We start from the raw sequence: 45221 nt of genomic DNA, 5'->3' as shown, positions 1-45221 counted from the left end.
CTTGCCTGCGATAGCGGTGTCAATCACCACCGCTATCGCAGGCAAGCCAGCTCCTACATTGAATTTGCGGTGAATTCAAAGGCGCCGTCAGGCCGCTTCAATCTGCGGCGGGCGGTTGTTCTGGAAATACTCATGCAAGGCCCGCAACGCCGGCAACTCCAGGGCCTGGGCGGCAAAGCACAACCCCACCCGGCGCGTCGGTGCCGGCAGGTGCCAGGGGCGAATCACCACCCCGGCCCGCTCCGTCGCCAGCGACTGCGGCAACATCGCCACGCCGACACCGGCCGCCACCATGTGCAATGCCTGGGTCAACGAACCGGCATGCCCGGCCACCGCCTGGGGCGAGCGGCCGTACAAGGCCATCAGCCGTTGGTGGGAATCATGCTGCGGGCAGGTGATCCAGTCTTCGATCGGCGCCCAGGCCTGCTCCTTGCCGCCCGCCGCCATCGGGTGCGCAATCGGCAGTGCCATCACGTAGGACTCTTCCCAAAGCGGCAGGAATAATTCGTCCTCGCAGCACATTTCCTCTACCGCCAGGCGCCCTTCTCCTTCGCAGCCTTCCTGCAAGGTCAGCAGCAAACCCGGCAGGCCCTGGTGCGCCATGCGCAGGAAGGTTTCGATCTGGCTGTCGGCAATATCGCCTTCCACACCCAGTTCCAGGGCGATGCGGTTTTCGCGCCCGCGAAACAAGCGGCTCAACGCATCGGCCTCGGCCACCATGCGCCGGGCTTGCGGGTACAGCACCCGCGCCTCGTCACTGACCTCGACCCCACGAGGCTGGCGCAGAAACAGCGCCACGCCCAGTTCTTCTTCCAGTTGCTTGATGGTCACCGACAACGTCGGCTGGCTGATGAACAGGCGCTGGGCGGCGGCGGTGATATTGCGTTCCTCGAATACCGCGAGAAACGCCTTGAGATGACGCACATCCATAGTTAATACCGATGACAGACAGAGGAATAAGGCATTTTTCAGCCAGCCGAGGGCTAAATATACTGCGCTCCACGTTCAGTTATTTGTTTTTCTTATTTCAGGAGTTCCACCATGAGCAAGCCATTGATCATCATCACCGGTGCCAGTTCGGGCATTGGCGAAGCGACTGCGCGCTTGCTGTCGGCCGCCGGCCACCCGCTGTTGCTGCTGGCCCGCCGCATCGACCGGCTGAATGCGCTGGAGTTGCCGAACACCTTGAGTCGCGGTGTCGACATCACCGATCGCGCTGCGCTGGTGGCAGCGGTGAAAGAAGCCGAAGCGCAATTCGGCCCGGCCGATGCACTCATCAACAATGCCGGCGTGATGCTGCTGGGCGCGGTCAGCGAACAGGACCCGGCACAGTGGGAGCAGATGCTCGACGTCAACGTAAAGGGCCTGCTGAACGGCATCCATGCAGTGGCCGGCAGCATGGTCGAGCGCAAGGGTGGCACCATCATCAACGTCAGCTCGGTGGCCGGGCGCAAGACCTTCCCCAACCACGTCGCCTATGTAGGCACCAAGTTCGCCGTGCATGGAATTTCGGAAAACCTGCGGGAAGAAATGTCGCCGCACAATGTGCGTGTGATCACCATTGCGCCGGGCGCGGTGGAAACCGAACTGCTGAGCCACACCACCGACGAAGCCATCAAGACCGGCTACCAGGCGTGGAAACAGGACATGGGCGGCACCGTGTTGAGCGCCGATGATGTGGCTTCGGCGATTGCCTATGCCTACCAGCAGCCGCAGCATGTGTGCATTCGCGAGATCGTGTTGGCGGCGACGCGTCAGCAGCCGTAACTCATTCATCAAGACAACATCGAACAAATGTGGGAGCGGGCTTGCTCGCGAATGCGGTGGATCAGTCACTGAAATGTTGACTGACACACCGCATTCGCGAGCAAGCACGCTCCCACATTTGGATCTCCGGCGCCTGCACTATTTGAGTTCGGCCAATCGCCGCTCGATAAAGCGCTTTTCGGGCACTTGCTGGGTCAATGCCAGCGCCCGTTCAAACGCTCGCCGCGCGTCCTCCACTCGCCCCAATCGCCGACAAAACTCGCCACGCGCCGAGTACGCCAGGTGATAGTCCACCAACTCCCCCCGCGCCAGAATGCCGTCCACCAATTGCAAACCGGCCTGCGCCCCATCGCGCATCGCAACGGCCACCGCGCGATTCAGCTCGATCACCGGCGATGGCATCGCTCCAAGCAACACGTCATACAGCCCGACGATCTGCGGCCAATCAGTCTCATCGGCGCTCACGGCTTCAGCGTGTACCGCCGCAATCGCTGCCTGCAGGCTGTAGGGCCCGAAGCGGCGTGTGGTCAGGGATTTCTCCACCAGGGCGCATCCTTCAGCAATCAACGACGCATCCCACAGCGAACGCTCCTGCTCATCCAGCAGCACCAATTCGCCGCCCGCCGAGGTGCGTGCCGGGCGCCGGGACTCGTGGAGCAACATCAGCGCCAGCAAGCCCATCACTTCCGGTTCCGGCAACAACTCCATCAGCAAACGGCCCAGGCGAATCGCTTCGCGGGTCAGGTCTTCACGGGTCAGGTCGGCGCCCATGGACGCCGAATAGCCTTCGTTGAACACCAGGTAAATCACCCGCAGCACACTGTCCAGGCGCTCGGGCAACTCCGCCAGGGATGGCACCTGATAGGGGATCTTCGCTTCGCGGATCTTGCCCTTGGCCCGCACGATGCGCTGGGCGATGCTAGTGGGCGTGGCGAGAAACGCCCGGGCGATTTCCTCGGTGGTGAGGTCGCAGATCTCACGCAAGGTCAGCGCCGCTTGGGCATCCGCCGCCAGCGCCGGGTGGCAGCAGGTGAAGATCAGGCGCAGGCGGTCGTCTTCCACGTCTTCAACGCTCCAGTCTGCCGCTTCCAGCGCATCGGCTTGCGCCTGCAACAACGGGGTAAAACGCGCCTGGCGACGTAAACGATCGATGGCCTTGAAGCGCCCGGTCGAGACCAGCCAGGCCCGGGGGTTATCCGGCACACCGTCCTGCCCCCAGCGCTCGACTGCGACGAAGAACGCCTCGTGCAAGGCTTCTTCAGCCAGGTCGAAATCGCCAAGCAAGCGAATCAGGGTCGCCAGGATGCGCCGCGATTCGCTGCGATAAACCGCTTCAACCCGGGCCTGCACCGTCAATCGCGCAGGCCTTCGGTCACCAGCGTCACCAGCCGGTCTAGGCTCTGCCCCCAGCCTTCGTGAAAGCCCATGGCTTCGTGGGCCTGCTTGGTTTCGGCGCTCCAGTGCATGGCGCGGGCGGTGTACAGGGTCTTGCCGTCGACTTCTTCAAAGGTGACTTCGGCGGTCATGAATGGCTGGCCCGAAGGGATCCAGCCGGGGGTGAAGGCGTCGGTAAACACCAGCCGACTGGGGGCGGTAATCTCCAGGAATACGCCCTGGGTCGGGTATTCGCTGCCGTCCGGCGCGCGCATCAGCGTGCGAAATTGCCCACCCACCCAAAGGTCCATTTCGCACTCGGGAGTGGTCATGCCGTGTGGGCCCCACCACTGCTGCAACAAGGCCGGCTCGGTCCAGGCGCGAAACACGCGGCTGCGAGGGGCATCAATCAAGCGACTGATGGACAGTTCAAATTCGGCGGGTTTGGGTTGAATGCTCATGGGAAACCTCCTGGGTTTTATTGTTGTGATCAGAGATTCAATTCACGCACGGGGCGTACTTCCACACTGCCGACCCGAGCCGCCGGTATGCCGCCGGCCACCTGGATCGCTTCATTCAGGTCCTTGGCTTCGATCAGGTAAAACCCGGCGAGCTGCTCCTTGGTTTCGGCAAACGGTCCGTCGGTGATCGACAACTTGCCGTTGCGCATGCGCACGGTGGTGGCGGTGCTCACCGACTCCAGCGGCTCGGCGGCGAGCATGCGCCCGCTGGCCTGCACGGACTGGCCATAGGCGAAACATTCCGGGTCCTTGGGGCTGTCGGGCGAATCGTGCAGCACCTGTTCGTTGCTATAGATCAGGCAGAGGTATTTCATGGGATTCTCCGTTTTCGAACAACTGACTATAGTTCGCGGCGCTCAAGGTTTCAGGTTGAACAGACCGGCGCCGGTTTCCATGTCGAAGGGTGCCGACCAATGTTCATGCACCACTTTCCACTCGCCGCCAACGCGCTGGTAGCCGGCGCTGACGCGCATCCAGCAGGTCTTGAGTACGCCGTCGGGCCCGGTGCCGCCACAGTGCGCGAGCCAGTGGGCAAAGGCGCTGTTATCGCCGGTGACGATACGCATCTCATGGAAGTCAAAGACCCCAGGGCCCGGGCAGAACTCCATGCACGCCTTCCAGTGCGCCTGATAGGCGGCCTTGCCCTTGAACTGCAGGGCGCTAACGGCGTCGAACGCGACGATATCGTCGGCGTAAAAGCTGACAATCTTCTCGACATCCTTGGCGGTGACCGCCTGTTTCCATTGTTCGATCAAGCTGCTGATTGCGGTGCTCATGGCAATACTCCTTGCGGGAAAAATCACGGAAGACACCCTTAGTCGACTGAGCCCCGGGCCAATCGACAGTCCCGCAAAAAATAATTGCGACTACCGCAAACCCGCTAGAATCCGCGCTTCTATGTAGGATTTCGGATGCTACGCCGATGGAAACCCGCCTCGTCGCCTATCAGACGTTGACTGCCCTGCAACAACAGCAACTCAACGCCCTGGAAGTGCATCCCGAACAACTGGTTTTTTCCGGCGATATCTACTGTGCGCTGAACACCCTGCTGGTCAATCCGAATCCCGGCGTGGCAGGCTTTGCGTTACTCGCCGACGACATTCCCGTGGCCTTCCTGCTGCTCAAACGCCCACCCTGCCTGCCCCATTGGGCGGATGAACACAGCGCCACGCTGCATGCGTTGCAAGTCGATCGCCATCAGCAAGGCCTGGGGTTTGGCAAAGCCTGCCTGCAAGCCCTCCCCGCTGCCGCGCGCCTGGTCTGGCCGCAGATCAAGGCACTGGAGCTGTCGGTGGACACGGACAATGTGGCGGCGATGGGGCTGTATTTGCAGCAGGGTTGGGTGGACAGCGGGGAGGCGTATAAGGGGCGGATTGGGTATGAGCGCCGGTTGGCGTGGGTGTTTTAAACAATAAGGAGCTGGTGAAGATGCTAACAACCCTGGAACAACTCGAATCCCTCTACGGCCTGCCCCACGAACGGGCCGTGCGCAAGGAAATCCCGTTTCTCAACGAGGATTACCAGGCCATGGTCCGCGCGTCACCCTTGGTGGTGGTGAGTTCATCCGGCCCGGACGGCATCGACGGTTCGCCCCGTGGCGACGTGCCAGGTTTTGTACGAATCATCGACGAGCGCACGTTGGCGATTCCGGATCGGCCGGGGAATAACCGCCTCGACACCCTGCGCAATCTGGTGGTGGACCCACGTATAGCGTTGCTGTTCATCATCCCGGGCATTGGCGAGACGTTGCGGGTCAATGGCCGGGCGCAGATTTCCATCGAGCCTGAGTTGCTGGCGAGCTTTGCGGTAAATGGCAAAGCAGCCCGTTCGGTGATTCTGGTGCAGGTGGAGGCGGCATATTTCCATTGCTCCAAAGCCTTTGTGCGCTCCGATTGCTGGAACCCGGAAAAGCACTTGGATCGCTCGGCACTGCCCTCCGCCGGGGCGTTTCACAAGCGCTTGAATGATGGGGCGTTCGACGCCGAAGCCTATGACCGCGAGATGCCGGAGCGGGTCAAGGCCACGCTGTATTGAGAGGCCATTGCAGGAGCGAACGTGCTCGCTCCTGCCGGTGGCGCGGTCAGGCGGATTCGGCGTTGATCGGGATCCAGATTTCCACGGAGCCCGTGCCTTTACCCACATCGAAATCGGCGCTGTAGCGCTCAAAATCAGCCCCGACCACCTTGTACCCGGAGGCCGGCAGCCATTCGAACATGATGCGTTCATAGGTCTGCGCCAGCGCCTGCACCGGGCCAAAATGCGGGAACACGGCATAGCGATGGGCCGGGATTTCAATCGACTGGAAGTTGCTCGGTACATCGCCCTTGGCCGGCACCTCGATGCCCGCCAGGTAGTCGAATTCACCGTGTTTGGCGTTGTGGCACACGCCGTAGGTCACGCCGCCAACGCGCTTTTTAATGTCTTTGAAACAGGTGTTGAACAACGCCCACAACTTGGGAATATCGCCAATCGTGGCCTTTGAATAACGCCCTTGCACACCCGCGATCACCAGGGCCTTGCCCTCTTCCATGCGCGGCTGTAACGGCAGTTTTGTCTGTTGATCCATCTGAACAGTCTCCTTCTTATGAGGGAACAAACCCGCGTCGAGTATAGGGGCATATCCCCGTCGCACTCCAAACAGAAATTTTTCCCACAGCATCTGGACAATTGGCCATCACCGACCGTATTGTCTGCCCCGCAGGCCACCGCAGTGGCCGACGTCGCTCGGACGGTTCCGGGCGCTTACGTATTTCGAGGCAACAATGGCCGAACCCCGTTCGCCGCGCCGCTTTGCGCGCATAGATCGACTCCCCCCTTACGTGTTCAATATCACTGCCGAGCTGAAGATGGCTGCGCGTCGGCGCGGCGAAGACATCATCGACTTGAGCATGGGTAACCCGGACGGCGCCACTCCACCGCACATCGTGGAAAAAATGGTCACCGTCGCCCAACGCGAAGACACCCACGGTTACTCCACTTCCAAAGGCATTCCGCGGCTGCGCCGGGCGATTTCGCGCTGGTACAAAGACCGCTACGAAGTGGACATCGACCCGGAAACAGAAGCCATCGTGACCATCGGTTCCAAGGAAGGCCTGGCGCACTTGATGCTGGCCACCCTGGACCAGGGCGACACGGTGCTGGTGCCCAACCCCAGCTACCCGATTCACATCTACGGTGCCGTGATTGCCGGCGCCCAGGTGCGTTCGGTGCCGCTGATTCCGGGAGTGGACTTCTTCGCTGAGCTGGAACGTGCGATTCGTGGCTCGATCCCCAAGCCGAAGATGATGATCCTCGGCTTCCCGTCCAACCCCACCGCACAGTGCGTGGAGCTGGACTTCTTCGAACGGGTGATCGCCCTGGCCAAGCAGTACGACGTGCTGGTGGTGCATGACCTGGCCTACGCCGACATCGTCTACGACGGCTGGAAAGCTCCGTCGATCATGCAAGTGCCGGGGGCCAAGGACATCGCGGTGGAGTTTTTCACCCTGTCCAAGAGCTACAACATGGCCGGCTGGCGCATCGGTTTCATGGTGGGCAACCCGGAACTGGTCAACGCCCTGGCGCGGATCAAGAGTTACCACGACTACGGCACCTTCACCCCGCTGCAAGTCGCGGCGATTGCGGCGCTGGAAGGCGATCAGCAGTGCGTGAAAGACATTGCCGAGCAGTACCGCCAGCGCCGTAACGTGCTGGTGAAAGGCCTGCATGAGCTGGGCTGGATGGTGGAGAACCCGAAGGCGTCGATGTACGTCTGGGCGAAGATTCCCGAGGCGTATGCCGCGATGGGCTCGCTGGAGTTTGCCAAGAAGCTGCTGCTTGAGGCGAAGGTGTGTGTGTCACCGGGGATTGGCTTTGGTGAGTATGGTGACGACCACGTGCGCTTTGCACTGATCGAAAACCAGGACCGGATTCGCCAGGCGGTGCGGGGCATCCGGGCGATGTTCCGGGCGGATGGGCTGGTCAAGAAAGCTGACGCCTGACCCGATCCAACTGCAGGACCCAATCAATGTGGGAGCGGGCTTGCTCGCGAAGGCGGTGGTTCAGTCAACTCATATGTCGACTGATTCACCGCCTTCGCGAGCAAGCCCGCTCCCACATTTTGTTTTGCGGTGTGCCTGTTAGACCACCAGCGACAGCAACATGATAAAGCCCAACGCCACCACCGACAGGATGGTCTCCATCGCCGTCCAGGTCTTGAACGTCTCGGCCACGGTCATATTGAAGTACTGCTTCACCAGCCAGAACCCCGCATCGTTGACGTGAGATAGCACCAGCGAGCCCGCCCCCGTCGCCAATACCAGCAACTCGCGGTTCACCCCCGGAATCATCCCTACCACCGGCACTACAATGCCGGCACCGGTAATGGTCGCCACCGTCGCAGAACCGGTAGCCACACGAATCACTGCCGCCACCAGCCAGGCCAGCAGGATCGGGTTGATCTGCGCGGTCACCGCCATATGGCCGATCACATCACCTACGCCGCTGGTCACCAGCATCTGCTTGAAACCACCACCGGCACCGATGATCAGGATGATCGCAGCCGTCGGCGCCAGGCTGGCGTCGAGCAGCTTGAGGATTTGCTTGGAGCCAATGCCCTGGCGATGGCCAAAGGTGTACAGCGACAGCAGCAAAGCCAGCAGCAACGCGGTGATCGGGTGACCGATCATGTCCATCCAGTTGCGGATCACGTGGCCGTCCGGCAGGGCGACGTCGGCGAAGGTTTTCAGCAGCATCAGGAACACCGGCAACAGCACGGTGATCAGGGTGATGCTGAAGCTCGGCAGGGTCTTGGATTCCGGTTGCTCACTGGCCAGTTGGTCTACCAGTTCCTGGGACGGGTTGCCCGGGATGTACTTGGCGATAAACGAACCGTAGAGCGGGCCGGCGATGATCGCCGTAGGCAGCGCGACGATCAGGCCGTAGAGAATGGTCTTGCCGATGTCGGCACCGAACACGCCGATCGCCAGCAGAGGGCCCGGGTGCGGTGGCACCAGGCCGTGTACCGCCGACAGGCCGGCCAGCAGCGGAATGCCGATCTTGATCAGCGACACACCGGTACGACGCGCAACGATAAACACCAGCGGGATCAGCAACACAAAACCGATCTCGAAGAACAGCGGAATGCCCACCAGGAACGCGGCGAACATCATTGCCCACTGCACCTTCTCCTTGCCGAAGGCCCGCACCAGGGTTTGCGCGATCTGATCGGCACCGCCGGAATCGGCCATCATCTTGCCGAGCATCGTACCCAGCGCGAGGATAATCCCGACAAAGCCGAGCACCCCGCCGAAGCCGTCCTGGAAGGCCTTGATGATCTTGTCCACGGGCATGCCCGAGGTCAGGCCGAGAAAGCCTGCTGCGATGATCAGCGCAATGAACGGGTGGACTTTGAACCGGGTGATCAACACGATCAGGCCGATGATGGTCACCACTGCATCGAGCAGCAGATAGGTATCGTGGGACAAGCCAAACATGGGGGTCTCTCCTGTTTGTTGTTGTTATTAAAGCCGGTAAAAAATTCAGTGCAGGCGGACAGCGCTATCTTGTCCGGCAAAAAATTATTTGTTTGGTTCAAAGCCGTGTTCGAGCCACCAGGCATTGGTTTGCTCGGCCAGTTCCTCGACGCTGTCTACGCTGGCGTTGAGGGCCAGGGTCAACGGCTCGCCCACCGGGGATTCAAGGGTGGCGAACTGGCTGTCTATAAGGCTGGCCGGCATGAAATGGCCGGGGCGATGGGATACACGGTCGGCGGCGACTTCGCGGGTCAGCTCCAGAAACACAAACCCCAGGCCCGGCGCGGCTTCGCGCAGGTGGTCGCGGTATTTCTTCTTCAGGGCCGAACAGGTGAGCACCGGATGCTCGCCGGCCTTGAGGGAGCGGCGCAGCTCATCGCACAGGATGTCGAGCCAGCCGGCGCGGTCTTCGTCGTTAAGGGGATGGCCGGCGCTCATCTTCTCGATGTTCGCGGCGGGGTGAAAGCTGTCGCCTTCGATGGCGGTGGCGCCGTTCAGCAGGCACAGGGCCTCGCTGACGCTGGACTTGCCACAGCCGGAAACACCCATGATCACGAGGGCAGTAACAGGTTGACTCATGAAACACCTCAAGACGCAGATAGCGCTACCTTTGCACGCTGTAAGGCTAGTGCAAAAACAGGCTTTTCCCGCGCCGTCTTGTCATTTTTATGGAGTGACGCGTGCATCTGCTCCAAAGGTTTGAACGGGAACAGGCATCCCGACGTTCAAGAATTTGCAGGGTCTTGGAGACAGCGCTACCTTAGTGCCTCGATTTTTGTTTGGCAAGCCGCCTGATGACTCCCAAGAACGATAAAAATACCCGCACCACGGGCCGCCCTACCCTCAATGAAGTGGCCCGCCTGGCTGGCGTCAGCCCGATTACCGCCTCCCGGGCCTTGCGCGGCATCAGCACCGTGGCCACCGAACTGGTGGAAAAAGTGCAAAAAGCCGCCGCCGAACTGAGCTACGTGGTCAACCCGGCCGCCCGTGCCCTGGCATCTGCCCAGAGCCAGTCGGTGGTGGTGTTGGTGCCGTCGCTGTCCAACCTGCTGTTTATCGAAACCCTGGAAGCCATCCACCAGGTGCTGCGGCCCAAGGGCTTTGAAGTGCTGATCGGCAACACCCACTATTCCCGCGACGAAGAAGAAGACCTGCTGCGCAACTACATGGCCTACCAGCCACGGGGTTTGCTGCTGACCGGGTTTGACCGTACGGAAAGTGCCCGGCGCATGGTGGAATCGAGCAATGTGCCGTGTGTGTACATGATGGACCTGGACCCGGGCGCCGGACTGAACTGCGTAGGATTTTCGCAATTGAACGCCGGGGAAACAGCGGCGGCGCATTTGATCTCACGGGGTCGCAAGCGCCTGGCCTACATTGGCGCGCAACTGGACCAGCGCACGTTGTTGCGCGGTGAAGGCTTTCGCCGGGCGTTGCAGCAGGCGGGGTTGTACGACCCGGCACTCGAAGTGCTGACGCCACGGCCATCGTCGCTTGGCCTGGGTGGTGAATTGTTCCTGCAACTGCTGGCCAGCCATCCGGACGTGGACGCGATCTTCTTTGGCAACGACGACCTGGCTCAGGGTGCGTTGCTGGAAGCGCTGCGCCATGGCATCAAGGTGCCGGACCAGATCTCGGTGCTGGGCTTCAACGACCTGCCCTCCTCCTCGTTCATGGTGCCGCGACTGAGCAGCATCAGTACGCCGCGTGAAGCCATTGGCCGGCGCGCGGCAGAGCATTTGCTGACGGTGATGGCCGGCAACAAGATCGCCCGGCCGGTGGTGGACATGGGGTTTGAGTTGAAGGTGCGCGAGAGTACCTAGGCGGTAGCTGTAGGAAGTGGCTGGTGTTGATGGCAGCGCCTTGCTCCGTTACCTACAGGTACGTCAGAATCCGCCGGCTTGTGCGCCTGGGTAGGGCTCTCTAAGGTTGCCCGGTCGCTGAATTTCTCAGTGATCGGGTTTAGTAGCCCGAACTGGTTCACTCTTAGTGCATGAGCTTCATCTGTCAGACGATTTTGTCTGTGCTTGATGGCGGCTGTGCGTAGGGCACCTTCGGGTGCGCCGGCTATGAGTGTCCACCGGTCTACTAACCTGCGCGCAGCTGCCTCCTTTATTGTTTAGTAGCGATATGGGGGTGGCCTAATACAGGGCACTTACTATGTTCAAAGCAACTCCAAATCCTCCCGCCTTATTCACCGTCAGCCCCGACGCCAGCAGCGAAAGCCTGATCGCCAACAGCTACGAGACGTTTTCCTCGGTCAGCACGTTATTGCTCGACCTGTCTGATGAACTCACCGGCAAAGACCGCGACACCGCATTGGCGATTCACCAGTTGAGTGAGTTGGGCGTATTGCTGATGGGCAAGCTGATGGACCAGGAATCACCACTGATCTAACAGACCGCACGCGGTCAAACTGTGGGAGCGGGCTTGCTCGCGAATGCGGTGTGTCAGCCGAGCTTTCCATCACTGATACACCGCATTCGCGAGCAAGCCCGCTCCCACATTTTTGATCCTGCCCACTTAACACCCTCGCCGTGCCTTCTGGCCCCTGCTAAATTGCCCCCTGCCTTCTCACCCTCGTCAGGAAAGCACCATGGGCCATTCGCTGAAAATCCTCGGTCGCACTTCTTCCATCAACGTGCGAAAAGTCCTGTGGACCTGCCAGGAACTGGATATCCCCTACGACCGCGAAGACTGGGGCATCGGCTTCGCCTCCACCCAGTCCCCCGAATTCCTGGCCCTGAACCCCAACGCCCAAGTCCCGGTGATCATCGACGACAACGGCGTGCTGTGGGAATCCAACACCATCTGCCGCTACCTCGTGGGCCTGCACCAACGCCACGACCTGTTGCCCACCGAGCCGGTCGCCCGTGCGAGGGTCGAGCAATGGATGGACTGGCAAGCCACCGAACTCAACCCGTCGTGGGGCTACGCCTTCCACGCTCTGGTACGCAAGAACCCGGACTATCAGGACCCGCAACGCATCAAAGCCGGGGTAAAAAGCTGGAACGACAAGATGGGCCTGCTTGAAGAGCAACTGATCAAAACCGGCGCCTACGTCGCCGGTAACGACTTCACACTCGCCGACATCCTCATCGGCCTGTCGGTGCACCGCTGGTGGATGACGCCCATGGAGCATCCGTCCTACCCGGCGGTCAGCGCCTACTACGAAACCCTCAGCCAACGCCCCGGCTTCAAAACCTTCGCCCTCGACGGCCACAACTAAAAACAAGGACTACACAATGAACGGACTCAACGTACTACTCACCGGCGCCTGTGGCCGCATCGGCAAGACGTTTTTCGAAGCGTCGAAAGACCGCTACCGCTTCACCCTCACCGACCGCATCGAGCCGGATTTCGCCCTCGGCGAGCACCGTTTCATCCACGCCGACCTGAGCGACAAAACCGCCCTCGCCGCCCTGCTCGACGGGATTGACGTGATCGTGCACCTGTCGGGCATCCCCCACGCCAGCGCGACCTTCGACGAGTTGTTGCCCAACAATATCCTGGCCACCACCTACCTGTTCGAAGCCGCCGTGGCCGCAGGTGTGAAGCGCCTGGTGTTCGCCAGCAGTGCCCAGACCATCGAAAGCTACCCGGTAGACCGGCAGATCACGCCGGGCATGCCGGTACTGCCCGCCAACCTGTACGGCGTGAGCAAATGCTACGGCGAAGCTCTGTGCGGTTTTTACGCGGCCAAAACCCCGCTCTCCACCATCGCCCTGCGCATCGGTGCGTTTGAATTCCCCGAAACCCACGACCTGAACAACGCCCGCGATCTCAGCGCCTGGCTCAGCCCCCGCGACGCCGTGCAACTGCTGCAACGCTCGGTGGAAACCATCGGGGTGAAACACCTGATCGCCCATGGCATTTCCAATAACCGTTTCAAACGCCTGGACCTCAGCGAAACAACCCGTGTGCTGGGTTACCAACCGGTGGATGATGCGTTCCAGGAATTCGAGATCCCGATCACTTATTGAGTCTTCTGCCCATGTCTTCACCCTCTCTTGCAGACGGTATCGACCCGATCCGCGCCGCGCACATCAGCGCGCGCATTGATCGGTTGCCCGCCGTCGCCACTGTCTGGCGCCTGGTGGCGCTGCTGTCGATTGGCGGCTTTTTCGAGCTGTATGACTTGTTCCAGACTGCCTATATCAGCCCCGGCCTGATCAGTGACGGAATTTTCCACACCGGCAGCCAGGGCGTATTCGGCTTCTCCGACCAGGCGGCCTTTGCCTCGGCGACCTTTCTCGGCCTGTTCCTCGGCGCCAGCCTGCTCAGCCCGATTGCCGACCGCTACGGGCGCCGGGCGATCTTCACCTTTGCGTTGATCTGGTACACCGTCGCCACCGTGTTGATGGGTATCCAGACCTCCGCCCTGGGCATCATCTGCATGCGCTTCCTGGTGGGCATTGGTTTGGGCATCGAGCTGGTGACCATCGACGCCTACCTCTCGGAACTGGTGCCCAAGCGCATGCGCAGCTCGGCGTTTGCCTTTGCGTTTTTCATCCAGTTCCTGTCGGTGCCGGCGGTGGCGTTGATGTCGTGGTGGCTGGTACCCCAGGCACCATTCGGGATTTCCGGCTGGCGCTGGGTAGTGGTGAGCAGTGCGGTATTTGCGCTGTTTATCTGGCAACTGCGCAAGCGCCTGCCGGAATCGCCGCGCTGGCTCGCACAAAAAGGCCGTTTCGACGAAGCCGGGCAGATCATGGACAGCCTCGAAGCGCGCTGCCGGAAAGACCACGGCAAGCCACTCGATGAGCCGGAACCGCAAGCCGTCAGCGTGCAGGGCCAAGGGCGCTTCGCCGATATCTGGCAACCGCCGTACCGGCGCCGGGCGTTGATGCTGATTGTGTTTCATGTGTTCCAGGCCATCGGCTTTTTTGGCTTCGGCAACTGGCTGCCGGCGCTGCTCTCGGGCCAGGGCGTGAGCGTCACTCACAGCCTGGGCTATGCCTTCATCATCACCCTCGCCTACCCGTTGGGGCCGCTGCTGTTTGTGAAGGTGGCGAACCGGTTTGAGAACAAATGGCAGATTGTCGGCTCGGCGCTCGGCGCGGTGATCTTCGGCAGTTTGTTCGCGCTGCAAACCACCGCCGTGGGCCTGGTGATCTGCGGGGTGATGATCACCTTCTGCAACGCCTGGCTGAGTTTCAGTTATCACTCCTACCAGAGCGAACTGTTCCCCACCAACATCCGCGCCCGGGCGGTGGGTTTCTGCTATTCGTTCAGCCGGTTGTCGACGGTGTTCAGCAGCCTGTTGATCGGCGTGATCCTCGAACACCTCGGCACGCCCGGCGTGTTGGCGTTTATCGCCAGCAGCATGTTGATCGTGATGATCACCATCAGTTGGTTCGGCCCGCGCACCCGCAACCTGGCGCTGGAGAACATTGCCCACTAGCGGCAAACAATGGCCGGCGGCACGCCAACGCTTGCCGACGGTAGCGGCCAAAAGCCCCGTAAACACGGGGCCATACCACTGGGCACGCTAATTGCTCCACCTGTGGCACCGCCCACATCCACAGGTGTCCTGATCATGCTGATCAACAACAACCCCCAGGCTCAGTCTACGATCCAACGCATCAAGCGCGCAGACATGGACCCGGCCAACGCCGCGGCCAGCGCGCTGTACAGCGGTGCCGCGCAAAACGTGCAACAGGGCACTACCACTGTATCGACCACACAGGCAGCGGCCGACGCCACTGCCGACAACATCAATGCCGCCTTCGCCAAGACCCGTGTGCAGTTGCAAGCCACCACCGCAACCGCCTCGACCACCGATACGGCCAAGACTGACTCCACCACGTCGGCCCGCAGTGACTTCACCGACTACATGAAAAAAAGCCCGGCCGAGCGCATCCGCGAGCAACTGCTCAAGGAACAGGGTTTGACCGAGGACGATGTGAAGAACATGCCTCAGGACAAGCAGGATGCTATTTCCAAGGAAGTTGCAGAACGCCTGAAGGAGCAGCAGGCGCAGCAGGTAGCGGCGAAGACGGCTGACCCGCAGGCGCAGAACGTGAAAGAAACCCTGGCTGCGATCTAAGCCACACCACAAACCAAATGTGGGAGCGGGCTTGCTCGCGAATGCGGTGTGTCAGTCAATCCATGTGCTGACTGACACACCGCATTCGCGAGCAAGCCCGCTCCCACACAAGCTCATTCCACATTTGATCTGCGGTGTTACTGCAATTGCAGTGTCGAGTTGAACTGACTGATCGCATCCACCACATGCCGTGACCCTTCCTGAATCTCCAGGATCACCTGCCCCGCCTCATTCGCCAGCTCCACCCCAAGCCCCGTGCGGCTCAGGCTCGATTGCATGCTCGACACCGCGCTGATCGACAGGTCGTGGTTCTTGCGCACCACATCCACAATCTCGATCGTCGCCTGGCTGGTTCGCGCCGCAAGGCTGCGCACCTCATCCGCCACCACCGCAAACCCGCGCCCATGCTCGCCCGCTCGGGCCGCTTCGATTGCGGCGTTCAGCGCCAGCAGGTTGGTCTGGTCGGCGATGCCGCGGATGGTCTGGACGATGGTGCCGATGATGTCCGACTGCTTGCTCACTGCGTCGATGCTCACGGCCGCTTCGTTAAGGTCACGGGAAATTTCTTCGATGATCTGCACGGTCTGCTGCACCACTTCCGAACCCTTGCGGGCGCAGGCGTCGTTTTGCACCGAGGTGGCGTGAGCCGAGTCGGCAGCCGTGCGCAAGGTGGTGACCTGGTCGGTGATGTCGCTGGCGAACTTCACCACTTTGTACAGGCGCCCGTTGGCATCGAAGATCGGGTTGTAGGAGGCTTCCAGGAACAGCGTTTGGCCGAATTTATCTTTGCGCTCAAAGCGGTGGGAGTGATATTCGCCGCGGTTGAGCGAGGCCCAGAATGCCTTGTAGGCCGGCGAATCGGTCTCACCGCGATGACAAAACAGACTGTGGTGCTGGCCGACGATTTCACTGAGGGAATACTTCACCGTCTTCAGGAAGTTGTCGTTGGCATTCAGAATCTGGCCTTGCGGGGTGAATTCAATGACCGCCATGGAGCGGCCGATGGCGTCGATCAGGCTCTGGTTTTCATGCTCGCGGTGAATCCGCGCCGAGATGTCCGAGGCCACCTTGATCACGCTTTGCACCTGGTTGTCGGCACCGATTACCGGCATGTAACTGGCCTCCAGCCACACTTCCTGACCATGCTTGTTCAACCGCATGAAGGTGCCACTGAGGGGCTCGCCCCGCGCCAGGTCGCGCCAGAGCTTGGCGTAGGCGTCGGTGTGGGTGTAGGCCTCTTCGCAGAAAATCCGGTGATGCTTGCCGCGAATTTCTTCGGCGCGGTAGCCCATGGTTTTGCAGAAATTTTCATTGGCATCCAGCACGATGCCGTCGCGATCAAACTCGATCATTGCCATGGAACGGCTGATGGCGGCCAATTTGGCTTTGGCTTCGGTAAGGGCGCAGGAGAAACGTTCGATTTCCAGCAGGTCGGATTTGTGTTGGCGGTTGAACATGTCAGATCACCCTTTATTTTCCCGACGCCCACGCGGGCGCATTCCATTCACGGTTTGAATCTTGATCGAAGACCTTTATGGGGAAACCTATCCGAAACGCTTTATATGCCGAGCGTCATCAACGGTTCTGGGTGAGCATAGACAGGCGTTGGCGCTATGCAAGGCCACTAGTCAGCCAGCATTTGCAACAAAGCATTAACCACTGCGGAGGGCGGTTGGTGGCGTGATGTCACCAACGCAAACTCGCGATGCACCGGCTCCGCCAGGGGCATGATGCGCAAGCCTTGGCGCTGGGCCGGCAGGGTCATCTCGGGCACCAGCGTCACTCCCACGCCTTCACGCACCAGGCTGAAAGCGCTGTTCCATTCGCGCACTTCCACCCGCACCTCGCGCAGCACCAGGCCGGCTTCCTGCGCCAGGCTGCGGGCGTTGACGGTGCAGCCGCCGGTGGCAAGCACGAACGGTTGCTCCACCAACTCTTCCAGCGTGACCGTTGCCTGCGCCGGGCGCCGGGAAAACCCGTGGGCCATCGGCAGCACCGCCACCCAGTTATCGCGCCCCAGCACGGCGGCATTGCGCTCGGACGGCGGGTTGAGCACCACGCCCAGGTCGATCAGATTCGCGTCGAGCAAGGTGTTCACTTCATCGTCGGTCACTTCCAGGGCCGTGACCTCGATGCCGGGGTAAAGCTGGTTGAACCGACGCAGCAGCGGCGGCAGGAACACTGCCAGCACCATGGGGAAACTCGCGATGCGAATCGTCCCACGCAGCATCGGCCGCGCTTCGTCCACGGTGGTGCGAATCGCCTGCAACGCTCCCAACATCACCCGCGCCTGCTCGATCACTTGCAGGCCCAGGGCGGTAGGCACGGTCTGACGCGCCTCACGCACAAACAACTGCGCACCGAGGTTGGCCTCCATGGCCGCCATCGCCTGGCTGGCGGCGGACTGAGTCATGCCCACTCGTTCGGAGGCGGCAGTGATGCTGCCGTTGTCCGCCACGGCTACCAGCAGGCGCCAGTGCATCAGGTTCATCATGGCAGTAGCTGTCCTTATGGCAGGATTCTGAAAGATTAATTTTACCCAAGGTGCCATGCCCACGAGACTGAAGGCAACTGTCCTGCGGAGTTGCCCCGATGAAGCTGTATTTTTCCCCGAATGCCTGTTCCCTCGCCTCCCATATCGCGCTGCGGGAATTGGCCCTGCCGTTTGAATTGATTCGCGTCGACAACCAGAAAAAGCTCACGGCTGACGGTGATGATTTCCTGCAGATCAATCCCAAGGGCTATGTAGCCGCACTGCAACTGGACAACGGCGAGGTACTGACCGAAGGCGCGGCCATCCTGCAATACCTGGCCGACCGGGTACCCGCAGCGGGCCTGGCGCCGGCCAATGGCAGCTGGGAGCGGGTGCGTTTGCAGGAGTGGCTGAACTTTGTCTCCAGCGAGATTCATGGCGGGCTGGGAGTGTTGTTCAAGGACGCGATTCCCGATGAGGTGAAGGCGCTGTTCAAGGCCACGCTGTTCAAGCGCTTTGCGATTCTGGTGCAGACCCTGGAGCGCCAGGATTACCTGCTGGGCGCGCAGTACTCGGTGGCGGATGCGTACCTGTTTGTGGTGCTGCGCTGGGCGGGGTTGTTTGATATCGACTTGCAGCAGTGGCCGGCGTTGGCGAAGTTTCAGCAGCGGGTCGGTGAGCGGCCGGCGGTGATTGCCGCCCTGGCCGCTGAAAATCCATGACCTGAAATGCGATCAACCTGTAGGAGCTGGCTTGCCTGCGATAGCGATGGTGAATCCAACACCGCTATCGCAGGCAAGCCAGCTCCCACATTGGGTCTTCATAGTTTTAGAGAATGGGTTTCAAGCCATCGTTTTCGATGAATGCGCTTAACGCCAACACATCCACCGACCCCGAACGATCCTGATCCAGGTGCGCCACCTGGCGGCGCACCGCCTGATGAATACGCCGGGTGCCCTGCCCCAGTTGAACCGTGCCGCGCAGGTCTACCGCCTGCGCCGCAACGATCAACTCAATGCTGCCCAGCCACACCACGCGCTGCACCAGTTGCCGGGTTTTCTCGACCACCGCCAGCGCCTGCCCTGCATAATCTTCCACGCGATCCGCCACCGGCACGCTCACCGCCGGGATCGGATTGGCCAAGTGCCCGATCTCCGCCACCAACGCCGAACCGGTGCGCTGCAAGGCGGCCATGCCCACGTGCCCGGGCTGGTTGATCAGAAAGCGCGGCAGTTCACTGGAAGCCGGCGACAGCAACTTGGCAATCCGCTCGGCGCTGCACACCGCCACACGGCTCAACGCCAGGCCCAAGCCTTCGGCCGCCAGCGCGAGATGGGTGCTGTCGAAATTGGCCGTGGCCAGCACCAACGCGTCTTCGCTGATCAACGCCGGATTGTCCGCACCGCTGGCAAGCTCCAGCTCAACCAGTTCACGCAGTTGCAGCATCGCTTGATGCGCCGCGCCTTGAACCACCGTGGCACAGCGAAAGCTCAGCGGGTCCTGTAGCCGACGCGGGTTATCGGCCAATTCGCCGCCCGCCAGCAATTCCAGCAACGCCGCTGATTGCCCGCTTTGCCCCAGCGCCGGGCGCAACCGCGAAGCCCACGGCTGGAAAGGACTGAGGTTGGCCCGATAGCCTTCACACGACAACGCCAGCCCCGCCAACATGGCCTGCAATGCCTGTTCGGCCTCGGCCACCAGCAACGCGCCAAGGCCGATGCTCGCGGAGTTGGCCGACACCAGCGCCAGGCCATCCTTGCCCGTCAATGGCACGTTCAGCGCCAGACTCAAATGCGCCAACGGCGCCAGGTCGCTCTCGCCCAACGAGCCGAGCAACGGCACCGCGGGCTCCATGCCGCAGTTGAGTAACGCCAACAGCGCCTGCGCCGCACCCGGCGAAATACCCGAACGCCCCTGGGCCAACCCCGCCAGGCGGGCTGCGGTGATCGCGCGTAATTCCTCACGCTTGGCCAGGCGGCCAACGCCCACCGCACGCCCCAAAGGAATGTTTGCCTGCACCGGCGCAACCTGCGTATCCACCGCCGCACCGAGGCCGGTGGTCACCCCGTAAATCGGCGTGCCTTCAGCCACCAGGCGCAGCAACAGTCGATGCCCTTCGTCGATACGTTGGCGCGCCGCATCGCTGAAGTCAGCCGGTGCGTCTTGGCGGGCAATCGACAGCAAATCCTCAACCGTCAAACCGGCGGGATCGAAGTGAATCATGCCCAGCGCAACCGCTGGCCGATCCCCAGGCGTCTGGATTTTTCCAGCAGTGCGTGGCCCAGGGCGATATCGCTGAGGCTCAAGCCACGGTGCCAGAACAGGATGGTTTCCTCGGGGGTTTCCCGGCCGGTCTTCAAGCCGGCGACGATCTGCCCCAACTCGGCATGCAAGGTCTCGGCGCTGAGTTTTCCGGCGTCGACATGGGCGCGCAATGCGCCGAACATCCCGCCCTTGCACTGGCCCCAATCGTCCACCACCAGCTTGTGCATGATGTCGGTCAACGACAGTTCCACCGCGCTCATGGTGCCGTAGGGCACGACGAAGGCACCGGGCTTGATCCACTCGGTGTGCAGCAACGGTTGCGGCTGATCCAGGCGTGAAGCTTCCACCACGATGTCGGCGCCGCGCACCGTGGACTCCCAGTCGTCGGTGACAATCACCGGCTTGCCGAGGTCGCGGCGCAGGCGTTCGGCGAAGGCTTCGCGGCTTTCACTGCGGCGCGAGTGCACGCGGATTTCGTCGAAGTCGAACAGGTGGTCCAGCAGCCGCACGTTCCAATACGCCGTGCCACGGGCACCGATGTGCGCGAGGATTTTGCTGTCGGGCCGGGCCAGGTATTTGGCACCGATGGCGGTGACGGCGCCGGTGCGCATGTCGGTAATCGCCGAGGCGTCGAGGATGGCCTTGGGGATGCCGGTGGCCGGGTCCAGCAGGTTGAGAATCGCCAGTTCCGAGGGCAGGCCCTTGCGGTAGTTATCGACAAAGTCGCCCACCACCTTGACCCCGGCGTAGCCGATTGCGCCGCCCAATACACCGCGCAGCACGTTGAAGTGGCCGTTGATTTCACCGCCGGGAATCAGGTGCATGCGCGGCTCGATCACCGCCTCGCTGCGGCCCTGGATCGCCAGGCTGGATTCGATGGCGTTGAGGATTTCGTCGTTGGTCAGGGCCAGTTCGTCGATGTCCAGGCCGTTGAGGAAGTCGATGTAGATCGGTTGCATGGTCTGCTCACTGATGGGTTGCGAAGGTCGATGCTGAAGATGCTTTTATGGGGTGAGGGAGATTGCTTTGGGGAGGGAGCCTGTTGTGGTGAAGAGCCTGTTGTGGCGAGGGAGCTTGCTGTGGCGAGGGAGCTTGCTCCCGCTGGAGTGCGCAGCGCTCCCGCTTTTTTTGGGGCCGCTACGCAGCCCAGCGGGAGCAAGCTCCCTCGCCACAACAGCTCTTTCCCTAAAGCAAGCTCCCTTGCCACAGCAAACTCCCCCCCACAGCAAGCTCCCTTGCCACAGGGATCAAGTTAAGGGGCCTTGAACACAACCTGCTGCACATCGACCTTTTTCGGGATCAGGCCGTTGGCAAAAAACGCGTCGGCCGTACGTTGCTGGTTGGCGATATCCACCGCTTCCAATGGCCGGCTCGGCGTCGGCGAGCGGTGCTGGAAGTAACTCTCCACCACCGCCGGCTGCAAGCCCAATGTCTTGGCCATCAGCGCGACGCTTTCGTCATGCTGGTCCAGCGACAACCGCTGCGCCTGGGCAAACACCTTGAGAATCGCCGCAATCGCCTGCGGGTGCTGCTTGGCAAACGGCCCGCTGGCGATGAAGAAACTGCCCGCCGGGTTCAGCCCCTGGCCATCCCCCAGCACCTTCGCCGAACCGTCCACCACGGCCGCCGAGTAGTACGGGTCCCACACCACCCAGGCGTCGACCTTGCCTTGTTCAAACGCGGCACGGCCGTCGGAGGGCGACAGGTACACCACGTTCACGTCCTTCCACTGCAAGCCGGCACGCAGCAAACTTTTGAGGAACAGGTTGTGGGCGCTGGAACCCTTGAGCAACGCCACGCGCTTGCCCTTGAGTTCGGCCACGCTTTGCACGGTGCTGTCCTTGGGCAGCAGGATGGCTTCGGTGCGCCCGTCATTGGGCTCGACGCCGATGTAGCGAATGTCGATGCCGGCAGCCTGGGCGAAGATCGGCGGGATGTCGCCGATATTGCCGATGTCGATGCTGCCGCCATTTAGGGCTTCGATCAGCGGCGGGCCGCCGAGGAATTCGATCCACTCGACCTTGGTGCCCGGCAACCCTTGCTCGAACAGGTGATGCTCACGGGCGAGCACCATGCTCACCGAGCTTTTCTGGTAGCCGACGCGCAGGGTGGCCGGTTCTGCCGCCAGCAGCGGCCCGGCGCACAGTGCCAGCAGTGTGGCTGCGATGAGCTTGCGCATCAGAGACTCTCCTTGACCTTGGCCGCGACGTCCGCCGGCACCCATTGCTGCCAGACCTGCGGCTGTTCTTTCAGGAACGCTTCGGCCACCTGGCGCGGCGCGGTACGTTTCTCGGCCATTTGCGCGAGGATGCCGTTGAGCAGGTCAATCGGCAGGTCGACTTTTTCAAAGAACGTCACCAGTTGCGGGTACTGCGCCTTGAACGGCGCCGACACGCCAATCGCCAGGTGCGCTGGCATCGAACGAGTACCGATGGGGTGCGGGTTGTTGGCGTCGGCCAGGGTCTTCCAGGCTTCGGCGTTGAACGGTGGTTCTTCCAGTTTGATCAACTTGAAGCGCCCCAGCAGTGGCGTCGGCGACCAGTAGTAGAACAGCACCGGCTTGCCGCGACGGATCGAGGATGCAACCTCGGCATCCAGCGCCGCGCCGGAGCCGGTGCGGAAGTTGACGTAGCTGTCGGTCAGGCCATAGGCCTTGAGTTTCTGGCTGTTGACGATCTCCGAGGTCCAGCCGGTGGGGCTGTTGAGGAAGCGCCCACGGGTCGGGTCTTCGGGGTCGCGGAACACGTCTTTGTAGCGGGCCAGGTCGGCGACGGATTTAAGCTCCGGGGCCAGGGGTTTGATGCCGCGTTCGGCGTCGCCCTTGATCACGTATTCCGGCACCCACCAACCTTCGGTGGCGCCTTTGACGGTGTCGCCCAGGCCGAACACCTTGCCTTCGCTTTCGGCCTTGACCCAAGCCGGACTGCGCCCGGCCCACTCTTCGCCGATCACCTGGATATCGTCCTTGGCCAGGGCGGCCTCCAGGCTCACGGTGCTGCCGGGCAAGGTGTCGGTGGGCAGGCCGTAGCCTTTCTCGACGATCAGGCGCAGCACTTCGGTGATCAGGCTGCCGCTTTCCCAGGTGATGTCACCGAAGTGGATCGGTTTGGCAGGTTCGGCGGCCGTGGCTGATTGTGCCAGGACGGTGAGTGCCAATAGCGAGCCACCGAGCAGGTTCTTGATTGTTTTCATGTGTTACCTCGTGGTGATTCCATGAAGAGTGCTCTTGTGGCGAGGGAGCTTGCTCCCGCTGGACTGCGCAGCAGGCCCAAAGTGCTTGGGGCCGCTACGCGCCCCAGCGGGAGCAAGCTCCCTCGCCACAGGTTTTGCATCAGGGTTTAAAAGTCATAACTGAGCCGCGTGTAGTAAAACGCCCCTTCCGGCGCCGTCGGCGACAGGTAGCTGTATTGCTGGCCCGGGGTCTGGCGCAAACGGGTGTTGTAGTCGTCAGGCTTGCTGTCGAACAGGTTGTTGACGCCCACCGACACCCGCAGTTGTTTGGTGAAGGCGTAGTTCACGTCCAGGTCGGTGGTCCATTGCGCGCTGAAGGTCTGGTCGTACTGGGCGTTGGCTTCGCTGGAGGCGTATTTGCGGTACTTGCCGTAACGGGTTTCGTTGAGGGCGATGGTCCATTGGTTGAGTTTGTGGACCGCGCCAAACACCAGCTTGTCTTCCGGGTAACCGTGCTCCAGGAAGCCACGGGATTCACGGGTCAGCACTTCGAAGCCGTTGGGGTTTTCGTGGACCTTTTCGATAGTGGTGCGGGCCTTGGTGTAGCCCGCCGACAGGTTCAGGTTGCCGAACTGCTCAAGGTCCAGGTTGTACTTGCCCACGATGTCGACGCCGCGGGTGCGGGTGTCGGCGGCGTTGGTCATGAACTGCGCCCAGGAGTACTGGCCGTAGCCGGCGTCCTTGAGGATCTGCTCGGCCAGCGGCCCGGAAATACCACCGCTGAACAGCAGGCGGTCACGAATCGAAATCTGGTAGGCGTCGATGGTCAGCGAGGCCTGGTCGGTTGGGCGCAGCACCAGGCCCAGGGAGAAGTTGGTGGACTTCTCGGGCTTCAGCGGTTGCGCACCGAGGGCACGGGCGGCCGGGTTGTCGGCCGGCAGCATGCGGGTCAGCACCGGGTTGCCGTTGGCGTCGAGGTTGGTGGTGGTGGTCCAGGAGGTGCCGATCTGGCCCAGGCTGGGCGCGTGGTAGGCATTGTTGACCGTGGCCCGCAGGCCGACTTTCGGGGTGAAGTCATAGCGCGCCGAGAGTTTGCCGGTGGTGGCTGAACCGAAGTCCGAGTAGTGCTCGGTACGCCCGGCAATGCCCACCTGGAGCTTGTCGGTGACCTGGTTTTCCAGGCCGAAATACACGCCGCCCACATCACGCTTGAAGGTGCCGGCGTCGTCCGGGGTCAGGCCCGAAGCCTGCACCGCGCCAACCTGCACGCCGTCGATGCCACCGTAGGAATAGGAATCGTAGTCGCCGGCCTCCAGCCGGTATTGCTCATGCCGGTAGGCGACGCCCGCCGACACGGTGAGTGGATGGCTCGACCAGTCGACGTTCAGATCCTTGGCGTAATCCAGGGTGATGTTGGTCTGGTCGTTGACCAGGGTGGCGACGTTGAACTTGGTCGGGCTGTTGATCCCGTAGCTCGGGTTGACGGTGTTGAAAGCCAGTTCGTCATGCTCGTCGCGGCCATAGGTGGCGCTCAAATCGAAGCGGCCGATGCTCTCGTCTTCATAGCGGGTGCCGACGGTGACGGCGCCGTCTTCATAGCGATAGCGGTATTTCGGGATGGTGCCGTTGGGGTAGATCCCGGCCACGTTGTTCGGGCTGCTGGCCAGCAGCGGCGGCGTGTTGTTCACCGAAGTGTCCTGGCCGAAGGTGGCGAAACTGTAGAGGCGCCATTGATCGTTCAGGCCGATTTCGGCGTTGGCCGCCAGGTTGTATTTGTCGCGACCGGCACCGCCCCAGCGCGGGTCTTGTACCTGGCCGTCGGCGACGTATTTGTCGCCGATGTCATCGGGTTTGTTGTTCAGGGTGTTGAAGCTCAGGGTCAGGAAACCATCCCCCGGCAAGCCGATGCCGTACCAGCCATCGGTGGTTTTGCTGAAGCCGTCGCCCTGGGCGTATTTGCCCAGTTGGGTGTTGATGCCGCCACCGCTGTCGCGCTCCTTGAGCACGATGTTGACCACCCCCGCCACCGCGTCCGAACCGTATTGCGCCGAGGCACCGTCGCGCAGCACTTCGACGTGGTCGATGGCGCTGATGGGGATCATGTCGAGGTCCACCGGCTGCGCGCCAATGAACGGCACGCCACCGGAAATGTTCACCACCGCCGAGGTGTGCCGGCGCTTGCCGTTGATCAGCACCAGGGTCTGGTCCGGGGACAAGCCGCGCAGGGAGGCGCCTTTCGGATCCTGGCCGCGGGTGGCGCTGTTGTTCTGTGGAAAGTTGAACGAGGGCAGCAGTTGGAACAGCGCCTGGTTAAGGCTGGTGGCGCCGGTTTGCTTGAGTTCCTCGGCGTTTATCACATCCACCGGGGCGCTGCTGGTCAGGGCCGTGGCGTCGCTGCGACGGGTACCGATGGCGACCACACGGTCGAGGGTCGGCGCCTGGGCTTCGGCGGTTTGCGCCTTGATGCTGTTGCTGGCAGGCGCGACTTTGGCGCCTTCCTTGATGATGAATGCACCGTCCGGGCTGACCTGGACTTGCAGGCCGGTGCCCTTGAGCGCGGCGTCTACCGCCTGTTGCGCCGACAGCGAACCGTCAACCCGCGCCGAGGAATAATTGCCCAGCTGCGGCGTGAAGGAAATCACCTGGCCGCTCTGGCGGCTGATGTTCAGCAGCACTTCGTCCAGCGGGCCGGGCGCGATGTGGTAGACCTGCCGCGCCTCTTCGGCGCTGGCAGCGAAAGACAGGAACAGACTGGCCAACGGCACCAGGGCAAAGGTTCGAAGCGGTGTACGGTAGAATGGGCTCACGTTGGCTCCCCCCAAGGAAACTCCTGAGCGCTGCTCCCCGCAGCGCTTACGGGAGTGATGTGGGATGGCCGGGGGAAAACTTGCAGATCGTTTGGTTATGTCGTTAGAACCGACATTCGGAAACGACGCGGTCAACTGTGGGAGCTGTCGAGCTTTAGCGAGGCTGCGATGGTATCGCTGCGGTACATCTGAGAGGCCGAGGTGCTCGCATCGCAGGCAAGCCAGCTCCCACATTGACCGAGGTGAACCGTTTTCATGTGGCACTGACGGTCACCCACAACCCGGTCCGGCGGGTGATGTGGATCGGCAGGGTGCGTGCCAGGGTGTCGAGGATCTGGTCGGGATTGTCGAGGCGGTACAGGCCGCTGACCCGCAACCCTGCCACCGCCGGATCGAGGCGCAGCACACCGTTGTGATACGGGCGCAGTGCGTCGATCACTTCCACCAGCGGGCGGTCGCGCACTTGCAGGAAACCGTCGATCCACGCCGTCGCCCCCGAGGAACTGGCCAGCACCGGGCCGAAGCCGAAGCGGTCATAAGTCACCTCGTGCCCGGCCTCCAGTTGCAGGCGTTCGCCGTTCTGGCCGTCGATCTCCAGGGCGCCGTTGAGCGCCACCACGTGGCCCTGCCCTTCGCGCTCGCGCAGCAACAAGCGATTGCCCAAGGCATGCAGTCGAGCTTGATCGGTCTGAATGAAAAACGGTCGGTTGCTGTCCCTGGCAATCTTCACCAGCAACTCGCCATCGCGCAGGCGCACCACGCGGTGTTGTGGGTCGAACTGGATGTCGGCGGCACTGCGGGCGTTGAGCAGTAACTCGCTGCCATCCGCCAGCTCTACAGTGCGCCGTTCGCCGGTGCCGGTGCGGATATCGGCGGTCAAATCCTCCACCACCGGCCGGGCCAGCCAACCGGCGCCCAGCATCAGGCCAGCGCCCACCAGGGCGCCGCGCAATACGGTGCGGCGGCTGGATGGCGCGTCCAGTGCCTGCTGCAATACCTTGCCGCTGACGCCTTGGGCCTGCGGAATTTGAAACACACCGAGGCGGGTTTCCAGTTGTTGGCACAAGGCTTCGTGACGCGGGTCTGCGGCGCGCCACTGATGGTAACGCTGCCAGTCGGCGGCACTCGCCTCGCCGGAGCGCAGCAACACCACCCAGCGAGTGGCGCTGTCGATCAGGTCGTCGCTCATTCCAGGCACAGCCGCAGGCAGCGGTTGACGGCGCGGGTCATGTAGTCGCTGACCGAGCGTTGGGAAATGCCCAGCTCGGCCGCGATTTCCGGGTAGGTCAGGCCATTGAGTTGCGACAGCAGAAAGGTCGCCTTGACCTTGGCCGGCAAGCCGTCGAGCAACTGGTCGATGGCCTGCAGGGCTTCGAGCATCTGCGCCAAATCTTCAGGGGATGGCGCGGGAGAGGTTTCGTCCTGGTCGAGGGCGTCGAGGTAAGCGCGCTCCAAGTCACGGCGACGCCACAGCTGGTACATCAGGCGTTGGGCAATGGTGGTGAGCAAGGCGCGTGGCTGGCGGATCGGCGCCACGCCCGGGGAACTCAGGAGCTGGACGAAGGTGTCGGCGGCGATGTCTTCGGCGTGGGCACGGGAATCGAGATGGCGGTGCAAACGGCCGCACAGCCAGTCGTAATGACTGCGGAACAATCCGCCCACGTAATCGCTGTGAGAAGTGTCGGCGCCGGACATAGTGGCTCCATCTGAGTAGGTTGCGCGTTATGTCCGGTGTTCCGGTGGAGCGATCCTAGCAAGGCTGCTTATTCTTTAATAATATTTAAAAGGTATTTTTATATAACCGATCGTTCACGCGCTCCGCGTGTGAATCCCGCCTTGGACGCTCTGCGTCTGCTTTGAAATGGTGACGCAGAGCGTCACAGGATGCATTCCCACGCGGAGCGTGGGAACGATCATTGGAGGCGTGGATAACCCAAGGCTTCAGCCTGCTGCCGGTAATCCAGCAGCACCTGGTAATCCGCTTCGGTGGCGGGCAGCACTTCGTGTACGCCGAGGGTTTGCACCACTTCGGGCAGATCCTGCAAGGCCAGGTTCATGACCTCCCGCAGGTGTTCACTTGAGCCCGGCGCGCTGATGTAAGGCAGCGTCGGGCTGGGCGCGCTGCGGGTGACGATCCTCAGCCCGGCCACTTCCTCTGGCGCAAAACGGGCGAGGTAGTCGTAGGTCACGCTGTCGATGGCGGCAAGGTCGGCGCGGTTTTCCCGCAGCCAGCGCAGGCTTTCGCGATGGGCGCCGCTGATGCCGACTTCGGCAAAGAACCGACCGCCCTGCTGCAGCGGCGCCAGGCGTTCGCGCAGCAGGTTCATGCCGCTGTTGGAGTCATGGCCGTTGATCACACCGCGGCTGTCTTGGAAGTCGGCCAAGGCAACGCGGGGATTGTCGTCGCGGGTCAGCAGCAGGCTGCAATGCTGGCCGCCGCTGCTGTGGGGCAGTTCGTAGCGCGGGCGGCCAATCACCTGGACTTGCCCGCGCAGCTCGGTCATCAGCGGGTAGCCGCAGGTTTGCGTCAGCAGCAATTGCGGGGCGCGCCACAGGCTGCGCAGGTCGAGATGATCAGCCTTGCGGCGGGTCGCGCCCAGGCGCTCAAGGATGCGCGAAAGCCAGCGCTCATTGGCCTGTTGCACCTGCTGCGGCGCCACGTACATCAGCAGTTCGGCGTAGCGGTCACTCATGGTCGTCTCTCAAGCAAAGGGGTGCCGTGGGCTGTCGATGGCCTTGAGCCCGTGACGGCCGATCAACTGGCCGTAACCCTGCACCAGGAACCCGCCGCTGCGCGCCACCCATTGTTCGCGGCGCGCGCGGTACACGGTGGGCAGCAAATACCACGGCAGCTTCGGCAAGTCGTGATGCACCAGGTGCAGGTTATTGTTGAGGAACAGCCAGGTCCACGGCCAGGCGGCTTCGTTAAGCACCGTGCGCTGTTCCGGTTGTGGGTGCGGGCGATGCTCATAGTAGGAACGGATCGCCGCCACCGACAAGGCCGGCACGCTGACCAGCGCCACGTAGTGCCACACCGGCAGCACGCTGTAGTGGGCGATGAAGGTCAGCATCAGCACGGTCACGGTGCCATGGCTCAGCCACATCAGCCACGCCTGGCGCTGGCCTTTGCGCAGGCGTCTGACCTCGTTGCGCGCCAGCTTCCACAGCGCCAGCGGCGAACCCAACAGGAAGCGCCCCAGGACGGTCTTGGTCAGCCAATGCAAGGTGCGCTCGAACAGCGAACTGTCGTCCCACTGCCGCTGATTCAGGTAGCGGCTTTCCGGGTCGACACCGGGCACCGTCAGGTCTTCGTCGTTGTGGTGCACCAGGTGGCAGTTGCGGTACAGGGTGTAGGGGTACCAGACGGCAAACGGTGCGTAGCCGAGGAGTTTGTTCAAAGCAGTGAAGCGGGTGGGATGGCCGTGCAGCAGTTCGTGTTGCAGGGACATCCACAGCGTCACGAGCGGGATCAACAGTGCGGTACTCAGCCACAGGCCAAGCCAGTGGCTGGCGAGGATCACCGCAAACCAGCCGGCATAGACGCCGATCAACAGCAGCCAGGTCGGCCACTCGGTGCGGGCGGTAAAGGTCTGGGCCAGGGCTTCGATTTCCCGGCGCTGGGTTTCATCAAGGTAGTTGGACATCGGCAGCTCAGGGCAGGCGTGGCCGACGAAAAAGTCGGCTTCATCCTGCTCTGTGCAATGGGGCGGGAAAATCTTGCAGATCGTTTGGTGCTTAGCTTAGAACTTAATGACCAAACAGGTTGCTGTCGGTTTTCTTGGCCTTTTTCTCGGCGCGTTTTTCATCGGCGGTCTTTGCCGGTTTCTTCTTGTCAGCTTTCTTGGAATTCAGACCTTTGGCCATGATGCGTGCTCCACTTACAGGGGATGTAACACTGGGTATAACACCGATTGCCCAACAGAAGGCGCTTTGCCCGACTTATAATCTGCGCCCCCTGGATTCGCGTGTTTGAAAACCATGCCCGAGTTGCACATTGACCGACTGGCAGAGCCGTTGTGGCCGCTGCTGAACAAGTTCTATCGCAGCCATAACTCACCGATGAAGGCCCTCAAGGGTGGCCAGTTGTGGGTGGCCAGGGGCAGCGAGATTGTCGCGGGCCTGTGCCTGACGCCGGTGGTGGGTGGGCAGTGGTTGACCGGGCTGTTTGTCGACCCGGCGCTGCGTGGCCAGGGGCTGGCGGCGCAATTGATTCGCGCCTCGGTCGCAAGCGTTGAAGGCACGGTGTGGCTGCTGTGCCATCCGGACCTGGAAGGCTTTTATCAACGCCTGGGTTTTACCCAGGACACGTTGCTGCCGCAGTCCTTGTCGGAGCGCCTGGTGCGCTACAAACGCAACAAGCCGATGATCGCCATGGGCTTAGAACCGTTGGTGAGGTCGTCCTTCAATAAAGTGTGATCAGCCGTTGTGGGCCCCATGCTAGCCTCGGCGGCACCAGCGGCCCATTACAGGATGATCATGAAAGCGACCCTTGCAGCCTTATCCCTTGCAGCCCTCCTCGCCCCGGCCTTGAGCCAGGCAGCCGAAGCGCCGGTTTCCGCCGAGCAGTATGCAACCGTGCTCGCCGGCAGTTGGCGCGTGCCGGCCAACAGCGCGCGTGATGTGTATCGTCACCCGCAGCAGACCCTGGAGTTCTTTGGCCTGCGGGCCAACCAGACCCTGATCGAAATCACCCCCGGTGGTGGCTGGTACAGCGAGCTGCTGGCGCCGCTGCTCAAGGATAACGGCCACTACATCGCTGCCGTGCAGGCGCCGAACAGCAGTGCCTACGCGCGTACATCAGAAGAAAACCTGAAAAAGAAATTCGCCGCAGACCCGGTGCATTATTCCAAGGCCGGCTTCGCCGAGTTCGACCCCAAGGCTCCGGTGCTGGGCAAGCCTGGCTCGGCCGACACCGTGCTGACCTTTCGCAACGTGCATAACTGGGTGATGGCGGATACGGCGCCGGCGATGTTCGAGGCGTTCTTCAAGGTGTTGAAACCGGGCGGCGTGCTGGGGGTGGTGGATCACCGGGCCAAGGACGGGGCGTCGCTGGAAGACATCAAGCACAGCGGTTACCTGACCACCGCGTATGTGGTGAAACTGGCGACGGATGCGGGGTTCAAGCTTGAGGGGCAGAGCGAGGTGAATGCCAACCCGAAAGATACCAAGGACTACCCGGATGGGGTCTGGACCTTGCCGCCGGCGTTGACGTTGGGGGAAAAGGACAAGGCCAAGTATGTGGCGATTGGTGAGTCGGACCGGATGACGTTGCGGTTTGTGAAGCCCGCAAAATAAGCTGAATGCACGCAGAACAAATGTGGGAGCGGGCTTGCTCGCGAATGCGGTGGATCAGTCTATATCTTCGGTGACTGGCACTCCGCTTTCGCGAGCAAGCCCGCTCCCACAGTTTGAGGTGTGTTTTGCCTGAGGGTTATTCGTCTGCGGTGGGATCCATATCCGGGAACATCACTTCGATAAACCCGAACTTGCTGAAATCGGTAATCCGCGACGGGTACAGCCGGCCGATCAGGTGATCGCACTCGTGCTGTACCACCCGCGCGTGAAAGCCTTCGGCAATCCGCACAATCGGCTCGCCCTTGGGGTCAAACCCTTCGTAGCGAATCTGCTGGTAACGGTCCACTGCCCCACGCAAACCAGGCACCGACAGGCACCCTTCATAACCTTCTTCCAGCACCGGGCTAAGGGGCGTGATCAGCGGGTTGATGAGGATGGTCTGGGGCACGGCGGGCGCGTCCGGGTAGCGTTCGCTGCTCTCGAAACCGAAGATCACCAGTTGCAGGTCCACTCCAATCTGCGGTGCGGCCAGGCCGACGCCACCGACGTGTTCCATGGTCTGGAACATGTCATCAATCAACTGCCACAGCTCGGGGCTGTCGAACATTTCCGGCGGAACCGGCGGGGCAATACGCAGCAGGCGCTCATCGCCCATTTTCAGGATTTCACGGATCATCGATCAGACTTCATCGGTAGTGGGCTTTAGGGAAGGGTCGCGGCCAAGGCCTGAGACATGCTTTTTTTCGTCGTGCTCGCCAAAGTCCTTTTCACCAGGATCCTTGCCTTCGGCCGACATGTGTTCGATCACCGCATTCATCTCCGCCCCCAGCAACAGCACGGCAGCCGAGATGTAGAAGTACAACAGCAGCACAATGATCGCGCCGATACTGCCATACATGGCGTTGTAGTCGGCAAAGGTTTTGACGTAGTAGCCAAACCCCAGGGAAGCGACGATCCAGACCACCACCGCCAGGACCGATCCCGGGGTGATAAAGCGAAACTTCTGCTTCACGTCAGGCATCACGTAGTACATCAACGCCACGGAGAACATCAACAGGATGACGATCAGCGGCCAACGCAGGATGGTCCACAGCGTGACCACGAATTCCTGCATGCCGATCTGCCCCGCCAGCCATTCCATTACCTGCGGCCCGAGCACCATCAAGGCGGCGGCGGCCAACAGCATGCCGGCGAAGCCTACGGTGTAGAAAATCGACAGCGGGAAGCGCTTCCAGATCGGTCGGCCTTCCACCACGTCATAGGCGGCATTCATCGCACTCATCATCAGGCGCACACCCGCCGAGGCGGTGTACAGCGCGATCACGATACCCACCGACAACAGGCCACCCTTGGATTGCTGCAACTGGTCGATCACCGGGTTGACCTGCTCCAGGGCCTGGGGCGGCAATACCAGTTCCGATTGCATGCGCAGCCAGGTGAAGAAGTCCGGCAGGTGCAGGAAACCGATCAGGGCAATCAGGAACAGCAGGAAGGGAAACAGCGAGAACAGCATCTGGTAGGCCAGCGCCGAGGCGTACGTAGGCATCTCGTCATCGAGGAACTCTGTGACAGTGCGCACCAGCACTTTGTGCAGGGGCAAGCCTTGTAATACCGGAAAAATCATAGCGTCTCCTTTCGCCGCAAAAAGTTGAGTTCGTGGGCGACTCAGGGGCCGTTTTCTACATCAAGGTAGCTTATTTGGCGACCTTGAAACAATTTCCAAACTTTAATCACTGCAGGTGACACAAAAACGGCCATCCGTGGATGGCCGTCGGGCTGCTGGAGTGCAGGCAGCCAGGTCGGGACTATTTGACCGCTTTCTTTACTGCGTCCTTGGTGTCGCCGACTGCTTTTTGCACTTCACCTTTCTTTTCCTGAACCACGCCTTCAGCCCGCAACTTGTCGTTGCCGGTGACTTTGCCAACACCTTGCTTGATGTTGCCTACGGCTTCGTTCGCCAAACCTTTTGCCTTATCCGATGTGCTGCTCATGGTATTTCTCCTGGGAACAATCAAGGATTTTGGTCACTACGTAAACGTTGACCCTTGGCCTTTCCAGAGAGTTTCAATTATTTTTTCAGCGGCATTTCATCGCGCCGTACAGGTTTGGCTTTATGTTTTGCGGCCAACCCACGAGAATGCCGGGCACATCCAGGCGCAAGCGCTGGGTAACAGATCCCGTAGGAAGGTTATGAAACTCAATAAAGCACAGGCCATTGCCCGCAGAAACCAGGAACTGGGCGGTGCCGTACTCGGTGTCAACAACTGCCACTTCACCGACCTGGACCGCAAACGCAACATCTGGTGGTTCGACCTGCCGGTGGGCCGGATTGCCGTGGGCCAGTACGAGTGGATCCACTTGTTGATGCACAACGCCGAGAGCGACCAGTTGCTGCACCTGAAGGTGCCAACGGTGTTTCTGCGCGAGAAGCTGGAAGGCCTGGTGGTGCGCAATGCCGGCAAGCGCAAGCCGGAGATTACCCTGGAGCTGAGTGCCGACAAGGACTCGTTCCTCAAGGACGTACGCCCGGCCGGTGCTGGTGTGAGCTTCGCGCAGTTCGCACTGTAGGAATACGGTAAAAACTGTGGGAGCGGGCTTGCTCGCGAATGCGGTGTGTCAGTAACCGGTATATCACTGGCACACCGCTTTCGCGAGCAAGCCCGCTCCCACATTTGGATTGCATTTCAATGCGGGAAAATCAGCGTTCAATAAAAAGCCCCGCATCTGCGGGGCTTTTCGTTGGGGCCGATTTACTTCTTCAAACCCAGCTTTTTCAGTTCTTCGTCCCGCAGTTCGCGGCGCAGGATCTTGCCCACGTTGGTGGTCGGCAGCGCATCGCGGAATTCCACGGCCTTGGGCACCTTGTAGCCGGTGACGTTGGCGCGCATGTGCTCCATCACCTGGTCTTTGGTCAGGCTGGCACCCGGCTTGACCACGATGAAGATCTTGATGTGTTCCCCGGACTTCTCGTCCGGCACACCAATGGCCGCGCATTGCAGCACGCCCGGCAGGGTCGCCAGCACATCTTCCAGCTCGTTGGGGTAGACGTTGAAACCGGAGACCAGAATCATGTCCTTCTTGCGGTCGACAATGCGCATGTAGCCATCCGGCTGGATGATCGCGATGTCACCGGTCTTCAGCCAGCCTTCGCTGTCGAGGATCTCGGCGGTGGCGTCTTCGCGCTGCCAGTAGCCCTTCATAACTTGCGGGCCCTTGACGCACAACTCGCCCACTTCACCCAGTGCCAGCTCGACGCCGTCATCGGTGATGACCTTGCACAGGGTCGACGGCACCGGAATGCCGATGGTGCCGATCTGGATGTTCTGGATCGGGTTCACGGTGGCCACCGGGCTGGTTTCGGTCATGCCGTAACCTTCGCAGATGGAGCAGCCGGTGACCGCTTTCCAGCGCTCGGCCGCCGCCAGTTGCAGGGCCATGCCGCCTGACAGGGTGACCTTCAGCGCCGAGAAATCCAGCTTGCGGAAGGCGTCGTTGTTGCACAGGGCAACAAACAGGGTGTTCAGGCCGACAAAGCCGCTGAACTTCCACTTCGACAGTTCCTTGACCATCGCCGACAGGTCGCGCGGGTTGCTGATCAGGATGTTGTGGTTGCCGATCAGCATCATCGCCATGCAATGAAAGGTGAAGGCATAGATGTGGTACAGCGGCAGCGGGGTAATCAGGATCTCGCAACCTTCATTCAGGTTGGAGCCCATCAGCGCCTTGCACTGCAGCATGTTGGCGACGAGGTTGCGGTGGGTCAGCATCGCGCCCTTGGCCACGCCCGTGGTGCCGCCGGTGTATTGCAGCACGGCGACTTCGTCGCTGGCGGGGCTGACTTCGTTCACCGGCTGGCCGTGGCCCTTGGCCAGGACGTCGTTGAACTTGATCGCCTTGGGCAAGTGGTACGCCGGGACCATCTTCTTCACGTACTTGATGACGCTGTTGATCAGCAGGCGCTTGAGCGGCGGCAACAGGTCGGCGACTTCGGTGACGATCACGTGCCGGACGGAAGTCTTGGGCACGACTTTTTCAGCCAGGTGCGCCATGTTGGCCAGGCAGACCAGGGCCTTGGCACCGGAGTCGTTGAATTGGTGTTCCATTTCCCGCGCGGTGTACAGCGGGTTGGTGTTGACCACGATCAAGCCGGCACGGATGGCACCGAATACGGCGACCGGGTATTGCAGGACGTTGGGCAGTTGCACGGCGATTCGATCACCGGGCTGCAAGTCGGTATGCTGTTGCAGGTAAGCGGCGAAGGCGCCGGACAGTTCGTACAGTTCACCGTAGGTGATTGTCTTGCCCAGGTTGCTGAAAGCCGGTTTGTTGGCGAAGCGTTGGCAGGACTGCTTCAGTACCGCCTGAATATTCGGATACTCGTCTGGATTGATTTCTGCAGCAATCCCGGCGGGGTACTTATCCTTCCAAAAGTCTTCGATCATGGAAGCCCACTCCTCAGCGACGCGAATTCATTCATCGCATTTGATGCGATTATTATTTGTTTGTTTTTGGGTGAGTCTGGCGGTTAAAAGCAGGCCAAGAGGTCACAAAGCGCGCCGAGAGTAGCAGCTTTGCCAAGGGCCGCCTAGAGCCAAAAGAGGCCCCTACGGTCATAAACATGACTCAAGAATATCTAATGGTCATTTTTAGAGCAAAGATTCTATAAGCCAAGAAAGGGCTCTGGAATGGGCTTCTACGCATTTAAACTGAATGAATAAAAACCAAATGTGGGAGCGGGCTTGCTCGCGAAAGCGCAGTGTCAGTCACAGGATATGTCGACTGGTACACCGCTTTCGCGAGCAAGCCCGCTCCCACATTTTTTGACCTTATTTCAAATCAGGCTATGTCGCGCAATTCGCGCCGCAGGATCTTGCCCACCGGCGTCATCGGCAACGACTCACGCAACACAATATGCTTGGGCACCTTGTAGCCGGTGAAGTTGGCCTTGCAGTAGGTCTTCAGCTCTTCAAGGCTCACGCCCTGGGCACGGGCCACCACAAACAGCTTCACCGCCTCGCCGGTACGCTCGTCCGGCACACCGATCACCGCGCAGCTGGCCACCGCCGGATGCGCCATCACCACGTCTTCGATCTCGTTGGGGTACACGTTGAACCCCGAGACGATGATCAGATCCTTCTTGCGATCAACGATGCGCACAAAGCCGTCCGGGTCGATCACCGCTATATCGCCGGTCTTGAGCCAGCCTTCGGCGTCCAGGGTCTCGGCGGTCGCCACCGGCTGCTGCCAGTAGCCCTTCATCACTTGCGGGCCCTTGATGCACAGCTCGCCCCGCTCGCCCAGCGGCAGCTCCGCGCCGTTGTCGTCGATGATCTTCATCGCCGTGCCCGGCACCGGAATGCCCACGGTGCCCAGCTTCGATTTGCCGCCATAGGGGTTGGTGCTGGCCACCGGTGAGGTTTCGGTCAAGCCGTAGCCTTCACCAATCGCGCAGCCGGTCAGTTGCTGCCAGCGCTCGGCCGTGGCCTTGACCAGTGCGGTGCCGCCGGAGTTGGTGAGCTTGAGGTGGGAGAAATCCAGGCTCTTGAAGTCCGGGTGGTCCATCAAGGCCACGAACAGGGTGTTGAGCCCCAGCAGCCCGGTGAAGCGCCACTTTTTCAGCTCCTTGATAAAGCCGCCGATGTCCCGGGGATTGGTGATCAGCACGTTGTGGTTGCCCGACACCATCATGCACATGCAATTCGCGGTGAAGGCATAGATGTGGTACAGCGGCAGCGGCGCCACCATCACCTCCTGCCCCTCCTTGATAAGCGGATGGCCGTCGTCCCCCAGTTGCGACATACACGCCCGCACTTGCTGCATGTTGGCCACCAGGTTGCCGTGGGTAAGCATTGCGCCCTTGGCCAGGCCGGTGGTGCCGCCGGTGTATTGCAGCACCGCGATGTCGTCGAGGGTCACCGGGTGGCGGTTGAGTGCCTGGCCGGCGCCCATGCGCAGGGCGCGCTTGAAGGAGATGGCTTGCGGCAGGTTATAGGCCGGGACCATCTTCTTCACCTTGTCGACCACGGTGTTGATCAGCCAGCCCTTGGCGGCAGGCATGAAGTCGCCCATCTTCGCTTCGATCAGGTATTCGATCTCGGTGTCCTTGCTGACTTCTTCAACCCGCGAGCCAAACAGGTTCAGGTACACCAGCGCACGAATGCCGGCATCCTTGAATTGGTGACGCATTTCCCGCGGGGTGTACAACGGGTTGGTGTTGACCACGATCAGCCCGGCGCGCAGGGCGCCGAACACGGCAATCGGATAATGCAGGACGTTGGGCATCTGCACGGCAATGCGGTCACCCGGCTTGAGGTCGGTGTGCCACTGCAGGTAACCGGCGAACGCGGCGCTGCGCCGATCCAGCTCGGCGTAGGTCAGGGTGATCCCCATGTTGCTGAACGCCGGACGATCGGCAAAGGTCTTGCAGGAACGCTCGAAGACTTCGATCACCGATTTATAGGCTGTGAGGTCGATCTCGTTGGGAACCCCGGCTGCGCGTTTGTCATTCCAGAAATCAGGTTGCATTATTCTTGTCCTCTTACCTGAGTGGTCCGGCCGCTTTTGATGTTGCGATGAAAGCGGAGCTTTGGGGACGTTAGCAGCTATGGTCAATCAGGCAAATACAACAAGATGCGTCATTGATTGTGTGAATCTCCCCGCCAAGGCCAGCGCTGATCCAGCGGCCTGCGGTGAATGAGCTATACACTGCAACGACCCTGAGCAAAGGAAGCGCCATGAACCACACCACTTTCTGGCTGACCGCGAATGACCGCAGTCGGGTGTACGTCAACCAGTGGCTGCCGGACGGGCCGCCCAAGGCGCTGATCATGCTGGCCCACGGCATGGCCGAGCACAGTGGCCGCTATGCCCGCCTGGCCCAGGCGTTGTGTGATGCCAGCTACGGCCTGTACGCCCCCGACCAGCGCGGCCACGGGCGTACCGCCGACGAGGGCACCCTGGGGCTGTTCGCCGAGAAAGACGGCTGGAACAAGGTGGTGGGCGACCTGGCGAGCCTCAACCAGCATATCGGCCAGCAAGCGCCGGGGGTGCCGATCATCCTGCTGGGCCACAGCATGGGCAGCTACATTGCCCAGGCGTACCTGCTGCACCACAGCGCGAGCCTTAACGGGGCGATTCTCAGCGGCTCGAATTTCCAGCCGGTGGCGCTGTACGGCGCGGCCAAGGTGATTGCCCATGTCGAACGCCTGCGCCAGGGGTTGCGCGGGCGCAGTGCGCTGATTGATTTCCTGTCATTTGGATCGTTCAACAAGGCGTTCAAACCCAATCGCACCGCTTTCGACTGGCTCAGCCGTGACCCGGCCGAGGTCGACAAGTACGTCAGCGACCCGCTTTGCGGCTTCCGTTGCACCAACCAGCTGTGGATCGACCTGCTGGGCGGCTTGCAGCAAATCAGCAAAGCGTCCAATCTCGCTCAGATAGACCCGGGGCTGCCCATCCTGATAATGGGCGGTGAATGTGATCCGGTCAGTGAAGGCAAGCGTCTCAAAAGTCTGGCCAATGCGTTGCGTGAAGCCGGCTGCCAGCACCTGGAGCTGAGCATTTACCCACAGGCGCGCCACGAATTATTCAACGAAACCAACCGTGATGCGGTCACAGCCGACGTGCTGACGTGGCTGGCCCAGGCAGCAGTGCTGCGCCGCCCTACTCGCTGCGAATGATTTTTCGTTTAAAATCAATATATTAAGATTTCTGATTAGCCACAGGATGCACCAACTGATGACCCAGGTTACCAACACGCCTTACGAAGCCCTCGAAGTCGGCCAGACCGCCAGCTACAGCAAGACCGTCGAAGAGCGCGATATCCAGTTGTTCGCGGCAATGTCCGGCGACCACAACCCGGTGCATCTGGACGCCGAATTCGCCAAGGCGACCATGTTCAAGGAGCGCATTGCCCACGGCATGTTCAGCGGCGCCCTGATCAGCGCGGCGGTTGCGTGCGAGTTGCCTGGGCCCGGCACGATATACATCGGCCAGCAAATGACCTTCCAGAAGCCGGTCAAAATCGGCGACACCCTGACCGTGCGTCTGGAAATCCTCGAGAAGCTGCCGAAATTCCGCGTGCGTATCGCCACCCGCGTATTCAACCAGCGCGATGAACTGGTGGTGGATGGCGAAGCCGAGATCCTCGCGCCACGCAAGCAGCAGACCGTGACCCTGACCGAACTGCCGGCCATCAGCATCGGTTGAACGAACGCCCATGAAAAAGCCCCGCATCTGCGGGGCTTTTTTATTCAGGCGGGGCTCAAGACTGAGCGCGAGCCTGGTTACGCAGGGCTTTCACCTGGTCGTGGTTGCGTTGCGCGCCGTGGAACTGACGCTCTACCAGGTCACGAATGCCCAGCAGGTTGTGCTTGTTGATCTTCTCGATCGCTTCTTTGTAAGCCTTCAGTGCGTGGTCTTCACCGCGCTCGGCTTCGTTCAGCACGGCTTCTTCGTCTTTACCGGTCACCATCGACTTCACGTCGACCCAACCACGGTGCAAGGCACCGGCGACGCTACCGGATTTTTCCGGATCACCACCCAGTGCTCTTACTGCGGTCTGCAGTTCGGCAGCGGCGGTACCGCAATCAACGGAACGTTTGGCAAACAGGGCTTTGAGTTCAGGGTGCTTGATGTCTTCTGCGCAGGTCTTGAAGCCTTCCTGGCCGTCTTTGCTGGTCTCGATCAGGTCGTTGAGTACGGAGATCGATTCTTTGTTGATATCAGTCATTTTTCAATTCCTTCGCGGGTTAAGAAACGTGTATTAGTAATTGCAGCGCCCGTGCCAGCTTTTGAAAAACAATTTATTACTTAAATTTCAATAAGTTAGCCAATACACAAAAATCTGTATCCGCTTTATTTGCATGATCTGTCATTTGGCCTCCATGCAGAATGCCTGTATTTTCCAAAGCACCGACTCAAACACCTGAAGCCGCAATGAACCCTGAAAAACTTGAACTGCTGATCACCCGCGAAATGCCCTTCGGCAAGTACAAGGGCCGGATCATTGCCGACTTGCCCGGCCCCTACCTGAACTGGTTCGCCCGTGAAGGTTTCCCCCACGGCGAACTGGGCGGGTTGCTGGCCCTGATGCAGGAAATCGACCACAACGGTTTATCCGAACTGCTGGAACCCCTACGCGCCAAGCACGGCAAGCCCGCCCCTCGTCATTAATAGAGCACGCACATGGACAGTACCCGCGACGAACAACACTGGCACGCCATCGCCCAGCGCTACGACCTGGAGCCCGGCCCGATCAACCTCGAAAACGGTTACTTCGGGCGCATGAGCCGCGCGGTACTTGAGCAGTATCAGGACAACGTCGCCTTCATCAACCGCAGCAACTCGATCCATGTGCGCCAGCGTTTCGAGCAGGGCGAAAACGTCGAGATCCGTAACCAGTTGGCGCAATTGATGGACGCCGATCCTGAAGCCATCGCCCTCACCCGCTGCGCCTCGGATGCGTTGCAGTCGCTGATCCGCAACTACAACCGCTTGCAGCCCGGCGACCAGGTGCTGATCAGCGACCTGGAGTACGACACCGTCAAGGGCGCCATGCGCTGGCTGGCGCAGAATCGCGGCGTAGAAGTGATCGAAATTGCCCACGAACACCCGGCCAGTTTCGACAGCCTGGTGCAGACGTATCGCGATGCGTTCCTGCGCTATCCCCGCCTGAAACTGCTGGCACTGACCTACGTGACCCACCGCACCGGGCTGGTGATGCCGGTGGAGGCGATTGCCGGCGCTGCCAGGGAACATGGAATTGATGTGATCCTCGATGGCGCCCATGCGCTGGGGCAGATCGAGTTCAACCTGGCGCAGTTGGGTATCGCGTTTGCCGGTTTCAACCTGCACAAGTGGATCGGTGCGCCGTTGACCCTGGGCTTTATTTATATCGACCCGCAACGGTTGGCGGACATTGATCCGGACATGGGTGAGTTTCACTATCCGGTGACCGATGTACGTGCCCGCACGCCGTACAGCACGCCGAATTTCCCGGCGTTGATGACCTTGCCGCTGGTGTTCGAAGAGCATCGGGCATTGGGCGGGTCGAAGGCCAAGGGGGCCCGCCTTAATTACCTGCGGGATTTGTGGGTGAGTGAGGTGCGGCAGTTGCCGGGAATTGAAGTGCTGACGCCGGACGACCCACGGCTGTATTGCGCGATTACGTCGTTCAAGTTCACTGACAAGCCGGATCAGCAGGTGATGGCGGACCGACTGCTCAAGGAATACAACCTCTTCACCACAACCCGCAGCGGGGCGTCGTTCGGCAGTTGTATTCGGGTGACACCAGGCTTTTTGACGTCAGCGGCAGACATTCATGCGCTGATCAAAGCCATCACCGAACTGAGCGCGATATCACTGTAGGAGCGAGCTTGCTCGCGAAGGTCGTTAACGATGACACGGGAAACCTGACACCCAGCGGTGCTCTCGGTTTTTTCGCGAGCAAGCTCGCTCCTACAGTGGGAGTGGGCCATTTTCCGCAGGCAAAAAAAAGCGGCACACCGACCAAGTGCACCGCAAAAATGCCGTAGAACACAGCAACAACGATTCGGTAAATCCAATCAGTCCAGCAGGGCCAGCGCCTCGGCGGTGGTTTCCTGGATGCGTGCCCAGTCGCCGTTCTTGACCCATTCCGGATCAAGCATCCAGCTACCGCCCACGCACATCACATTTTTCAACGCCATGTAGCTCTTGATGTTGGCCGGGCCAACCCCGCCAGTCGGGCAGAATTTCACTTCGCCAAACGGGCCGCCCAAGGCCTTGATCGCCGCCACGCCACCGCTGACTTCAGCCGGGAACAGCTTGAAGCGGCGATAACCCAGGCCATAACCTTCCATGATCCCGGAGGCATTGCTGATGCCCGGCAACAGCGGAATCGAGCTGTGTACCGAGGCTTCCAGCAGGTCACGGGTAATCCCGGGAGTGACGATAAATTGCGAACCGGCCACTTCGGCCGCTTCCAGCATATGACGATCCAGCACGGTACCGGCACCGGTGCACAGCTCCGGACGCTGCTCACGCAGTACCTGGATGGCCTTGAGGCCGAACTGCGAACGCAGGGTCACTTCCAGTGCGGTCAAACCACCGGCTGCCAGGGCATCGGCCAGCGGCAGGATGTCCTGTTCACGGGCAATGGTGATCACCGGCAGGATCCGCGCCTTGGCGCAGAGGCTGTCGATCAAGGCAACTTTGTCCGCCATGGAAACGGTAGGTTGAGGGCTGTTCATCGCGGCTGATCCTTGGCTCATGGGCACCAGTAAATCTCTAGAGTAGGTTGCAAAAACGCGCGTATCGGCATGGCAGCAACGTCGTCACTGGCCAGCGCGGCGCTCAATGTGGTCAATTTCGAGCTGCCGGAAATCGACAGCACGGTGTAGTGGGCGGTGGCCAGCAGCGCGCGACTCATGGTCAGGCGCTGGTGCGGCACGGTCGGCGCCAGCATCGGCCAGCAACGACGGCTGCCGTCCGGCTTCAACGCTTCAGCCAGGTTCGGGCTGTTGGGGAACAGCGACGCGGTGTGGCCGTCGTCGCCCATGCCCAGTACCAGCACATCAATCGCCGGCAACTCGGCCAGCAGGCGATCGGCCTGCTCGGCAGCGTCGTCAAGGGTGGCGGCGACGCTGTACAGGCTCAGGAACTTGGCCTTGGCCGCCGGGCCTTGCAGCAAATACTTCTTCAACAGGCCGGCATTGCTGTCGGCATGTTCCACCGGCACCCAGCGCTCGTCGGCCAGGGTGATGGTCACCTTGGACCAGTCCAGGCCTTGCTTGGCGAGGTTCTGGAAGAACGCCACCGGGCTGCGGCCGCCGGACACCACCAGGGTCGCTTCGCCACGGGCACTGATGGCCGCGCGCAGTTGTTCGGCCACGTCATTGGCCAAGCCATCCGCCAGCAGCACCGGGTTGCGGTACTCATGGGCAGTCACGCCCTGAGGCAGTTTCAAATCAGATATCGCCATACCAAGACCTCCCGTCCCGCGTGATCAGTGCAATCGAGCTCATTGGCCCCCAGGACCCCGCCGCGTACGGCTTGGGCGCATCACCGGATTTTTTCCATCCGGCGATCAACTGGTCACACCACTTCCACGCAGCTTCGATTTCATCTTTGCGCACAAACAGGTTCTGGTTGCCACGCATTACTTCCAGCAACAGCCGCTCGTAGGCATCGGGAATCCGTGCGCTGCGATAGGTGTCGGAAAAATTCAGTTGCAGCGGGCCGCTGCGCAGTTGCATGCCCTTGTCCAGGCCCTGCTCCTTGGTCATCACGCGCAAGGAAATCCCTTCGTCCGGTTGCAGGCGGATGATCAGTTTGTTGCTGATCTGCAAGCGCTGCTCCGGGGCGAAGATGTAGTGGGACGGTTCCTTGAAGTGGATGACGATCTGCGACAGTTTTTGCGGCATGCGCTTGCCGGTACGCAGGTAGAACGGCACCCCGGCCCAACGCCAGTTACGGATATCGGCACGCAGGGCGACGAAGGTCTCGGTGTCGCTCTGGGTGTTGGAGTTCTCTTCTTCCAGGTAACCCGGTACCGGCTTGCCGGCGCTGTAGCCGGCGATGTATTGGCCACGCACCACCTGGGTGGTCAGGCCGTCCGGACTGATGGGCGCCAGGGCCTTGAGCACCTTGACCTTCTCGTCCCGAATACTGTCGGCAGACAGGTCGGCCGGCGGGTCCATGGCGATCAGGCACAGCAGCTGCAGCAAGTGATTCTGGATCATGTCCCGCAGCTGCCCGGCCTTGTCGAAATAGCCCCAGCGACCTTCGATGCCTACTTGCTCGGCCACGGTGATTTCCACGTGGGAGATGTAGTTCTGGTTCCACTGGGTTTCAAACAGGCTGTTGGCAAAACGCAGGGCGATCAGGTTCTGGACGGTCTCTTTGCCCAGGTAGTGGTCGATGCGGTAGGTGCGGTTTTCCGGGAAAAACTGCGCCACGGCGTCGTTGACCTTGCGCGAGGAATCCAGGTCCGAACCGATGGGTTTTTCCAGGACCACGCGGGTGTTTTCCGCCAGGCCGACCTTGGACAGGTTCTCGCAGATCGCGCCATACACCGCCGCCGGGGTAGCGAAGTAGGCGATCAGGCGTTGTTCGGTGCCGGCGTTCTCTGCCAGGGCGACGTAGTCATCGGCCTTCAGGAAGTCGACATGCAGGTACGTCAGGCGGGCCAGGAAACGCTGGGCGACGGTTTCGTCCAGTTCCTTGCCAACGTAACCACGCAATTCTTTTTCAATGTGGGCCAGGTGCTGTTGCTCGGAACCGGCCTCACGGGCCAGGGCCAGGATGCGCGTGTCTTCGTGCAGCAGGCCCGCACCATCGAGTTGATAGAGGGCAGGAAATAACTTGCGCAGCGCCAGATCACCCAAGGCGCCAAACAGGGCAAAGGTGCAGGGTTCTACGGTTATCGAAGGCATGATGTTTGTTCTTTTATCAAGTTAAGCTACAAATACCTTTTTTTAAGGCATCACTCAAGGAAAAATGTAGTAATAACCACAACATTTTCCCGAAAAACGTATTCCGAGTGGTGGTGTTCAACTACCCTCAGTAGGATAGGCCACCGCAAAGGGCCGCTCGTCGATTGGTTGACGACCCTTATTTGCATCGTCGCCCTAAGGAAACATGAATGGACCGCGTGCGAAATCTACTGGAACAGATCCAGAAACGCCTCGAAGAACTGAACAAGGCTGAACGTAAAGTCGCCGAGGTCATCCTGCTCAACCCGCAGCAGGCGACCCGCTTCTCTATCGCCGCCCTCGCCCAGGCCGCTTCGGTCAGCGAACCTACAGTGAACCGCTTCTGCCGCTCGTTCGGCGTGAGTGGTTACCCTGAACTTAAATTGCAGCTGGCGCAAAGCCTGGCCAGCGGCGCGGCGTATGTCAGCCGCGCGGTGGAGGCCGATGATAACCCGGAGGCCTACACCCAGAAGATCTTCGGCAGTGCCATCGCCTCCCTCGACTGCGCCTTCCAGGCTCTGGACCCGAACCT

45 protein-coding genes and 4 pseudogenes are annotated in these 45221 nt (G+C 61.0%); 20 read left to right on the top strand and 29 right to left on the bottom strand.

What is annotated here, in order from left to right; all coding sequences use genetic code 11:
- Positions 1-87: 87 nt before the first annotated feature.
- Complete coding sequence (locus tag A462_RS27955) at positions 88-930, bottom strand: LysR family transcriptional regulator (RefSeq protein ID WP_008431643.1); 843 nt, start codon at positions 928-930, stop codon at positions 88-90.
- Positions 931-1041: 111 nt separating this feature from the next.
- On the opposite strand from A462_RS27955, the gene A462_RS27960 reads away from it, so the two are divergent.
- On the top strand, positions 1042-1767 hold the full coding sequence (locus tag A462_RS27960) for an SDR family oxidoreductase (RefSeq protein ID WP_008431641.1): 726 nt from the start codon (positions 1042-1044) through the stop codon (positions 1765-1767).
- Between the two features lie 138 nt (positions 1768-1905).
- On the opposite strand, the gene A462_RS27965 is transcribed toward A462_RS27960, so the two are convergent.
- Genes A462_RS27965 through A462_RS27980 form a run of 4 tightly spaced genes read right to left on the bottom strand, consistent with a single transcriptional unit; the run spans position 1906 to position 4438 of the window.
- Entirely contained in the window at positions 1906-3117 is a 1212-nt protein-coding gene (locus tag A462_RS27965; protein ID WP_032898801.1) for an RNA polymerase sigma factor, read from the bottom strand.
- A gap of 2 nt (positions 3118-3119) precedes the next feature.
- The gene (locus tag A462_RS27970; protein WP_008431637.1) at positions 3120-3602 is read right to left on the bottom strand and encodes an SRPBCC family protein; all 483 of its coding nucleotides are present in this window, start codon (positions 3600-3602) and stop codon (positions 3120-3122) included.
- Positions 3603-3631: 29 nt separating this feature from the next.
- Positions 3632-3976 (bottom strand): YciI family protein, encoded by a 345-nt coding sequence (locus tag A462_RS27975; protein ID WP_003213107.1) that lies wholly within the window; start codon positions 3974-3976, stop codon positions 3632-3634.
- Between the two features lie 42 nt (positions 3977-4018).
- On the bottom strand, positions 4019-4438 hold the full coding sequence (locus A462_RS27980; protein ID WP_008431635.1) for a YybH family protein: 420 nt from the start codon (positions 4436-4438) through the stop codon (positions 4019-4021).
- A gap of 146 nt (positions 4439-4584) precedes the next feature.
- Here A462_RS27980 and A462_RS27985 point away from each other — a divergent pair, with 146 nt between their 5' ends.
- On the top strand, positions 4585-5070 hold the full coding sequence (locus A462_RS27985; RefSeq protein WP_008431633.1) for a GNAT family N-acetyltransferase: 486 nt from the start codon (positions 4585-4587) through the stop codon (positions 5068-5070).
- A 20-nt stretch (positions 5071-5090) separates the two neighbouring features.
- On the top strand, positions 5091-5696 hold the full coding sequence (locus tag A462_RS27990) for a pyridoxamine 5'-phosphate oxidase family protein (protein ID WP_008431631.1): 606 nt from the start codon (positions 5091-5093) through the stop codon (positions 5694-5696).
- A 46-nt stretch (positions 5697-5742) separates the two neighbouring features.
- Here A462_RS27990 and A462_RS27995 read toward each other — a convergent pair whose 3' ends face one another.
- Positions 5743-6228 carry a GyrI-like domain-containing protein gene (locus A462_RS27995; protein ID WP_008431629.1) on the bottom strand — a complete coding sequence of 162 codons (486 nt, stop codon included), beginning with the start codon at positions 6226-6228 and terminating at the stop codon, positions 5743-5745.
- A 196-nt stretch (positions 6229-6424) separates the two neighbouring features.
- On the opposite strand from A462_RS27995, the gene alaC reads away from it, so the two are divergent.
- Positions 6425-7642 carry an alanine transaminase gene (alaC, locus tag A462_RS28000; protein ID WP_003213096.1) on the top strand — a complete coding sequence of 406 codons (1218 nt, stop codon included), beginning with the start codon at positions 6425-6427 and terminating at the stop codon, positions 7640-7642.
- Positions 7643-7780: 138 nt separating this feature from the next.
- Here alaC and A462_RS28005 read toward each other — a convergent pair whose 3' ends face one another.
- Positions 7781-9136, bottom strand: a complete 1356-nt coding sequence (locus A462_RS28005; RefSeq protein WP_008431626.1) for a GntP family permease — start codon at positions 9134-9136, stop codon at positions 7781-7783.
- Between the two features lie 84 nt (positions 9137-9220).
- On the bottom strand, positions 9221-9754 hold the full coding sequence (locus A462_RS28010; protein WP_008431624.1) for a gluconokinase: 534 nt from the start codon (positions 9752-9754) through the stop codon (positions 9221-9223).
- Between the two features lie 212 nt (positions 9755-9966).
- Between A462_RS28010 and A462_RS28015 the strand changes: the two genes are divergently transcribed.
- From A462_RS28015 to A462_RS28040, 6 genes are all read left to right on the top strand, one after another.
- Positions 9967-10998 (top strand): LacI family DNA-binding transcriptional regulator, encoded by a 1032-nt coding sequence (locus A462_RS28015; protein WP_177122557.1) that lies wholly within the window; start codon positions 9967-9969, stop codon positions 10996-10998.
- A 337-nt stretch (positions 10999-11335) separates the two neighbouring features.
- Positions 11336-11572, top strand: a complete 237-nt coding sequence (locus A462_RS28020; protein WP_003213089.1) for a DUF6124 family protein — start codon at positions 11336-11338, stop codon at positions 11570-11572.
- 199 nt (positions 11573-11771) lie between these two features.
- Positions 11772-12404, top strand: a complete 633-nt coding sequence (locus tag A462_RS28025) for a glutathione S-transferase family protein (RefSeq protein WP_008431619.1) — start codon at positions 11772-11774, stop codon at positions 12402-12404.
- A gap of 16 nt (positions 12405-12420) precedes the next feature.
- A complete protein-coding gene (locus tag A462_RS28030; RefSeq protein WP_008431617.1) occupies positions 12421-13158 on the top strand; it encodes an NAD-dependent epimerase/dehydratase family protein in 738 nt (245 codons plus the stop codon).
- A gap of 11 nt (positions 13159-13169) precedes the next feature.
- Positions 13170-14579 (top strand): MFS transporter, encoded by a 1410-nt coding sequence (locus A462_RS28035; RefSeq protein ID WP_003213083.1) that lies wholly within the window; start codon positions 13170-13172, stop codon positions 14577-14579.
- Positions 14580-14714: 135 nt separating this feature from the next.
- A complete protein-coding gene (locus A462_RS28040; protein ID WP_008431614.1) occupies positions 14715-15224 on the top strand; it encodes a hypothetical protein in 510 nt (169 codons plus the stop codon).
- A 137-nt stretch (positions 15225-15361) separates the two neighbouring features.
- Here the strand turns inward: A462_RS28040 and A462_RS35160 are convergent.
- The 3 genes and pseudogenes from A462_RS35160 to A462_RS28050 all read right to left on the bottom strand — a co-directional run.
- A pseudogene (locus A462_RS35160) lies at positions 15362-15787 on the bottom strand (methyl-accepting chemotaxis protein); the annotation flags it as partial.
- Between the two features lie 165 nt (positions 15788-15952).
- Positions 15953-16576, bottom strand: a pseudogene (locus tag A462_RS35155) (PAS domain-containing protein); the annotation flags it as partial.
- A gap of 272 nt (positions 16577-16848) precedes the next feature.
- Positions 16849-17718, bottom strand: a complete 870-nt coding sequence (locus A462_RS28050) for a LysR family transcriptional regulator (protein ID WP_008431612.1) — start codon at positions 17716-17718, stop codon at positions 16849-16851.
- 98 nt (positions 17719-17816) lie between these two features.
- On the opposite strand from A462_RS28050, the gene gstA reads away from it, so the two are divergent.
- The gene (gstA, locus tag A462_RS28055) at positions 17817-18419 is read left to right on the top strand and encodes a glutathione transferase GstA (RefSeq protein WP_008431610.1); all 603 of its coding nucleotides are present in this window, start codon (positions 17817-17819) and stop codon (positions 18417-18419) included.
- 106 nt (positions 18420-18525) lie between these two features.
- Here the strand turns inward: gstA and A462_RS28060 are convergent, their stop codons facing one another.
- From A462_RS28060 to A462_RS28100, 9 genes are all read right to left on the bottom strand, one after another.
- Entirely contained in the window at positions 18526-19920 is a 1395-nt protein-coding gene (locus tag A462_RS28060) for an aromatic amino acid lyase (RefSeq protein ID WP_008431608.1), read from the bottom strand.
- Positions 19917-20921 (bottom strand): ornithine cyclodeaminase family protein, encoded by a 1005-nt coding sequence (locus A462_RS28065; RefSeq protein ID WP_003213072.1) that lies wholly within the window; start codon positions 20919-20921, stop codon positions 19917-19919. The genes A462_RS28060 and A462_RS28065 overlap by 4 nt, the downstream gene beginning before the upstream one ends.
- A 293-nt stretch (positions 20922-21214) precedes the next feature.
- Complete coding sequence (locus A462_RS28070) at positions 21215-22141, bottom strand: aliphatic sulfonate ABC transporter substrate-binding protein (protein WP_008431606.1); 927 nt, start codon at positions 22139-22141, stop codon at positions 21215-21217.
- Positions 22141-23154: an ABC transporter substrate-binding protein gene (locus A462_RS28075; protein WP_003213067.1), complete on the bottom strand. Its 1014-nt coding sequence runs from the start codon at positions 23152-23154 to the stop codon at positions 22141-22143. Before A462_RS28075 ends, A462_RS28070 begins: the two co-directional genes overlap by 1 nt.
- Positions 23155-23300: 146 nt before the next feature.
- The gene (locus A462_RS28080) at positions 23301-25940 is read right to left on the bottom strand and encodes a TonB-dependent receptor (RefSeq protein WP_008431603.1); all 2640 of its coding nucleotides are present in this window, start codon (positions 25938-25940) and stop codon (positions 23301-23303) included.
- A 253-nt stretch (positions 25941-26193) separates the two neighbouring features.
- Positions 26194-27129 (bottom strand): FecR domain-containing protein, encoded by a 936-nt coding sequence (locus tag A462_RS28085; protein ID WP_008431601.1) that lies wholly within the window; start codon positions 27127-27129, stop codon positions 26194-26196.
- Positions 27126-27635 (bottom strand): sigma-70 family RNA polymerase sigma factor, encoded by a 510-nt coding sequence (locus A462_RS28090; RefSeq protein WP_003213062.1) that lies wholly within the window; start codon positions 27633-27635, stop codon positions 27126-27128. The genes A462_RS28085 and A462_RS28090 overlap by 4 nt, the downstream gene beginning before the upstream one ends.
- 218 nt (positions 27636-27853) lie before the next feature.
- Positions 27854-28633 (bottom strand): phosphate/phosphite/phosphonate ABC transporter substrate-binding protein, encoded by a 780-nt coding sequence (locus tag A462_RS28095; protein WP_008431597.1) that lies wholly within the window; start codon positions 28631-28633, stop codon positions 27854-27856.
- A gap of 9 nt (positions 28634-28642) precedes the next feature.
- Positions 28643-29584: a fatty acid desaturase gene (locus tag A462_RS28100; RefSeq protein ID WP_008431594.1), complete on the bottom strand. Its 942-nt coding sequence runs from the start codon at positions 29582-29584 to the stop codon at positions 28643-28645.
- A gap of 334 nt (positions 29585-29918) precedes the next feature.
- Here A462_RS28100 and A462_RS28105 point away from each other — a divergent pair, with 334 nt between their 5' ends.
- Positions 29919-30356 carry a GNAT family N-acetyltransferase gene (locus A462_RS28105; RefSeq protein ID WP_032898798.1) on the top strand — a complete coding sequence of 146 codons (438 nt, stop codon included), beginning with the start codon at positions 29919-29921 and terminating at the stop codon, positions 30354-30356.
- A 60-nt stretch (positions 30357-30416) separates the two neighbouring features.
- Entirely contained in the window at positions 30417-31235 is an 819-nt protein-coding gene (locus tag A462_RS28110) for a class I SAM-dependent methyltransferase (RefSeq protein ID WP_008431591.1), read from the top strand.
- A 136-nt stretch (positions 31236-31371) separates the two neighbouring features.
- On the opposite strand, the gene def is transcribed toward A462_RS28110, so the two are convergent.
- The 3 genes from def to A462_RS28125 form a co-directional block, all read right to left on the bottom strand.
- Positions 31372-31911 carry a peptide deformylase gene (def, locus tag A462_RS28115; protein ID WP_003213049.1) on the bottom strand — a complete coding sequence of 180 codons (540 nt, stop codon included), beginning with the start codon at positions 31909-31911 and terminating at the stop codon, positions 31372-31374.
- Between the two features lie 3 nt (positions 31912-31914).
- The gene (locus A462_RS28120; protein ID WP_003213047.1) at positions 31915-32859 is read right to left on the bottom strand and encodes a YihY/virulence factor BrkB family protein; all 945 of its coding nucleotides are present in this window, start codon (positions 32857-32859) and stop codon (positions 31915-31917) included.
- A 181-nt stretch (positions 32860-33040) separates the two neighbouring features.
- Positions 33041-33226 (bottom strand): CsbD family protein, encoded by a 186-nt coding sequence (locus tag A462_RS28125; RefSeq protein ID WP_003213044.1) that lies wholly within the window; start codon positions 33224-33226, stop codon positions 33041-33043.
- 199 nt (positions 33227-33425) lie between these two features.
- On the opposite strand from A462_RS28125, the gene A462_RS28130 reads away from it, so the two are divergent.
- Positions 33426-33803 (top strand): hypothetical protein, encoded by a 378-nt coding sequence (locus A462_RS28130; RefSeq protein WP_003213043.1) that lies wholly within the window; start codon positions 33426-33428, stop codon positions 33801-33803.
- Between the two features lie 182 nt (positions 33804-33985).
- Here the strand turns inward: A462_RS28130 and fadD1 are convergent, their stop codons facing one another.
- Together fadD1 and fadD2 are read right to left on the bottom strand one after the other, a co-directional pair.
- The gene (gene fadD1 / locus A462_RS28135) at positions 33986-35677 is read right to left on the bottom strand and encodes a long-chain-fatty-acid--CoA ligase FadD1 (RefSeq protein WP_003213041.1); all 1692 of its coding nucleotides are present in this window, start codon (positions 35675-35677) and stop codon (positions 33986-33988) included.
- A gap of 394 nt (positions 35678-36071) precedes the next feature.
- Positions 36072-37760 carry a long-chain-fatty-acid--CoA ligase FadD2 gene (gene fadD2 / locus A462_RS28140; protein WP_003213039.1) on the bottom strand — a complete coding sequence of 563 codons (1689 nt, stop codon included), beginning with the start codon at positions 37758-37760 and terminating at the stop codon, positions 36072-36074.
- Positions 37761-37969: 209 nt separating this feature from the next.
- Here fadD2 and A462_RS28145 point away from each other — a divergent pair, with 209 nt between their 5' ends.
- On the top strand, positions 37970-38914 hold the full coding sequence (locus tag A462_RS28145) for an alpha/beta hydrolase (RefSeq protein ID WP_008431585.1): 945 nt from the start codon (positions 37970-37972) through the stop codon (positions 38912-38914).
- A 58-nt stretch (positions 38915-38972) separates the two neighbouring features.
- Positions 38973-39443: a MaoC family dehydratase gene (locus A462_RS28150; protein WP_003213034.1), complete on the top strand. Its 471-nt coding sequence runs from the start codon at positions 38973-38975 to the stop codon at positions 39441-39443.
- A 55-nt stretch (positions 39444-39498) separates the two neighbouring features.
- Here A462_RS28150 and A462_RS28155 read toward each other — a convergent pair whose 3' ends face one another.
- A complete protein-coding gene (locus tag A462_RS28155; RefSeq protein WP_008431582.1) occupies positions 39499-39966 on the bottom strand; it encodes a ferritin-like domain-containing protein in 468 nt (155 codons plus the stop codon).
- Between the two features lie 206 nt (positions 39967-40172).
- On the opposite strand from A462_RS28155, the gene A462_RS28160 reads away from it, so the two are divergent.
- From A462_RS28160 to A462_RS34780, 3 genes and pseudogenes are all read left to right on the top strand, one after another.
- Complete coding sequence (locus A462_RS28160; protein ID WP_003213031.1) at positions 40173-40409, top strand: DUF3820 family protein; 237 nt, start codon at positions 40173-40175, stop codon at positions 40407-40409.
- Positions 40410-40421: 12 nt separating this feature from the next.
- Positions 40422-41603 carry an aminotransferase class V-fold PLP-dependent enzyme gene (locus A462_RS28165; protein WP_008431580.1) on the top strand — a complete coding sequence of 394 codons (1182 nt, stop codon included), beginning with the start codon at positions 40422-40424 and terminating at the stop codon, positions 41601-41603.
- A pseudogene (locus tag A462_RS34780) lies at positions 41594-41701 on the top strand (outer membrane lipoprotein carrier protein LolA); the annotation flags it as partial. The gene A462_RS28165 and the pseudogene A462_RS34780, both read left to right, overlap by 10 nt.
- Before the next feature lie 99 nt (positions 41702-41800).
- Here the strand turns inward: A462_RS34780 and A462_RS28170 are convergent.
- The 3 genes from A462_RS28170 to zwf are packed head-to-tail and all read right to left on the bottom strand — an operon-like array spanning position 41801 to position 44650.
- Positions 41801-42466 (bottom strand): bifunctional 4-hydroxy-2-oxoglutarate aldolase/2-dehydro-3-deoxy-phosphogluconate aldolase, encoded by a 666-nt coding sequence (locus A462_RS28170; RefSeq protein WP_003213027.1) that lies wholly within the window; start codon positions 42464-42466, stop codon positions 41801-41803.
- A gap of 17 nt (positions 42467-42483) precedes the next feature.
- Positions 42484-43197 carry a 6-phosphogluconolactonase gene (gene pgl / locus A462_RS28175; RefSeq protein WP_008431579.1) on the bottom strand — a complete coding sequence of 238 codons (714 nt, stop codon included), beginning with the start codon at positions 43195-43197 and terminating at the stop codon, positions 42484-42486.
- Entirely contained in the window at positions 43184-44650 is a 1467-nt protein-coding gene (gene zwf, locus A462_RS28180) for a glucose-6-phosphate dehydrogenase (protein WP_003213023.1), read from the bottom strand. Before zwf ends, pgl begins: the two co-directional genes overlap by 14 nt.
- A gap of 218 nt (positions 44651-44868) precedes the next feature.
- Here zwf and A462_RS28185 point away from each other — a divergent pair.
- A pseudogene (locus A462_RS28185) lies at positions 44869-45221 on the top strand (transcriptional regulator HexR); the annotation flags it as partial.

Source organism: Pseudomonas sp. Ag1 (assembly GCF_000278565.1).
Lineage (GTDB): Bacteria > Pseudomonadota > Gammaproteobacteria > Pseudomonadales > Pseudomonadaceae > Aquipseudomonas.
Note: the sequence above shows the minus strand (reverse complement) of the source record. Positions and strands in the feature narration are given on the sequence as shown.

Excerpts from the sequence above, each read along its gene's own strand:
- A462_RS27955 (WP_008431643.1), bottom strand. The coding sequence starts at position 930 with ATGGATGTGCGTCATCTCAAGGCGTTTCTCGCGGTATTCGAGGAACGC.
- A462_RS27960 (WP_008431641.1), top strand. The coding sequence starts at position 1,042 with ATGAGCAAGCCATTGATCATCATCACCGGTGCCAGTTCGGGCATTGGC.
- A462_RS27970 (WP_008431637.1), bottom strand. The coding sequence starts at position 3,602 with ATGAGCATTCAACCCAAACCCGCCGAATTTGAACTGTCCATCAGTCGC.
- A462_RS27975 (WP_003213107.1), bottom strand. The coding sequence starts at position 3,976 with ATGAAATACCTCTGCCTGATCTATAGCAACGAACAGGTGCTGCACGAT.
- A462_RS27980 (WP_008431635.1), bottom strand. The coding sequence starts at position 4,438 with ATGAGCACCGCAATCAGCAGCTTGATCGAACAATGGAAACAGGCGGTC.
- A462_RS27985 (WP_008431633.1), top strand. The coding sequence starts at position 4,585 with ATGGAAACCCGCCTCGTCGCCTATCAGACGTTGACTGCCCTGCAACAA.
- A462_RS27990 (WP_008431631.1), top strand. The coding sequence starts at position 5,091 with ATGCTAACAACCCTGGAACAACTCGAATCCCTCTACGGCCTGCCCCAC.
- A462_RS27995 (WP_008431629.1), bottom strand. The coding sequence starts at position 6,228 with ATGGATCAACAGACAAAACTGCCGTTACAGCCGCGCATGGAAGAGGGC.
- alaC (WP_003213096.1), top strand. The coding sequence starts at position 6,425 with ATGGCCGAACCCCGTTCGCCGCGCCGCTTTGCGCGCATAGATCGACTC.
- A462_RS28005 (WP_008431626.1), bottom strand. The coding sequence starts at position 9,136 with ATGTTTGGCTTGTCCCACGATACCTATCTGCTGCTCGATGCAGTGGTG.
- A462_RS28010 (WP_008431624.1), bottom strand. The coding sequence starts at position 9,754 with ATGAGTCAACCTGTTACTGCCCTCGTGATCATGGGTGTTTCCGGCTGT.
- A462_RS28020 (WP_003213089.1), top strand. The coding sequence starts at position 11,336 with ATGTTCAAAGCAACTCCAAATCCTCCCGCCTTATTCACCGTCAGCCCC.
- A462_RS28025 (WP_008431619.1), top strand. The coding sequence starts at position 11,772 with ATGGGCCATTCGCTGAAAATCCTCGGTCGCACTTCTTCCATCAACGTG.
- A462_RS28030 (WP_008431617.1), top strand. The coding sequence starts at position 12,421 with ATGAACGGACTCAACGTACTACTCACCGGCGCCTGTGGCCGCATCGGC.
- A462_RS28035 (WP_003213083.1), top strand. The coding sequence starts at position 13,170 with ATGTCTTCACCCTCTCTTGCAGACGGTATCGACCCGATCCGCGCCGCG.
- A462_RS28040 (WP_008431614.1), top strand. The coding sequence starts at position 14,715 with ATGCTGATCAACAACAACCCCCAGGCTCAGTCTACGATCCAACGCATC.
- A462_RS28050 (WP_008431612.1), bottom strand. The coding sequence starts at position 17,718 with ATGATGAACCTGATGCACTGGCGCCTGCTGGTAGCCGTGGCGGACAAC.
- gstA (WP_008431610.1), top strand. The coding sequence starts at position 17,817 with ATGAAGCTGTATTTTTCCCCGAATGCCTGTTCCCTCGCCTCCCATATC.
- A462_RS28060 (WP_008431608.1), bottom strand. The coding sequence starts at position 19,920 with ATGATTCACTTCGATCCCGCCGGTTTGACGGTTGAGGATTTGCTGTCG.
- A462_RS28065 (WP_003213072.1), bottom strand. The coding sequence starts at position 20,921 with ATGCAACCGATCTACATCGACTTCCTCAACGGCCTGGACATCGACGAA.
- A462_RS28070 (WP_008431606.1), bottom strand. The coding sequence starts at position 22,141 with ATGCGCAAGCTCATCGCAGCCACACTGCTGGCACTGTGCGCCGGGCCG.
- A462_RS28075 (WP_003213067.1), bottom strand. The coding sequence starts at position 23,154 with ATGAAAACAATCAAGAACCTGCTCGGTGGCTCGCTATTGGCACTCACC.
- A462_RS28085 (WP_008431601.1), bottom strand. The coding sequence starts at position 27,129 with ATGAGCGACGACCTGATCGACAGCGCCACTCGCTGGGTGGTGTTGCTG.
- A462_RS28090 (WP_003213062.1), bottom strand. The coding sequence starts at position 27,635 with ATGTCCGGCGCCGACACTTCTCACAGCGATTACGTGGGCGGATTGTTC.
- A462_RS28095 (WP_008431597.1), bottom strand. The coding sequence starts at position 28,633 with ATGAGTGACCGCTACGCCGAACTGCTGATGTACGTGGCGCCGCAGCAG.
- A462_RS28100 (WP_008431594.1), bottom strand. The coding sequence starts at position 29,584 with ATGTCCAACTACCTTGATGAAACCCAGCGCCGGGAAATCGAAGCCCTG.
- A462_RS28105 (WP_032898798.1), top strand. The coding sequence starts at position 29,919 with ATGCCCGAGTTGCACATTGACCGACTGGCAGAGCCGTTGTGGCCGCTG.
- A462_RS28110 (WP_008431591.1), top strand. The coding sequence starts at position 30,417 with ATGAAAGCGACCCTTGCAGCCTTATCCCTTGCAGCCCTCCTCGCCCCG.
- def (WP_003213049.1), bottom strand. The coding sequence starts at position 31,911 with ATGATCCGTGAAATCCTGAAAATGGGCGATGAGCGCCTGCTGCGTATT.
- A462_RS28120 (WP_003213047.1), bottom strand. The coding sequence starts at position 32,859 with ATGATTTTTCCGGTATTACAAGGCTTGCCCCTGCACAAAGTGCTGGTG.
- A462_RS28125 (WP_003213044.1), bottom strand. The coding sequence starts at position 33,226 with ATGAGCAGCACATCGGATAAGGCAAAAGGTTTGGCGAACGAAGCCGTA.
- A462_RS28130 (WP_003213043.1), top strand. The coding sequence starts at position 33,426 with ATGAAACTCAATAAAGCACAGGCCATTGCCCGCAGAAACCAGGAACTG.
- fadD1 (WP_003213041.1), bottom strand. The coding sequence starts at position 35,677 with ATGATCGAAGACTTTTGGAAGGATAAGTACCCCGCCGGGATTGCTGCA.
- fadD2 (WP_003213039.1), bottom strand. The coding sequence starts at position 37,760 with ATGCAACCTGATTTCTGGAATGACAAACGCGCAGCCGGGGTTCCCAAC.
- A462_RS28145 (WP_008431585.1), top strand. The coding sequence starts at position 37,970 with ATGAACCACACCACTTTCTGGCTGACCGCGAATGACCGCAGTCGGGTG.
- A462_RS28150 (WP_003213034.1), top strand. The coding sequence starts at position 38,973 with ATGACCCAGGTTACCAACACGCCTTACGAAGCCCTCGAAGTCGGCCAG.
- A462_RS28155 (WP_008431582.1), bottom strand. The coding sequence starts at position 39,966 with ATGACTGATATCAACAAAGAATCGATCTCCGTACTCAACGACCTGATC.
- A462_RS28160 (WP_003213031.1), top strand. The coding sequence starts at position 40,173 with ATGAACCCTGAAAAACTTGAACTGCTGATCACCCGCGAAATGCCCTTC.
- A462_RS28165 (WP_008431580.1), top strand. The coding sequence starts at position 40,422 with ATGGACAGTACCCGCGACGAACAACACTGGCACGCCATCGCCCAGCGC.
- A462_RS28170 (WP_003213027.1), bottom strand. The coding sequence starts at position 42,466 with ATGAACAGCCCTCAACCTACCGTTTCCATGGCGGACAAAGTTGCCTTG.
- pgl (WP_008431579.1), bottom strand. The coding sequence starts at position 43,197 with ATGGCGATATCTGATTTGAAACTGCCTCAGGGCGTGACTGCCCATGAG.
- zwf (WP_003213023.1), bottom strand. The coding sequence starts at position 44,650 with ATGCCTTCGATAACCGTAGAACCCTGCACCTTTGCCCTGTTTGGCGCC.